This is a genomic window from Mesorhizobium sp. B3-1-7, from assembly GCF_006439385.1.
GTDB lineage: Bacteria > Pseudomonadota > Alphaproteobacteria > Rhizobiales > Rhizobiaceae > Mesorhizobium.
The window spans coordinates 1-53,712 of the sequence record NZ_VFTL01000036.1; the positions used below are offsets into that span (position 1 = coordinate 1).

The following is a 53,712-nucleotide window of genomic DNA, read 5'->3' on the forward strand; positions in this document are numbered from 1 at the left end:
CATGAAGACAACTCCAGAACCGGCGGCCGCAAGAGGTTGAGAGGCCGGCGGGACAGCGCCCCCCTCTGTCCTGCCGGCCATCTCCCCCACAAGGGGGGAGATCAGCAGCTTCGCCGTCGCGCCGGGAACAATCCCATGACCACTTTCCTCTTCGACGGCTTCGACACCGCCCCCGTCACCATCCTTCTCGCCCACGGCGCCGGCGCGCCGATGGATTCGCCTTCCATGACGGCCACCGCCAAGGCGCTCGCAGCGGCGGGTTTCCAGGTCGCGCGCTTCGAATTCCACTACATGGCGGCGCGCCGCTACGGTCACCGCAAGCCGCCGCCGCGCGCCGAGACGGTGAACCCGGAATATGTGAAGGCGATCCTCGACCTGCGCGCCAAGGGCGTGACCGGCAACCTGATCATCGGCGGCAAGTCGATGGGCGGCCGCGTCGCTTCGATGGTCGCCGACGAGATGTACGCCAAGGGCGAGATCGCCGGCCTGGTCTGCCTTGGCTATCCATTCCATCCGCCCGCCAAACCGGAGCAATTGCGCACGAAGCATCTCGTCGACCTGAAAACGCCGACGCTGATCTTCCAGGGCACCCGCGATGAGTTCGGCACGAAGGACGAGGTCGCGGCCTACGGTCTTTCCCCGGCCATCGAGGTGGTTTGGCTGGAAGACGGCGATCATGATCTCAAGCCGCGCAAGGCGATCTCGGGTTTTTCGACGGCGGACCATTTGAAGACCGTGGCGGAGACGACAAAGGCGTGGGCGGAGCGTCCACATCGGTCGTCATCCTAGGGCGAAGCAAGGAGCGAAGCGACGCGCGCAGACCCTAGGATCCATTCCGTGACGTTAAAGCGTTGCAACGGTTCAGGATTTCGCTCCGCCGCGCTCCACGGCGAACGTCACGGAATGGATCCTCGGGTCAAGCCCGAGGATGACGAGGCGAGAGGCGCCTTCGGCATTCAAAAATGAAACTCGCCACCTTCAACATCAACAACATCAACAGCCGGCTGGAAAACCTCCTAGCTTGGCTCGCGCGCGCCAAACCCGACGTCGTCTGCCTGCAGGAGTTGAAGGCGCGCGACACGCAGTTTCCGCTGACCCGGCTCGCCAAAGCCGGCTATGGCGCGGTGTGGAAGGGCGAGCCGACCTGGAACGGCGTGGCGATCCTCGCGCGCGGCGCCGAGCCCGTCCTGACACGCGACGCGCTGCCCGGCGACGATGCCGATCGCCAGGCGCGCTACATCGAGGCGGCGGTCGACGGTGTCGTCATCGCCTGTCTCTATGCCCCCAACGGCAACCCGCGGCCGGGGCCGAAATTCGACTACAAGCTCGCCTGGCACGAGCGCTTCGCGGTGCATGCGGAGCAACTGCTCGACACCGGCCTGCCGGTGGTGCTGGCCGGCGACTTCAACATCGTGCCCGAGCCGCGCGACATCTATGCCACCCGCTCTTATGATGACAACGCGCTGGTGCAGCCCGAAAGCCGCGCCGCCTTTGCCGCGCTGATCGAGCAGGGCTGGACCGACGCGCTGCGCAAGGTTTTTCCCAGGCAAGAAAAACTCTACACCTTCTGGGATTATCGACGGAACCGCTGGCCGCGCGACGCGGGCCTGCGTCTCGACCACATATTGCTGTCGAAGAAGCTGGGGCGGAAACTGAAAGCGGCGGGCATCGACCGCGACGTGCGGGGAGGCGACAATCCCAGCGATCATGCGCCGGTTTGGGTGGAGTTAGGGTGAGAAAACAAAAAATCCCCGCCGTAGCGGGGATCGTTGAGAATCAAATCCTGGGTGCCCGATCATGGGGGCGGAGCGGGCGGAGGCGAGCCCGCCACAATCACGGAAAGCTTGCCCCTGCGGATCAAAACCGGCTTCTCGTAAGTCTTCTTCATGGGTTGCCCTCCAATACTCCAGCAGATGATCTCAGATGAGTGGTTTCTGTCAAGCATTCGACCAGAGCGGCCGTTCGACACCTGGGGAAAGCCTTCTGCTGGTAGAACCGTGGTCCAATAGTTTCGATAGCGCAGGCGTTCTCCTGCCGGCGTCTCAATCATGCGCCTTCCACAGCAACGACTTGCGGTGTTGGTGTCCAACGCTAATCTGCTGAAGAGTTGGAGGGGTACAATTTCATGCTCGTGGTCTTGAACACGTGTCTCCAGCCGTTGCCGCCTCGCAATGGCTGATACCATCCTCGTCGCCCTCATCTCCGCCGTCGTCGTTGCCGGCGCTGTAGCTCTCGTCGCGATCGCGCTGCGCTGGCGCCGCAAGCGCCGCAGGGCGCGCGGCAGCCCCAATCCGGCGGGCGACTATGCGTCGCGCGCAGCCTGGGGCGGCAGCCGCGGAGCGCTCAACTATTCGTCCTTCGTCTTCATGGATGTCGACGGCGACGGCAAGTTCGGACAGGCCGACCGGCCGATCGCTGGCATCGTGGTAAGGGCCTATGACGAAAAGGGCGCATTCCTCGCCGCGGTGCGAACCAACAATGGCGGCTTCGCCAATTTCGTCATGTCGGCGAAGAAACATCGGGCCGTCCTGCGCGCGCCCGGAACCTACCGGTTTTCGGTCTCGGTGCCGAAAGGCTGGCGCGTGAGCACCGGCAATGAGGATCAGTCGCTGCGCCTCGACACCATGCCCGGCGCGCCGTCAGGTCTCGCCGGCGAGGACTTGCCGAAGGCGGTCGGTCTCTCGCCAGGACGCTTCATTCGCGGCAGGACCGTGACCGAGGCGGCGCTTCAGGTCATGGGCAAGGGCAGGGTCCTGGAAACCAGAGCGCTACTGCCTGGCGACTTCCTTGTCGGTCTCTCCTCCGACGCCGACACGCTGACGATCTCTGGATCGGGTCTCGACCGTCGCCTGGCGCTTACCCCCTATCCGGCCGATCTCGGACTTTTGCGATCGGACGCGATCGCAGCCGATGCGGCACTCGAAACGGTCGACTTCGACGCTGTCACCGCCCTGCCTTTTCAGAAAATTCCCTGCGGCCATGCCGGTCTCGACTGGCGCAACCTGAACGCCCTGACGAGCCAGTACGTCAAGGACAGCGAGGGCTATCTCAACGGCAATCTCTCACGCGGCCGCGTTGCCTATACCAGCAGCGGCCATCCGGCGGAGTTTGCCGGCACGACACCCTTCGGCTTTCATTCGATTATGCTCACCGCCGCATGGCTGGCTTCGGAAGGCGAGGTCGCATTGGTCGAAAGCTGGCTCGATGACGAACTGGTCGCCAGCGACGAGATCGCGCTCTCGGCGTTGGCTCCGGTCCACTACGCACCGATGCTGAAGGCGGTGACGCGCGTGCGCATCTCCACGAAGCACTATTGGCAAGCTGTGCTGGACGGTTTGGTGCTGGTGCGCTGAACCCGCCGAAATTGCTCGACGGCGACCGAGTTGTGCGATCGTCAGGTCGAGATTGCCGGCGTCGGCCTTCGCGTATTGTCAAGAGCCCGGGGAGAACCGGTCAGATCACCGGCCCGGTTCCATTGATGGGACCTGAACCGGCGCCGTTGATTGCCGTGATGGCCGAAAGCTTGCCCTTCCTGGCGAAGGTTGGCTTCTCATAGACTTTCTTCATATTCCGAAGTCCCCGATTTGCCCAAAACTGCATGCCGGCCCACAAGTTGTCGGTCCAACATGCCAAGCCGGCATGCAGGCGTGTTCGATCGTAGGCCGATCAGTCCGTCGAAACCGGAGCGTTCGCGGTAACTGCCGAAAGCCTGCCCTTCCGGATGAGGTTGGGCTTCTCGTAGACCTTCTTCATAAAAAACCTCTCCAAACGCTCGCGCCAACCTGAGCAGCGCCTATGGCTGCTTCCCAGTCGGGCCTAACGATCGCTATTCCCGATGATCAACCCGGGAGGGGGTTGGAAGGGCTGTTCAATGCCGTGACTGTCGAAAGCTTGCCTTTGCGGACGAAGATAGGCTTCTCGTAAATCTTCTTCATGCTAATGGCTCTCCTGAAAATCCCCACCGGATAATGTCATAAGAGAGTTTCCTGTCAACCAATGCGAGTGGTTGAGTTCTTTATTCTTGGGGAGTGTGGCTTTCTGCTCACGCGACCGGCTTTCAACGAAGAGAAAGACCTCAACGCCTCGAGCTAGTCGGCGGGATATTGGTTCGCCGGTCGAGTAAAGTTGAAAAGCCGGCCGTCGTTGGGCGGAAGAGCGCGCCCCGAGGCCGAAGCAGATTAATCTTTCCTCGTGTGATGTCTTGCACTTAGCCTGGCAAGAAAGCTCGGCTAGGATGGCTGATGCGCCTTCCGCATTCAGGCGGGAGGAACGGGGGGTGGATGAGGCGATCGACCGACAGGCTGCTGGCGCTGGCGATGCTGATCGTCGGCATTGCCTGCTTCGCCAAGCTCTATCCGGCGTTGGGCGGCAAGCCGCTGGCGACGGCGCGGCTGGAAGTCTTCGGCGTGGCCGGCGTGTTGTCGGTCCTTGCCGGGCTGCTTTTCCTCGCCGGCCTGCTGCCGGGCGCCGCCAGGCACGATCCGGCCGCCCCCTTGTTCGGCCGCGACGCCGAGATCGCGCCGGCCGGCCATCCGCGGCTGCGCCGCGCAGCACTCGCTTTGCCGCTTTTGGCGCTGCTCGTCATCGTCGCCGACCAGTTCGGCCCGTGGCGGACGCAGCGGCCGGCCGGCGAACCGGCGAAGGAAGTCGCCACCGCGCCGGCGGAACCGGCGCCTCGGCCATCCGAGCCGGAGGCGAGCGCAAAACCGACCACGCCGGAGGCTAGCGCAAAGCCAACCGTGCCCGCATCCGCGCAGGAAGAAGTCGCGAAATCCGCGCCGCCGGCAGAGCCGGTTGCGGCTCCCGTTCCGCCGTCGCCGCCAGCCATCGCGCCGCAGCCTGCCCAACCGGCACAGCCCACCGAGCAGACGGCGCTCGCGCCCGCAACGCCGCCACAGATAGTGGCGCCGCCTCCACTGGCGCCTCCGGCCCAGCCGACCGCGCCCGAAGGCCACCGCGACGCCGTCGTCTGGCTGGCGGTGTCGGCCGACGGCCACGAGATCATGAGCGCAAGCACCGACCGCATGATCAAGCTCTGGGACATCGACGGCAAGCGGCTGATCCGCGATCTCGGCATCCACAAGGACATGGCGCGCAGCGCGCTTTTCATGCCCGACGGCAAGACCGCGCTGACCGCCGGCGACGACGGCGAGATCGTGCTGTGCCAGCTATCCGACGGCACGGTGCTGCACGTCTTCTCCTCAGGGGCGAACGGCGGGGTCAGGCAATTGAAGGTCAGCCAGGACGGCAAGCTCGCCGTCAGCGGCCACGACACCGGTTCTGTCGTCGTCTGGGACCTGGAGAAGGGGACGGTGTCGCATGTGCTGCCGGGCCACGACTGGTCGGTGAGCTCCGTCGCCATCTCGCCTGACGGCACCAGGGCGCTCACGGGCAGCATCGACGGCGAGCTGAAGCTCTGGGATATCGTTTCGGGCAAGCAACTGCGCAGCTGGCACGGCCACGACCGCGGCGCCTATGGCGCGGTCTTCCTGGCCGACGGCCACCACGCGGTGACCGGCAGCGGCGACTACACGATAAAACTCTGGGACCTCGACAGCTTCAGGGAAGTGCGACGTTTCGAGGGCCATTCCGGCACGGTCTACGCGCTGGCCCTGTCGGCCGACGGCAAGCGGCTCGGCTCCGTCTCGCTCGACGGCACGGCACGGATCTGGAATATGGACACCGGCGCCGAGATCGCCGAGTTCGATCCCGGCACCGGCCCCATGTATTCTGTCGCCTTCGCCGCCGATGGCACGCTTTTGACCGGCGGCATCGACCGCACCATTCGCGACTGGCCGGCGGTGGGAGGCGACGGCACGGTGCTGTTTGCCGGGGCGCCGGAGTAGGCGGAAGCGATTGGCGGCGGCGGTCGAGCGCGTGATCCCCTCGGGGGAGATCGGCTGTCATTGACAGTCCGCTGATCGAGCCTAGTTCATCCCGGTGACGGCATGGCCGGCTGCATAGTGCCGAGCCCTCTGCAAGGAGTACCTCCTTGAAACGCTTCTGGACCGGCGTTCTCATCCTCATTGTAGTCTGCCTGGCGGGTTTCGCCGCCTATGCCTGGAAGCCGGCGATCGATCCGATCGAACCGCCGCAACGCGCCTCCTTCGACCAGGCGCTGATCGTGAAGGGGGCGGTGCTCGCTTCGGTCGGCAACTGCACGGCCTGCCATACCAAGCCCGGCGGAAAGTCCTTCGCCGGCGGGCTGGCGGTGCCGACGCCATTCGGTACCATCTATTCCACCAACATCACGCCGGACCCCAAGACCGGTATCGGGCGCTGGTCGGAAGCTGCCTTCAGCCGGGCGATGCGGGAAGGCGTCGAGCGCGACGGCGATCACCTTTATCCGGCCTTCCCGTTCGACCATTTCACGCTGGTCTCCGACGAGGACAACAAGGCGCTCTATGCCTATCTGATGACGCGGCATGCCGTCGAGAATCGACCTCCCGCCAATGAGCTGCCGTTCCCGCTCAACCTGCGCTTCGTGCTGGCGGGCTGGAAGCTGCTGTTCTTCGACAAGGGCGCCTATCGCGAGGATGCCGCGCAGAGCGCCGAGTGGAACCGCGGCGCCTATCTCGTCGAAGGGCTTGGCCATTGCGGCGCCTGCCACACGCCGCGCAACCTGCTGGGCGCCGAGCGGAAAGGCGCGCATCTGGCAGGCGGCGAAGCGGAGGGCTGGGATGCCTTCGCGCTCGACAGATCGTCCTCCGCGCCAATCCCATGGACGCATGACAGTTTCTTTGCCTATCTACGCCAGGGCTGGCATGCCGATCACGGCGTGGCCAACGGACCGATGGCCGAGGTCGCCGGCAATCTCGGCCGACTGCCGGATTCCGACATCAGCGCCATCGCCACTTACCTGGTCTCCCAAATGGGCGAGCCGACGCCGGAGCGCGCGGCGGCAGCCGAGGACATCCGCAAGAAGCTTTCGATCGACCAGGGTGGCACGCCGATACCGGCCAGCGCCACCACCGGCAGCCCGACCAGCCGCGGCGGCGCGATTTACCAGGCGGCCTGCGCCACCTGCCATGACGGCAGCCGCCCGCAGCCCTTCGGCGGCATCAATTTCCATCTCTCCAGCACGATCGCCGCGCGCGATCCTCAAAATGCAATCAACGTCGTGCTCTTTGGCCTGCCGGCGGCGAGCGGCCGGGAGAGCCCGATCATGCCGGGCTTCGCCGCGACGCTGACCGACGATCAGGTGGCGGACCTGCTCGGCTATCTGCGCGAGGCCTATGCCCAGAAGCCGGCATGGGCGGACGCGAAAGCGAAGACCGCCGACACCAGGAGCGGCAAATACCGGGTCAGCGTCCGGCCTTCGGACGGCATCGAGCGCAGCCCGGACAATGTGGGAGCCAAGGACTGATGGTCAAGCTCAACGTCAATGGCACGTCACATGACGTCGACGTCGATCCGGCGACGCCGCTGCTCTATGTGCTGCGCAACGATCTGAAGCTCAACGGAGCAAAGTTCGGTTGCGGCCTCGGCCAGTGCGGCGCCTGCACGGTGATGGTCGACGGCAAGGCGGTCTTTTCCTGCCTGACGCCGGCCATGCTGGTCGAGGGGCGCGAGATCAAGACGGTCGAGGGCCTTGGCACCATCGACGATCCCGGCCCGATGCAAAAAGCTTTCATCGAACAACAGGCGGCGCAATGCGGCTATTGCATTGCCGGCATGATGATGCGGGCGCAGGCGCTGCTCGAGGCAAAGCCCGATGCCGCCGACGCCGACATCAGGCAGGCGCTGGAGCCCAATCTCTGTCGCTGCGGCACGCATATGCGCATCCTTCGGGCCGTGGCCCGCGCCCGCGACCTGATGCGGGGCAAGTCCGCCGGCAACGTGGCGCCGGCAGCCGCCACCGGGAGGGGATGATGAACGCACCGAACCTGCTTCCCGATGTCACCCGCCGCGGCTTCCTGGCGGGAGCCGGCGCGCTGGTCGTATCCTTCGCCATCCCCGCCGAGGCGCAGCAGGGCGAGGTACCGAGCGCGCCCGGCGCCCAGACGGCGAAACCCGAATTGCCCGGCAGTCTGGCTGATACGCCCTCGCTCGACGCTTGGATCCGCATCGACGCCGACGGTTCGATCACCGTCTTCACCGGCAAGGCCGAGCTTGGCCAGGGCACCAAGACGTCGCTGCGCCAGATCGCGGCCGAGGAGCTCGAGGTCGAGCCGGCGGCGATCAAACTGATCACCGCCGACACCGCGCTGACGCCGAATGAAGGCTACACCGCCGGCAGCCAGACGATCCAGAATTCAGGCACCGCCATCCGCTATGCTTCGGCACAGGCGCGGCAGATCCTGATCGCCAAGGCCAGCGAAAAGTTCGGCGCGCCGGTCGAGGCGCTGAAGGCTGAGGCGGGAGCGGTCGTCGGCCCGAACGGCGCCAAGGCCGGTTATGGCGAACTGGTCTCGGCCGATTTCCTTCATGTCGATGCGGCGGCGGATACCAGGCTCAAGCCGCCGGCAGCCTATCGCGCGATCGGCAAGCCTTTCGCGCGGGTCGACATCCCGGCCAAGGTCACCGGCGGCGAGGCCTATGTCCAGGACATGCGCCCGCCGGGCATGGTTCATGCCCGCGTCGTGCGGCCGCCGAGCTACGGCGCGAAGCTCGCCGACTTCCCCGATGTCGCGGTCAAGGCGATGCCTGGCGTGATCGCCGTGGTGCGCGACGGTGATTTCCTCGCCGTGGTCGCCGAGCAGGAGTTCCAGGCCGTGAAGGCCATGCGCGCCATGGCCGTCGTCGCGAAGTGGCAGGAGCAGCCTGCGCTTCCCGACCCCAACGATATTTCGGCTTTCCTGGAAAAGGCCGTGTCGAAAGTCGGCACGGTGACCTCCGTCGGCGCCGACAGCGCGCCGGGCGCCAGGACGCTCCAGGCGCAATTCACGCGCGCCTACCAGATGCACGGCTCTATCGGTCCATCGAGCGCGGTGGCCATGCTCGACAATGGCCTGACGACGGTCTGGACGCATACGCAAGGCGTCTATCCCGATCGCAAGGCGATCGCCCAGATGCTCGGCGTGCCGCAGGAGAAGGTGCGCTGCATCCACACCGAGGGCTCGGGCTGCTACGGCCACAACGGCGCCGACGATGCGGCGGCCGACGCCGCGCTGATCGCGCAGAAAGTGTCGGGCAAGCCGGTGCGCGTGCAATGGATGCGCGACCAGGAGCATCTATGGGAGCCATACGGACCGGCGATGCTGACCAGGGCGAGTGCCACGCTCGACCAGAACGGCAACATCGTGAACTGGCACTACGACCTGTGGAGCAACAACCATGGCACGCGGCCGGGTTCCGCCGGATCGCTGATCGCCGGCAGGCTGATGGAACGGCATTTCCCGCCCGATCCCGCCGAGCTGCAAATCTCTCCGCTCGGCAATGGCGACCGCAACGCGATCCCGCTCTATGACGTGCCCAACCAGCGCGTGAATTGGCATTTCGTCGCCGACATGCCGGTGCGCGTGTCCGCGCTGCGCGGCCTCGGCGCCTATTGTAACGTCTTCTCCATCGAAAGCTTCATGGACGAGTTGGCGGTGGCGGCGAACGCCGATCCGGTCGAATACCGCCTGCGCCACCTGAAAGACCCGCGCGCCAAAAAGGTAATCGAGGTCGCGGCGCAAAAATTCGGCTGGTCGAGGGATGCTTTGCCGGAAGGCCGGGGCAGGGGTTTCGCCTTCGCCAAATACAAGAACCACGCCGCTTATCTGGCCCTTGCGCTGGAGGCCGATGTCGACAGCGACAGCGGCGCGATCAAGGTGTTGCGCGTCGTTGCGGCGGTCGATTGCGGGGAGGCCGTCGCCCCGGATTCGATTATCAACCAGACCGAAGGCGGCATATTGCAGTCGATGAGCTGGACGCTTTACGAGGCCGTGCATTTCGATCGAACGCGCATCTTGAGTCCGGACTGGTCAACCTATCCGATCCTGCGCTTCAGCGCGGTGCCCGACAATATCGAGGTGCAAGTCGTCGATAATCCCGGCACGCCTTATCTCGGCGTCGCCGAAGCCGCACAGGGCCCTACCGCTGGCGCCATCGCCAACGCATTCCGGAATGCGACCGGCAAGCGCATATACGATCTGCCTTACACGCGAGAGAGGGTGAAGGACGTGCTGGGGGTTTAGGGCGCTTAATCTCCCCTCGAGGAAGATGTCGCCGAAGGGGACAGGGGAGTTCACTGTACAAGTTACGTGCGCGCCGTCATCCTAGGTGGATAGACAAACCTACCAGTCAGCGTCCCGTCCCATCATGCTCAACCTCCACCTCGTCGAAGCCTCGATCGCCGACCTGCGCAGCGGGCTGGAAGACGGCACCGTCACCAGCGTCGAGCTGGTCGGTGCCTATCTCAACCGCATTGCGCATTACGACCGCCACGGCATCGCGCTGAACGCGATCCCCATCCTCAACCCGAACATGTTCGAGGAGGCGGAAGCTTCGGACCGGCGCCGCCGCGAGGGCAGAACGCTTGGGCGGCTCGACGGCATCCCTTACACCGCCAAGGACAGCTACAAGGCCAAGGGCCTGACAGTCGCCGCCGGCTCGCCCGCCTTCGAGCATCTCGTCGCCGGCGAGGACGCCTTCACCATCGCCAGGCTGCGCGCCGCCGGCGCGGTATTGATCGGCCTCACCAACATGCCGCCGATGGCCAATGGTGGCATGCAGCGCGGCGTCTATGGCCGCGCCGAGAGCCCGTACAACAAGGACTTCCTCACCGCCGCTTTCGCTTCCGGCTCGTCCAACGGCTCGGGCACGGCGACCGCCGCGTCCTTCGCCGCCTTCGGCCTCGGCGAGGAAACCTGGTCGTCCGGTCGCGCGCCCGCTTCCAACAACGCGCTGGTCGCCTACACGCCATCGCGCGGCGTGATTTCGGTGCGCGGCAACTGGCCTCTCGTGCCAACCATGGATGTGGTGGTGCCGCACACGCGGACCATTCCCGACATGCTGGAGCTGCTCGACGTGATCGTCGCCGACGATGCCGAGACGCGCGGCGATTTCTGGCGCGTGCAGCCCTGGGTGGCGATTCCGAAAACATCGGCGCTGCGGCCGGCGAGCTACGCCGCGCTTCCGCTGCAAGGCGCGCTGAAGGGCAAACGCCTCGGCGTGCCGAAAATGTATATCGGCAAGGATGATGGCGCCGACCGCCCGATCGAGACGCGCGCCTCGGTGCTGGAGCTTTGGCGTCAGGCAGCGCGCGATCTCGAAGCGCTCGGTGCTGAAGTGGTCGAGGTCGATTTCCCCGTCGTCACCAACTACGAGCGCGACCGTCCGGGCGTGCTGTCGATGGTCGACCGTGGCCTTGTGCCGGCTGAATTCGCCGAGCGCGAGATCTGGGACCTATCCATCTGGTCCTGGGACGATTTCCTACGCGCCAATGCCGATCCCGCGATCCCCGATCTTGCTTCGGTCGACGGCGCAAAGATCTTCCCGCAGCCGCCGGGCACCTTGCGCGACCGTTATGGCGAGGTCGATTTCGATCTGGCGCGGTATGTCGAGCGGGCGAAGCAGGGCGTGGCGCCGCTCGAGGGCATTCCCACCATCGAGGCCGGATTGAAAGGCCTGGAGACAACGCGCCGTATCGATTTCGAGGGCTGGCTCGATGCCAACCGCCTCGACGCCGTGGTGCTGCCGGCGGTCGCCGATGTCGGTCCGGCCGATGCCGACGTCGACGAGGCTTCCGCACGGCTTGCCTGGCGCAACGGCACCTGGGTCGCCAACGGCAATCTCGTGTGGCGCCATCTCGGCATCCCGACCGTGACGGTGCCGATGGGAACGATGGCCGATATCGGTATGCCGGTCGGCCTCACCTTCGCCGGCAAGGCTTATGACGACGTGGCGTTGCTGACCATCGCCGGCGACTATGAGCGGGCCACCAGACGCCGCACCGTTCCGCCGCGCACGCCGGCGCTGGCCGGCGATCTGTTCGAGGGCAGGGGCGCGGCTGCCGGCGATGCGCCGCTCACGCTGGGGCTGACCGCCGAGACGACGCGCTCCGGCGACACCGACGAGATCGCGATCGTGTTGGACGTCGGCGCGGACGAGCCGGCCGCGGTCAAGGTTCACGTCAATGGCGAGCCTGTCGTCATGCGGGCGGAGGGCAACCGCCAGACCGGTCGGGTGGTCGTGCCGGTATCGACGCATCAGGGCTTCCACAGCGTCTGGCGCGGCGCCTATGGCTCGATCGTCACGGCCATCGCGCGCCTGCCCGACGGGCACTGTAAGGGAACCTTCACGATCACTGGCGGGATCGGGTGACAGGCCACCACCGATCTGGCAGAGTGACCTTAAGAGGCCGGGCTGGTCCGTTGTGTTTACTGCTCGGAGGGGGATTTGTACGCTGGCGGCTCAGTGCGATTGCATGCCGGAGTTCGGTTCAGGCTGATCCGCATCGTCGTGGCATTGGCGGGACTTGCCGTGGTGCTCGACGGCTGCGCCAATCCCAAGGTCATCGAAAGCGCCGTGCCCCAGGCTGCCGCGCCGAAAGCCGCAACACCGAAGCCTGCCAAAGTGGCCGTCGCCTCGCCGGCCGCCTCACCAGCGGTGGCGCCCGTTGTCGCGTCCCGGCCGTCCTGCACCGACCAGTGGAAATCCCACGGGCATACCACCCAGCCGGAGGCGCAGGCTTTCGCGAAAAACTGCCTCGCGGGGCAGGGCGCGCTGACAAAAATGGTCGATCATAAGACCGTGACGCGCAAGCTGGCCTACCTGATCGATGCCGAAAAGCCGCTGAGCGGTCTCGAGCCTTCCGACATAGGGGTTTTCTGCCCCGGCTATCTGCGCCAGGACCGCGGCGGCCGCGCCGTGTTCTGGCGTACGCTGCTTGCCGACCTGGTCAGCGCGGAATCCGTCAACAGCAGCTCCGCCGCCTATTGGGAAGAGGACCAGGACCAGTATTCGATCGGCCTGCTGCAATTGTCGCTTTCGGACGAGCAGAGATACCATTGCGGCTTCAAGTCGGAGGTCGACATCACCGATCCCGACCGCAACCTTGCCTGCGGCGTCAAGATCGTGACGATGCTGGTCGGCGCCGACGGTGCGCTCGGCGGTGGCCAGGGCACTGAAATGAAGGGCATCGGCGCCTACTGGCAGAATTTGCGCCGGCCTTCGGAAATGCGCGGCAAGCTGATCGCCGCCACCCGCGCGATTCCGCAATGCGTGGCCGACCCGAGGAATGCCTAGGCGGATAGCAGGACGATTGGCGGCACAGACCGACGAGGCGCGTTATCTCCCCTCTTGTGGGGGAGAAGGATGCGGCGCTACTCCAGCCAGTCCACCACTAGCGCCATCACACCGAACACCGCGCCGGCCGCGCACACCGCGTTCCAGCCGCCCCAGGCCCAGGCAATGCCGGCCAGCAGCGAGCCGATCGCGCCGCCGATGAAGAAGATGCCGACGAACAGCCCGTTGATGCGGCCACGTGCCTTCGGCTGCAAAAGATTGACGGCACGGCGGCCCAGCGTCTGCTCGCCGACGACGCCGATATCGAGCAGCACCGCGCTTGCCCTATCAGCACCAACGGCAGCCATGCGCCACCGGCCTCGACGGCCCCGGCCGTGGATGGTGCGTTTCGGCCCTGTCTTGTTCTTGACCCATCCCCCACCCACGCTATCTTCGCCGCCATGCCAGAGACCGCCCCCTCCGCCGCTGCGCCGCTGATCGTCATCGATCTGCAGACCAACATGTTCGACGGCCGTTTCGAGCCGCCGATCCACGACGCCGACACGATCGCCGAGCGCGCCCGCAGGCTGATCGACTGGGCGCGGCGTTCCGGCCGCAAGGTGGCGTTCATCCGCCATGACGGGCCGGAGGGCGACCCGCTGGCGCCGGGCGCTTCCGGCTGGCCGGTATGGCCGCTGCTCGGCCAGGCCGCCGACGAACCGACCTTCGGCAAAAGCGTCGGCAACGCCTTCTCCAACCCAGACCTCGCCGAATGGGTGGCGGGGCAGGGTGCTGACGACGTCGTGCTTCTTGGCGCCCAGACCGATTTCTGCGTCGCCGCTACCGTGAAGGGAGCCTTCGCCGAGGGGCTTGGGGTCACCGTGGTCTCCGACGCGCATTCGACGCTGGATTCACTGAAGGAGAAGGCGCCCGATATCATCGCTCGCCACAACGAGGCCTTCGAGGGGCAGGGCGCGCGGATGACGACCACGGCGGAGCTGGTTGGGAGTTGAGCGCTTTCTTCCTTCTCCCCTTGTGGAGCACCCCTATCCGTGGCCTTCGGCGACACCTTCTCCCGCAAGGGGAAAAGGAATAACCCAACCCAAGGAGCCTATCTTGCCCACCCTCGATCTTCCCGCCGAAGGCGGCTGCCGCTGCGGCCGCGTGCGCCTGAAGATTTCGGCAAAGCCGCTGCTCACCATGGCCTGCCATTGCACCGGCTGCCAGTCGATGTCGTCCAGCGCCTATTCGCTGAGCGCGGCGATCCCCTCGGAAGGTTTCGAGGTGACCAAGGGCGAGCCGGTGGTCGGCGGCCTGCATGGCGCATCGAAACACTATTTCTGCGGCTATTGCATGACCTGGATGTTCACCCGACCGGAAGGGATCGACTGGTTCGTCAACCTGCGCCCGACCATGCTCGACGAGCATGCCTGGTTCGCGCCCTTCATCGAGACCTGGACCAGTGAGAAATTGCCCTGGGCGACGACATCGGCCGCGCACAGCTACCAAGCGCTGCCGTCCTTCGAGGAATATGAGCCGCTGGTCGCCGAATACGCCGGCACGCAAGGCTGACCAAAAGCGGGGCCGGTCAAAAAAGCGGCGAGGTCGCCGTTGCCATTTCCGTTCATGGTCGACGCGGCCGTTGGGGGCGCATTGTTGGGGATGTGCTTGGGCGTCCGCGTCGACCACGGCGGCCTCATACCGCAGACTGCACCATGGCACATTTGCCGCCCGCTGAAACTTCCGCGAAAACGGTATATGGCGGCTCTTCCCTTCTCCCCTTTTTGGGAGAAGGTGGCCGAGCGAAGCTCGGACGGATGAGGAGTGTTCCAGCTTGGCGATATCGCTTGCTCAGCCGTGGCCGTGCGGCCCTCACCGGCGCCTCATTCCTTCCAGCAACCGTCTCGGCGCTGCGCGCCGATCCGCTTTCTCCCACAAGGGGCCCGCAAGGGGGAGAAGGCGAAGGCGAAACACTTTCTCCCTCGATCCGCATTGACCTGGTCCGCCCGACCGGCGACGACTGAGGCTTCCTTTTCAATGGATTGCATCGTGGACCAGACTCATTTTCTCAACGCCAAGCTTGCCGACGGCACGGTTGCTGACCTCGCCGTCGCCGGCGGCCGTTTCAGCGTCATTGTGCCTGCAGCCAATGCGACAACGCCGCCGGCTGGCGCCATCGATCTCGCCGGCCAACTCGTGCTGCCGGCTTTCGTCGAGGGTCATATCCATCTCGACACCTCCTTCTATGGCGATGCCTGGCGCCCGCACATTCCCTGCACCAATGGTTTTGACGTGCGCGAGCGGGTCGCCTTCCAGATGCGCAATCTCGAGCAGGCCGCGCCGATGGAAGAGCGCGCGAAAAGCCAGCTCGAGCTCTGCGTCGGCAATGGCAGCCTTACCATGCGCAGCCATGTCATGGTCGACGCCGCGGTCGGGCTGAAGCATGTCGAGACGATCCTTGGCGTGCGGGAGAAATACCGCGACCTGATCGACATCCAGCTCGTCGCCTTCCCGCAGAGCGGCATTCTGTCCTCGCCAGGCACCGCGGAGCTGCTCGACGAGGCGCTCAAGCTCGGCTGCGACCTGATCGGCGGGCTCGACCCGGCAAGCTTCGACCGTGATGTGAAAGGCCATCTCGATGTCGTCTTCGGCCTTGCCGAAAAGCACGGCGCCGGCGTCGACATCCACCTGCATGACCGCGGCACGCTTGGCCTGTTCGAGATCGAGGAAATAGTCGCCCGGACCGCGGCACTGGGCATGCAGGGAAAAGTCGCCGTCAGCCACGCTTACGGGCTGGGCGACATCTCCGCCGATGCGTTGGCCGGAGCCGGCGAGCGGATCGCCGCCGCCGGCGTCGCCATCATGACCAACGCGCCCGGCGATCATCCTTTCCCGCCGGTGGCGGCGCTGCGCAAGGCGGGCATCACGGTCTTCGCCGGCTCCGACAACATCCGCGATTCCTGGTGGCCCTATGGCGATGGCGACATGCTCAACCGCGCCAACATGATCGGCTACCGCTCCGGCTTCTACGAGGACTGGGAACTGGAAGCCGCTTACGACATGGTGAGTTGTGCCGGCGCCAAGGCGCTCGGGCTCGAGGGCTACGGCATCGCCGTCGGCACCAGGGCGGATTTCGTTGCGCTGAAGGCAGAGCATGTCTCGGAAGCGGTGGTCGCGGTGCCGAGGGAGCGCACCGTATATCGGGCGGGCAGGGAAGTGGTGCGAGGCGGGAAGGTGAGTAGGTAAGGATTGCCAAGGCATTGTCTCTTTTACCCAACGATGAATGGAACGGCTTGCGTGTTTTGTAGTCGCGGATATAAGTTTGGCTTATAATTTTTTTGTTTTTGGCGACCTTGGTTAATGGCGAAGAGCGGCATTCATCAGATCATCGATTGGAAAGATCGTCGTGGGCCTGCTCGAATTGGATTTGAAGTTGTCAGCGAAGCAGAGCAATTAAGGGACCGTTGGCACAGAAAACTAAAGGCAGAAGTCGAGTTCTCTGATTTTGTTCCAATTAGACTTGTGACTATTATTGAGGTATTTGTACGCGAAATTTTAAGGGAAATTGTAGACTATGGACAGCCATATTTCGATAGGGCCGAAAGATTTACTAGAGGGGGTGCAAAAATTGATTTTGATTTTCTATCCAATTTGCAGGGGAAGAAAATTTCTGTAGGAGATCTAGTTGGTCATAGCGTGTCAGTAAACAATCCAACTCAGATTATTTCTAACTTTGAGACCGTGATTCCAGATTTTGTCACTAGATTAAAGGTATCCCATGCAAGGTGGTCAGAAGAGATACAAGAGTGGCCTCTTCCGTCGATTATAGGTGACTATAATAAGACGATCAAAGATTTAACCCGCTTGTTTGAGGTACGGCATATTCTTACCCATGAGTTGCCTCGCGACGCAGTCTACGATCTTTCGGAAATCGAAGTTTTTTTGGCGGTAACTCATGAGTTTTTGGACGCTGCCTCTTGGGTCGTTGTGGAAACACTAGAGGGACATGTTCCTCGCACACAAATGGCGATGAATCAGCGTGCGGGCATGAAAATGAACGATCTACAGTCAGAAATGGATTCGCTCCTCGCTGATATCGAACAAAGCGGCGCCGTGGACGGTGGCGCATTGAAAAAGAGTCAAAAAGCTTGGTCCAGATATGCTGACCGAGAGGCTGACCTTCACGCATCGCTAGTATCTGGCGGGTCCATGTATCCTATGGTATGGGCCTCAGCGAAATCGGATATCACTAAAAGTCGCATAGATGCTCTGCGGTGGTGGATAACCCGAGAGGAGCATGATCTATAGCGGCCGAATTTTGGACCGGCTTTGCGATTGCCCGGGATCATCCGACCGGAAATCGGCCCGTTGCTTGACAGCCTATGCGCCGATGCCGCACGTTTCTGTGTAGGTTGGGGACTTCGCCATGAAGAAAGAATACGCAAAACCATCGCTCCTTCGCAAAGGCCGGCTCTCGGCGCAGACCGCGCAACAGGCCGGATCGGATTCGCAGGCGCCGGAGTAAAGCGCACCCTCCCTCGGGGTGAGACATGACTCAACACATTCGGCGATAAGCCCAAGCGCGTGACGTTTCAGGCCATGCACGCTCGCGCCTTGCGCGCAGGGTGCATGCCCGACCCCATAAATTAATTTGCATGCATATGTTTCAAGCCGCTCCGGCTTCGTGAAGCATTTCACCGTTCGCGCGCAATCCACCGGTTACAGACGCATCGCAAAAGCGGCACCGGGAAGAGGCGGCACCGGTTTTCCGCCGCTGATCTATGGAGGTTTCCATGTTCAAAAGTCTTAACCGAATCCGGGCCGCCTTCGAGCAGGCCAGCAAGCGCCGCCGCACGACGCGTCAGCTGAACGAACTGCCGGCGGAGGTCCAAAAGGACATTGGCTGGCCGGAACAGTCGAACCACCTCGACGAGATCCGGTTGCCGTTCTGATCGCGGCCGGCTGCGGGCACTGGCGGACGGATAGGGGTTGCTATCCCAGCCACCACCATAAACCGCCGACCGCCAGCGCGATCAGGACCGCAACGCCGGCAAGCATCAGATAGGATCCCATGATCATCTCGTTGATGATCTTCTTGATGCTGGCGCGGTCGTTGAGATTGGGGAAGGGCTCGTTGGGCAGCGCGACCCCGAGGAAATCGCAGAGCGGCGCCCAGCCGTCGCTGACCTTGAACACCAAAAGCTTCTCCGGCGGCACCGCTGCCTTCACCTCGTCGATATAGGAATTGTAGCGCGCCACCGCCTTGTCGCGGTCGTTCATCACGCCCTTCAGCGTTCGGCCCCAGATCAGCTTGCGCGACATATCGCCGAACTTGCGGCCGAAGGGTGTGAGCCATTCCAGCACTTTGAATTGCCAGACGTTCTCGGTGAAGTAGATCGTGTCGATTGTGCTGTCATACCAGGCTTCGCCTCCGCGCGGATGCAGCGTCAGCAGCACTTTAGCGTCGGGATAAGCGGCCATCAGCTCACGCCACACGCAACAGCCCGGATTGTCGACGGTCGCCCGGTAGTTGGAAAAGACCCGGTTCCAGTCGTGCTGGCTGCCCGGCGGGCTGTTCGCCACCTTGCGCCAGAAGTCGAGGTGGCCCTTGTTGGCCTTGTTGATGATGACTTCCTGCATATGGTAGCTCGGAAAGCCCAGCCGGTTCAGCGCGGCGAAAGTCGACCACGTGCCGGTGCGGCCGAAACCGGCCCCGATGACTTCGAGTGTCATGCGCGTCCCCCCTTGGTCCGGATTGATTTTCTCTCGGCTTCCGGTTCTTTGGTCGTGATCGTGCGCCCGGCCGGCCGATCGCGCAATGGCTTTCCATTAGCGTTCGCACAAATTTTGTGGACCAAATGTCGCCTGGACGATGCGCCATGGTCGTTTTGTGTATTCACGCGAAAGGCGCGGCCTGATAATAGGTCAACCAAGCTGACCTAAATAAGCACTGCGGGAGGTGCGCCTTGACCCTGTTGAACCTTCTGGCCTCGCGCTCCTCGCGCATGAAGGCTTCGGAAATCCGCGAGCTGTTGAAGCTGCTCGACCAGCCGGACATCATCTCCTTCGCCGGCGGCATTCCCGACCCGTCGCTGTTTCCGGCCGAAGCCATCGCCGATGCCTATCAGGCGGTGCTGGGCGGCAAGGAGGCGGGGGCCGCGCTGCAGTACCAGGTCAGCGAAGGTTTCCTGCCGCTGCGCAAATGGCTGGCCGGTGAAATGGGCAAGCTCGGTGTCCCGTGCGACGAGGGCAACATCTTCATCACCTCCGGCTCGCAGCAGGGGCTCGACTATCTCGGCAAGCTGTTCCTGTCGCCCGGCGACACGGCGCTTGTCACCTGGCCGACCTATCTCGGCGCGCTGCAGGCCTTCAACGCCTACGAGCCGCGCTACGACCGGCTCAACCCGGCCGGCGGCAACATGACGCCGCAGGCTTACCGCACCGCGGCGGCGGCTAATGGCGGCAAGGTGAAGTTCGCCTATCTGGTGCCGGATTTCGCCAACCCGACCGGCGAGACGCTCGATCGCGCGCAGCGCAAGGCGGTGCTCGATCTTGCCGGGGAACTCGATATCGCCGTCATCGAGGATGCCCCTTACCGTGCGCTGCGTTACGGCGGCAAGGCCGAGCCGCCGATCCTGGCGCTCGACTGCGCGCGCTCGGGGGGCATCGAGAAGGCGCGTACGCTCTTCTGCGGCTCCTTCTCGAAAGTCATGTCGCCCGGCATGCGTGTCGGCTGGGTCTGCGCGCCGCGCCATGTCGTGGAAAAGCTGGTGCTGATGAAGCAGGCGTCCGACCTGCACAGCCCCTCGATCAACCAGATCGTCATGCACCGGGTCGCCGAGACCATCTTCGATGCCCAGGTGGACAAGCTGATCGGCGCCTACCGCAAGCGCCGGGACGCGCTGCTTTCGGCGCTGGAAACCAACATGCCCGACGGTATTTCCTGGAGCCGCCCGGACGGCGGCATGTTCGTCTGGCTGACGCTGCCGGATGGCGCTGACGCCACCGAACTTTTGGCGCGCTCGGTCAAGGAGGCGCGCGTCGCCTTCGTGCCGGGCAACGCCTTCTACGCCGACGGTACCGGCCGCAACACGCTGCGCATGTCGTTCACCCTTGCCGACGACCGCGCGGTGAACGAAGGCGTGCCGAGACTGGCGAGGCTGCTGCGGGCGTAAGCCGGCTATCACCTCATTCTCGCGCAGGCGTGATTGGTAGTGCGCAGCCGTGATTGTTCGCGGGGCCGATTCCTCGGCTAGTGTCGCGACCGATCCAACACCCCCTGGATCGACCCGACCTTGGGGTCCCACCTCCATGGTCCGAACGAAGAGCCCCGACGGCCTCCACCGGCGGGGCTTTTTTGTTGTCCAGGCAGGCGGTCGCGGCAGTTCGCCCTTTTTCGGGCCGCTTTTCCGCTACGCTGCGTTTTCCAGGGAGGATCAAATGACAACCTTGCGTCTCGGCTTCACCATGCTTGTCCTTGTCGCCTCCGCCGGCCATGCGGCGGCCTTCGAGATCTCCAGCCCGTCGGTTTCGGACGGCAAATGGGACGCGAAATATCTCGGCGACAAGCCCGGCTGCGGTGGGCAAAGCATCTCGATCGCCCTTGCCTGGAAGGATCCGCCCGCCGGCACCAAGAGTTACGCGCTGACCATGTTCGACGCCGACGCCAATGGCGGCAAGGGTTTCTGGCACTGGCTGGCCTGGAACATCCCGGCGAGCGCCAAGGGTCTGAAAGAAGGCGCCGGCGCGCAGGGCGGCAAGCGCATGCCCAAGGGAGCGGTGCTCGGCAAGGGCGGCGTCGGCCGCGCCGGCTATTTCGGCCCATGCCCGCCGCCGGGCAGCGGCCAGCATCACTATGTCTTCACGCTCTATGCGCTGGGCGAAAAGACGCTGCGTACGCCGGACAATCCGTTACCGGACATGGTCTCGGTCGCCGCCAAGAGCTCCGCGCTCGGCGTGGCGAGTGTGACGTATACATTCGGGAGGTAGCCAATCTCCCCTCGAGAGGGGAGATTAACCCTTACTCCGCCGCCTCCAGCTTATCCTGCGTCTTCGTCTCGAAGTCGCTGGCGTCATGGCGCTCGCGCAGCTGGAAGGCCGGATCGCCGGACATGCGGTTGACCATGCGGCCGCGGCTTACCGCCGGCCTGGCGTCGATCGCGTCGGCCCAGCGCTGCACGTTCTTGTATTCATGCACCGAGAGGAACTGCGCGGCGTCGTTGTAGCTGCGGCCCTTGGCCAGCCCGCCATACCAGGGCCACACCGCCATGTCGGCGATGGTGTAGTCGGGGCCGGCAAGATACTCGCTCTCGGCCAGGCGGCGGTCGAGCACGTCCATCTGCCGCTTGGTCTCCATGGCGAAGCGGTCGATCGCATATTCGATCTTGTGCGGCGCATAGGCGTAGAAATGGCCGAAGCCGCCGCCGAGATAGGGCGCCGAGCCCATCTGCCAGAACAGCCACGAGAAGGTTTCCGCGCGCGCCGCGCGCTCGGTCGGCAGGAACGCGCCGAATTTTTCGGCGAGATAGGTGAGGATCGAGCCGGATTCGAACACGCGCACCGGCTTCGGCTCGCTGCGGTCCATCAGCGCCGGGATCTTCGAGTTCGGGTTGACCCCGACGAATCCGCTGCCGAACTGGTCGCCGTCGCCGATCTTGATCAGCCAGGCATCATACTCTGCGCCCTTGTGGCCGAGCGCCAGCAACTCCTCCAGCATGATCGTAACCTTCTGGCCGTTGGGCGTGGCCAGTGAATAGAGCTGCAGCGGGTGCTTGCCGACCGGCAGTTTCTTCTCATGCGTCGGGCCCGCGATCGGCCGGTTGATCGAGGCGAACTGACCACCATTGGGCTTGTTCCAGGTCCAGACTTTCGGTGGGGTGTATTCGTCCATGTTGGCGGCCCTGTGTTTCGTAAGCGGCGGGAAGTCCGCCGCGGATGCCGTTAGACTTAGGTGCGGTTCCGCGCGCGTCAAAGAAAAAAGTTCAATCTTCGTTGAACTAGCGCTTGTGCCAGTGCCTTTCCCTTCTCCCCTTGTGAAGAAGTTGGATCGGCGCGCGGCGCCGAGACGGGTGAGGGGTGTTCCAGCGGAGGGTGGCGTCTGTGCTCTCTGGAGTCCCCTCATCAGTCGCCTTCGGCGAAACCCTCTCCCACGAGGGGGCAAGGGGGAAATCCGCCCTTGCGCCGCGCTCCTTCGGCCATACTTATAGGCAAAGACCCGCAATGCAGGATGGATAGATGACCATCGAGAAAATTTCGCGCTCCGTCGTTGCCGTGCGCGCCACGGTGCCGGACGACGCTTTCACCGCCAATGCGCTGGGCACGCGCCGCGAAGGCAGCGGCGTGGTGATCCGCGACAATGGCCTGGTGCTCACCATCGGCTATCTCATCACCGAGGCCGAGGAAGTGTGGCTGACCGACCAGGACGGCCGCGTGGTCGCCGCGCACGCGCTTGCCTATGACCAGGAAACCGGCTTCGGCCTTGTTCAGGCGCTGTCGCCACTCAACCTTCCGGCTGTGCAGTTCGGCAATGCCAGGAAGACCAATATCGGCGATGCCGTTACGCTCGCCGACGGCATCGGCCAGCAGGTCGACGCTCACATCGTCACCAAGCAGGAATTCGCCGGCTACTGGGAGTATCTGATCGACGAGGCGATCTTCATTGCGCCCGCCCACCCGTCCTGGGGCGGGGCCGCGCTGTTCGACCGCGCCGGCAAGCTGCTCGGCGTCGGATCGCTGCGCCTGCAGATGAGCCGCGCCGGCGAGGTGGCCGACATCAACATGGTCGTGCCTATCGATCTTCTGACGCCGATTCTCGACGATCTGATCAAGCGCGGCCAGGCGGCCAAGGCGCCGCGTCCGTGGCTCGGCGCCTTCTCGGCCGAGTCGAACGGCATGGTGGTGGTGATGAGCGTCGCCGAAGGCGGCCCGGCCGCGCAGGCGGGCCTGCGCCAGGGCGACATCATCTCCGACGTGCGCGACGGCGAAGTCGACGGTCTGGCCGATTTCTACAGAAAACTCTGGCAGAACCCGGCCGGTGCGGAAATTCCGCTACGCGTCGTGCGCGACGGCCGCGAGACATGGCTGCGCGTCAAATCCGCTGACCGCAATTCCTTCCTGAAGAAGCCGCAGCTGCAGTAGGCTTGAAGCGCCGATGCATCCCCGGCTGCTGAAGACCTTCCTCGCGGTCGCGCGCACCCGCAACGTCACGCGCGCGGCGCGGGAGCTCCATCTCGCCCAGTCGAGCGTCAGCGATCAGATCCAGGCGCTGGAGGCCGAGCTTGGCGCCAGTCTCTTCACCCGCTCGCGGCAGGGGCTCACCCTGACGCCGGCCGGCGAGGCGCTGAAACCCTATGCCGAGGACCTGCTGGCGCTTGCCGACGACGCCCGCGCCGCCATCGATGCCACCAGCGCCGAGGCGGCCGGCAGCCTGTCGATCGGCGCGCTGGAGACGATCGCCGCGGCAAGGCTGGCGCCATGGCTTGCTGGTTTCCGCGCCGACCATCCCGGCATCGATATCAAGCTGCGGATCGCCGGCAGCGGCGAGTTGCTGCGCAGGCTGGGCGACGGCGAGATCGACGTCGCTTTCTGCTTCGAGCGATCCGATGCCCATGAGACGGACCCGCGCCTTGCCAGGCGCGCCGTTGCGGTCGAGCCGCTGGCGCTGATCGCGCCTCCGGGCGACAACCGGGCGGATGTCGATCTGGCGGCGCTGGCCGAAAAGCCTTTCGTCGCCACCGAAACCGGCTGCGTCTACCGCGCCATGGTCGACAAGGCGTTTGCCGAGGCAGGTCTTGGCAAGCCAAGATTGGCCGCCGAAGCCGGCAGCATCGACGCCATAGCCGGGCTGGTGGCGGCCGGCGCCGGCTTTGGCCTTGTGCCGCGGCTCGCTGTCGTCGCCGCGATCGATCGCGGCGAGGTGGCCGAGCTCGCCTGGCCCGGCTCGGTCCGCTCGGCGGACGTGGTGATGATCTGGCGCCGCCGCCGCGTCCAGCCGCCGGCGTTGAAAGCGTTGCTGACCGCTCTAGGGGAGGGCTTCGTCCCGGTCAAACCAGCCGGTGCCCGCCCTCGACATGCAGCGTCTCTCCCGTCGTAAAGCCATTGCCGATCAGGAAGCGGATTGCGTCGGCGATGTCGTCGGGCCTTCCGACCCGCCCCACGGGTAATCGCTCCGCCATGGCGGCCAGCGTCTGCGCCTTCCCGTCGCCGGAGACGAACTCCCATATCGGCGTATCGACCCAGCCGGGCGACACGGCGTTGACGCGGATCGGCGCGAGTTCCAAAGCCAGCGCTCTTACCAGCCCTTCCAGCGCCGCGTTGACGGCTGCGACCACCGAGCCGCGAGCCGCCGGCCGATAGGCCGCGATGCCGGAGACGAAGGTGAGCGAACCGGTCGGCGGCAGCTTCGGCGCGCCATGCTTGGCGAGCAGCAGCGGCCCGTAAAATTTGCTTTCAACCACCCGCTGCGCGGCCGAAAGCTCGATCTCCGGCAACAGGCGGTAGGCGCCTTCGATGGCGGCGGCGGTGCTGACGATATGGTCGAGCCTGCCGATGCGCTCGAAAAGCGCTGCGACCCCGTCCTCGCGGCTTATATCGACCACGGCTGTCTCGAGCGTGCCCGGCTGGCCGAGTTCTTCCCGCGCCGCGCTCAGCTTCGCCTGCCCGCGCCCGGCGATGATGACGCCGGCGCCTTCCTCGAGACAGCGCTTGGCAAGCGCCAGCCCCATGCCCGAGCTGCCGCCGACGATCAGGATTCTCTGCTTGTCCATGTCCATGCCTTTCTTTTGCCTGGACAGGGTTTGGCAGGCCGCCGCGCGAAGCGGAAACGGAAGAATCCGATGGTGCCATAGGAAGCTCCGATGGCGGGGGTCGACGCGCTCGCCCCACTTCTACCGCAGGCTCTGGCATAACCGGTCGCGAGACCTGGCCGCGCATGAAATCCGCCGGCCGCGGCTCTTCCTGAGGAACCGCAACTGCGGCAACCTTGACTTGGGCGCGGCCCGATCCAGATGCACGGTACGGGCTCCGAGTTCATGCATTGCGCACCACTCCTGATCGTCGACGCCTTCAGCAGACGAATGCCCGCCGAAAGGAGATATCTGTGAACAACAAGTCGCTTATCATGCTGGCAACGTCGATGGTTTCCGGCCTCGTATTTTCATTCGGCGCAACGCCCATGGCGGCCGCGCAGAGCGCGGCAACCAACATCGTGGTCGGTGCCGACACGACCTTCCCGCCATTCGAGACCGAGACGAATGGCGAAGTCACGGGCTTCGACATCGACATGATCAAGGCGATCGCCAAGGCCGAGGACATGACGGTCAGCCTGAAAACACTGCCGTTCAACGGGATCATCCCGAGTCTGCAGGCCGGCTCGATCGACGCCGCGGTTGCCGGAATAACGATCAAGACCAGCCGCATGCAGAACGTCGATTTCAGCGACGCGTATTACAAATCCGGCCTTTCGGTGCTGGTGAAGAAAGACTCCGGCATAAAGGGCTTCGACGATCTCAAGGGCCACGTGGTCGCGACCAAGAAGGCAACCTCGTCGGTCGACTACCTGACCGGTCATGGCTTCGCGCCGGATTATGTGAAGCAGTTCCAGAGCATCGATGCAGCCTATCAGGCGCTCGAAACCGGCGGGGCCGACGCGGTCATCTTCGACAATCCTGTCAACGTCAACTTCAAGGCCGGCCACGACAACGTCGAGACCGTGGGCCCGCTGCTGACTGGCGAATATTACGGCATCGCCATCAGCAAGCAAAAGCCGGAGCTTGTCGAGAAGATCAATGCCGGCCTCGCCAAGATCAAGCAGAGCGGCGAATACCAGAAGCTTTTCGAGAAATATTTCGGAGGCGATACCAGTGGTGTCGTCAACGAGGTTCAGAAACCGGCTTCCGTCGCGATTTCGGGCTGAGGCCGTTCGGATCATCCAAACGGCAGATCCCTTCAGCGTTCCTCCGGCAAGTCGACACGCATGGCGCCAGCCGCGCCATGCGTGTCTTCTGACGAAGCGGGCGGGAATAGCGATCCAAGGCACGGTTCATGGGCCCCATCTGGCAAAACCTACCCGTCATTCTCGATGGCCTGCGGCTTACCATCCAGTATTCGATCGTCGCCATCATCCTGATGGTGGTGATCGGCCTGTGCGCGGCGCTGATGCGCCTGTCGACTGTTGCGCCGCTGCGCTGGATCGCCACCGGCTATGTCGAGATCTTCCGGTCCACGCCGCTGCTGGTGCAACTCTTCTTCATCGTGCTTGGATTGCCGGCGATCCTGCCCGTCAACCAGTGGTTCGGACAGCTGACATATCCCATCCTCGCCGCCGCCTTCACGCTCAGCCTGAACGAGGGCGCCTATGTCACCGAGATCATCCGCGCGGGCATTCTCGGTGTCGACCGCGGCCAGAAGGAGGCGGCGCAGTCAATTGCCATGAACGGCTTTCAGACGATGCGCTATATCGTTCTGCCCCAGGCGTTCAAGCGGATGATCCCGCCGCTGGTCAACCAGGCTGCCCAGACGATCAAGGACACCTCGCTGCTGGCGCCGGTCGGCATCGCCGAGCTGGTCTACAAGGGCGAGATCGTGATTGCCGAGACCTTTGCGTCCTTTGCGATCTGGGGGCTGATTGCCGCCCTCTATTTCGTCCTCATCTTCTCGCTGTCGAAGTTCTCGTCCTACCTGGAGAGGAGGCTTCAAGTTGATAAACGTTAAGGACCTTCACAAGTCCTTTGGCCACAACGAGATCCTCAAGGGGATAACCACTCATGTGGAGGAAAAGGAGGTCGTCGTCGTCATCGGCCCCTCGGGAAGCGGCAAGAGCACTTTTCTGCGCTGCCTGAACGGCTTGGAGGCGGCAACCAGCGGCGAGATCGAAATCGCCGGCATGATGTTGACCGACCCGAAGACAAACATCCACCAACTACGTCAGCATGTCGGCATGGTGTTTCAGCAGTTCAACCTGTTCAAGCACCTGACCATTCTCGAGAATGTCACGATCGGGCCGCGCAAGGTCAAGAAGATTCCGACCGAGGAGGCCAACAGGGTCGCGCGCGAATTGCTGGCCAAGGTCGGTCTCGTCGGCAAGGAAGCGAATTATCCGGACGAACTGTCCGGCGGCCAGCAGCAGCGCGTGGCAATCGCGCGCTCGCTGGCGATGGGACCGAACGTCATGCTCTTCGACGAGCCGACCTCCGCGCTCGATCCCGAAATGGTGGGCGAGGTGCTTCAGGTCATGAAGACCCTCGCCGTTGAGGGCATGACGATGGTCGTGGTCACCCATGAGATGGGTTTTGCCCGGGAGGTTGGGCACCGTGTGATCTTCATGGATGACGGCATGATCGTCGAGGAGGGAGCGCCGAAAGCGCTTTTCTCGGATCCGCAGAGGAACCGTACAAAGAGCTTTCTGGCGAAAATCCTGTAGCCTTCGACCCGGCGGTCGTCGCTTCAATTCGCAAATGAGGAGCCCCTCGGATCAAGCCATTTAGCGCCTGCTGACAGGAACTGGCACCAGCCGTCGCTACAACCGCTGCGGAATCATCCACACTGGTGGCGACGAAAGACGAGGTGACGATGGCCCCGATAAAGGTCGACCCGGATAAGGTGCGCGAGTTCCCCGATGCCGACAGCTTCCATGCCTGGCTAGCCGACAACCACGCCAGCGAAAGCGAGGTCTGGATCAAGGTCCACAAGGTCGGGTCGGGGCTGGCGTCGATCACGCCGAAGGAGGCGATCGACGTCGTGCTTTGCTTCGGCTGGATCGACGCGGTGCGCAAGTCGCTCGACGAGAAGAGTTTCCTGCAGCGCTACACGCCGCGCGGCAGGAAGAGCATCTGGAGCAAGATCAACATCGACAACGTCGCCCGCCTGATCGAGCAGGGCCGCATGACCGAGCATGGCCTCAAGCAGGTCGAGGCGGCCAAGGCCGACGGCCGCTGGGACCGCGCCTATGGCGGATCGAAGGAGATGACCATCCCGCCCGACCTGCAGGCCGCGATCGATGCCGAGCCGAAGGCAAGGGCAATGCTGGAGAAGCTTTCGGCGCAGAACCGGTTCGCGCTCGCTTTTCGCACCCACAACATGAAGACCGAGGCGGGCCGCAAGAAGAAGATCGCCGATCTGGTGGCGATGCTGAAGCGCGGCGAGACGATCCACCCGCAGAAGAAGAAGCCGTAGACGCAAACAAAAACGCCGCCCGGAAGGAGGGCGGCGTTTTCGGGAAGCGATGATCCTGAACCCTTTGCAAGCGGTCCGGGATCATCCGGTCATGAAGTTCGAACCGCGTCAGGCCTTATGCGGCCTTCTTCGCAACATGCTTCTTCACATGGTGCTTGCGCACGTGATGCTTCTTGGCGTGATGCTTCGAGTGCTTCTTCACGTGATGATGCTTGCGGGCATGATGACGGTGATGCTTGCGATGATGCTTCTTGTGCTCGGCCTTGGCGGCGGGCTTGGCCGTCTCGGTGGTCGCGGCCGGAGCAGTCGTCGTCGTGGTCGCGGTGGTCGTCGCGGCGGCGTTGGCTTCGGTGGTGCCCAGCGCCGGCACCGCGAAAGCGAGCGCGACGGCAAGGCCGAGTGCGGAAAGAACGGTCTTTTTCATAATCGGCATTCCTTGGTTAAGAACAATGTCCTGTGTCGCGCGCCGCAAATCATCGGCTGCTCCGGTGCCGCTTATGACAGGCGCTCTTTTCGCGAGTTTTTCCCGACTGTTGAATCTTGTTTCTGGATTGTGTCCGGCGCGTCCTCGCCCTCGCGTAGCGATCCGCGAGGCTGCGCTTTCAGATGCGATAGCGTTCCTCGGCAGTGGTGAATATTGCGGGGGTTCGGAATTGCCCGTCACTCATGAACTGAATCGCATAATGATTGCGAACTCTTCACTCTAATCAATCGGTGCGATCGATGCGATCTTGCTGTCGACACGCACAACCGAAGGAGGAGAAGCAATGACCGGCCACACAGATCATTCCGGCAAGGTGGCGCTCGTCACCGGCGGCAATCGGGGCATCGGCCTGGAAACGGCGCGCCAACTCGCCGAACTCGGCTTCACCGTGCTGATCGGCGCGCGCGATCTTGCCAAGGGCGAGGCGGCGGCGAAGCGGCTTGGCGGCAAGGTCGAAGCCATCGCGCTGGATGTCGCCGCGTCCGAGGCCGCAGCCCGCGCCGCGGCCGAGGTCGAGCGCCGCTTCGGCCGGCTCGACGTTTTGGTCAACAATGCCGCCATCCATTACGACCCTTCGGCGCGCGCGCTCAAGCCCGACTGGACGGTGATCCGCGAGGCCTTCGAGACCAATGTCTTCGGCGCCTGGCGCGTCGCTGCCGCCTTCGCGCCGCTGCTCGGTGCCTCCGGCCATGGCCGGCTGGTCAACGTCTCGTCGGAAGGCGGCTCGCTCGCTTCGATGGGCGCCGGCGCCCCGGCCTATTCGACCAGCAAGGCGACGCTCAACGCGCTGACCCGCATCCTGGCCGCGGAGCTGCGCGGCGCGGGCGTGCTGGTCAACTCGATCTGCCCCGGCTGGGTCGCGACCGACATGGGCGGTCCCGGCGGACGCCCGGTGGCGCAGGGAGCGGCCGGGATCGTCTGGGCCGCGACCTTGCCCGACGACGGCCCGACCGGCGGCTTTTTTCGCGACGGCAAGCCGCTGCCGTGGTGAGCGCGTCGATGAGATGGATATTTCCCAATTTGGGTAAGTACCCTTTGTTCCCAGTTTGGGAAATGGCTATATGGGTGCATGCAAATCGTCAGCAGGAAAACGCTCGTCACCTTCTGGACGAAGCATCCGCAATCCAGGATGCCGCTGACGGCCTGGTTCAATGCATCGAGCAAGGTCGACTGGAAGGGACCGGCTGACGTCAAGGAACAGTTCGGCGCAAATGTCGATTTCGTAGCTGATAACCGTCCGGTGTTCGACATTGCGGGCAATAAGTACCGGCTGATTGTGCATGTAAGCTACACGTTCAAGAGAGTGTTCATCAAATTCGTCGGCACTCACGCCGAGTACGACAAGATAGACGCGGAGAAGGTGTGATGGACAACATCCGACCCATTAAGACCGAAGCCGATTACGATTGGGCGATTGCGGAGATCACTCGCTATTTTGACAAGGAGCCCGTTCCCGGCACGCCTGACGCCGATCGTTTCGATGTTCTTGCTGAACTTATCGAAGCATACGAGACAAAACACTACCCTATCGCGGAAACCGACCCGGTGGACGCGATCACTGCTCATATGGAGATGGCCAATCTCAGCAGGCAAGCGCTGATAAAGCTGCTCGGGTCAGCGTCGCGTGCATCTGAGATTCTAGCCCGCAAGCGAGCGCTGACGATGGACATGGCTTTCAAGCTCAATCGTGAATGGCATATCCCTGCAGAGGTCCTGATCGTCCCTTACCACTTGGCCGATCAGGGCAACACAAAGGACAGAAAAGCCGCCGCTCGCGCTTGACCGTCCCGGGGCGCCTCATCACCATACGACCGCCCCTTGATCGTCTCCGGCAACTGGTCATCCCAATCTTCTGCCATGCTACGAAAATAGCATTCTCGGCCCGCGACATGTGGTGCTAGGCTCGCGCCCGTGCCCCCAAGGCACGCCGTGGCCCAGCCCGCAAACAAGAGGACCCGCGAGAGGAGGAGCGGCAGAGCGGGATCGAGGCTCCAATCCAAAATCCGAAGGAACTGTTGAACCATCGCGAGGCAGCCGCGTTTCCCATGGTTGCCATATGGGAGGAACCACCAGTGAAAGCATCCTATCTCGTCTCGGCCGCGCTCCTTGCGGCATCCGCAATGCCGGCCGCGGCCGGCGAAATCTCCGACGGCAAGGTCAAGATCGGCATCCTCAACGACCAGTCGGGCGTCTATGCGGATTTCGGCGGCAAGTGGTCGGTCGAGGCCGCCAAGATGGCGGTCGAGGATTTCGGCGGCAAGGTGCAGGGCGCGCCGATCGAGATCGTCAGCGCCGATCATCAGAACAAGCCCGACATCGCCTCCAACATCGCGCGCCAATGGTACGACACCGAGCAGGTCGACGCGATCATGGAGCTCACGACGTCTTCCGTGGCCTTGGCCGTCCAGGGGCTTTCCAAGGAAAAGAAGAAGATCGACATCGTCACCGGCGCAGCCTCCACCGACCTCACCGGCAAGCAGTGCTCGCCCTATGGTTTTCACTGGGCCTATGACACCCATTCGCAGGCTGTCGGCACCGGCGGCGAGTTGGTCAAGCAGGGCGGCGACAGCTGGTATTTCATCACCGTCGACTACGCCTTCGGCTATTCGCTGAAGGACCAGACCGCCAAGCTGGTCGAAGCCAGCGGCGGCAAGGTGCTGGGCGAGGTGCGCTATCCGCTCGGCTCCACCGACTATTCCTCCTTCCTGCTCCAGGCGCAGTCCTCCGGCGCCAAGATCGTCGGGCTTGCCAATGCCGGCCTCGACACCTCGAACTCGATCAAGCAGGCGGCGGAATTCGGCATCGTCGCCGGCGGCCAGCGGCTGGCGGCACTTCTCTTCACGCTCGCCGAAGTGCATGGGCTCGGCCTCCAGGCGGCGCAGGGCGTGGTGCTGACCGAAGGCTTTTACTGGGACCGCGACGACAAGAGCCGCGAATTCGCCCAACGCTTCTTCAAGCGCACCAACCGCATGCCGAACATGATCCAGGCCGGCACCTACTCGGCGGTGACGCAGTATCTGAAGGCCATCGACAAGGCCGGCACCGACGAGACCGAGGCCGTGGCCAAGGAACTGCATGAAATGCCGGTCAACGACGTCTTCACCGCCAACGGCAAGGTGCAGGCCGACGGCTCGATGGTGCACGACATGTATCTCTACCAGGTCAAGAAGCCAGAAGAGTCGAAGAAGGACTGGGACTACTACACCTATCTGGCGACCATTCCGGGCGACAAGGCCTTCATGAAGGCCGAAGACAGCGGCTGCCCGCTCGTCACCAAGTGACGCTCGACACCGCCACCGCTGTTCGCCCGGACAGCACCGATCAGGCGCCGCGGGTGGTGCTTTCCGCCCGCGGCCTCAGGCGCGACTTCGCCGGCTTCGTCGCGGTGAAGGATGTCGACCTCGACGTCCATCACGCAAAAATCCATGCGCTGATCGGCCCGAACGGCGCCGGCAAAACCACCATCTTCAACCTGTTGACCAAATTCCTGCAGCCGACCAGCGGCAGGATCGAATTGCTCGGCACCGACATCACCCGCGCGCCGCCGGCTAAAGTGGCGCGTATGGGCCTCGTCCGTTCCTTCCAGATATCGGCGATCTTTCCGCATCTCTCCGTGCTCGACAATGTGCGCGTGGCGCTGCAGCGTCCAGGCGGGCTCGGCTACCAGTTCTGGCGCCCGGTCGCCGCACTGGATCAGCTCACGCCAAGGGCGAGCGAGCTGCTCGCCATCGTAGGTCTTGACGACGCGGCGTATCGGCTCGCCGGCGATCTTTCCTACGGCCGCAAGCGCGTGCTGGAGATCGCGACCACGCTGGCGCTCGACCCGAAAGTGCTTCTGCTCGACGAGCCGATGGCCGGCATGGGACTTGAGGATGTCGGCATGATCTCCGGCATCATCCGCTCGTTGGCGAAGGACCGCGCCGTGCTGATGGTCGAGCACAATCTCACCGTGGTTGCCGACCTCTGCGACTGGATCACCGTCATGCAGCGTGGCCAGGTGCTGGCGGCCGGCGACTATGCCACCGTCAGCCAGGACGAGCGCGTGCGCGTCGCTTACATGGGAACCGAGCATGAGTGAGCCGCTGCTTGCCGTGCGCGACCTCCACGCCTGGTATGGCGAAGGCCATGCGCTGCACGGCGTCGACCTCGATGTCAGGCGCGGCGAGACCGTGACGCTGCTCGGCCGCAACGGCGTCGGCAAGACGACGACGTTGCGCGCCATCATGGGCCTGATCCGCAAGCGCACCGGCTCCGTCACCTTCAACGGCAAGGACCTGATCGGCCTGCCGCTTCACCGCGTCGCCCATCAGGGCATCGGCTTCGTGCCTGAAGAGCGCGGCATCTTCGCCACCCTTACCGTCGACGAGAACCTGATCCTGCCGCCGGTCGTGGCCAAGGGCGGCATGAGCGTGGAAGAAATCTTCGAGCTCTTCCCCAACCTCAAGGAACGCCGCGACAGCCAAGGGACAAAACTGTCCGGCGGCGAACAGCAGATGCTGGCGATTGCGCGCATCCTACGCACCGGCGTCGAGATGCTTTTGCTCGACGAGCCGACCGAAGGCCTGGCGCCGGTCATCGTCCAGCGCATCGGCGAGCTGCTGGCGACGCTGAAGAAGCGCGGCATGACCATCCTGCTGGTGGAACAGAACTTCCGCTTCGCCGCCCGCATCGCCGACCGCTTCTACCTGATGGACCACGGCAAGGTGGTGGAGGGTTTTGCCGTCGGCCAGCTGTCCGCGCACACCGACAAGTTGCACGAAGTGCTGGGGGTATGATCGCGCCATGTTGACGGTCTTCGGCATCCCCATCCAGGCCTTGCTCGGGCAGCTCCTTGTCGGCCTGATCAACGGCTCCTTCTACGCCATGCTCAGCCTCGGCCTCGCTGTTATCTTCGGCCTGCTGCGCATCATCAATTTCGCCCATGGCGCGCTCTATATGCTGGGTGCCTTCATCGGCTATCTGCTGCTGGTGCATTTGGGCATCGGCTACTGGCCGGCGCTGGTCCTTGTGCCGCTTATCGTCGGCCTGTTCGGCATGGCGGTCGAGCGCCTCGCGCTGTCGCGGCTCTACCGCCTCGACCCGCTTTACGGCCTGCTCTTCACCTTCGGCCTCGCCTTGGTGATCGAAGGCGTGTTCCGCTATTACTACGGCGTCTCGGGCAATCCCTATGCCGTGCCGGCGCTGCTCGCCGGCGGAACCAATCTCGGCTTCATGTTCCTGCCCAATTATCGCGGCTGGGTGGTGGTGGCTTCGCTCATCGTCTGCATCGGCACCTGGCTGCTGATCGAAAAGACGAGGCTTGGCTCCTATCTGCGCGCCGCCACCGAGAACCCGCAACTGGTGCAGGCCTTCGGCGTCAACGTGCCGCTGCTGCTCACGCTCACCTACGGGCTGGGCGCGGCCCTTGCGGGGCTCGCCGGCATTCTCGCCGCGCCCGTCTACCAGGTCAGTCCGCTGATGGGTTCGGACCTGATCATCGTCGTCTTCGCCGTCGTCGTGATCGGCGGCATGGGCTCGATCCTCGGCGCCATCGTCACCGGCTACATGCTCGGCCTCGCCGAGGGCCTGACCAAGGTTTTTTACCCGGAAGCCTCGAACCTGGTCGTGTTCGTCATCATGGTGATCGTGCTGCTCTTGCGCCCGGCCGGCCTGTTCGGAAGGGATGCCTGAAATGAGCGAGGCAACCCTTCACGAGGAACGCGCCGCCGCCTCGCTCAGGCTCGAACGGGGGCTGATAGCGCTGGGCATCGTGGCGCTGATCGCCGCGCCCTTCTTCGTCTATCCGATCTTCGTCATGAAGATGCTGTGCTTCGCGCTCTTCGCCTGCGCCTTCAACCTCTTGCTCGGCTACACCGGTCTGCTTTCCTTCGGCCATGCCGCCTTCTTCGGCGGCGCGGCCTATTTCTGCGCCTACGCCGTTAAAGCCTGGGGCTGGCCGCCGGAGGCAGCCATCCTGCTCGGCACCGCGGGTGCCGCGGGCATGGGCCTCGTCATGGGCTTCCTCGCCATCCGAAGGCAGGGGATCTATTTCTCGATGATCACGCTTGCGCTGGCGCAGATGTTCTATTTCTTCTGCGTCCAGGCGCCCTTCACCGAGGGCGAGGACGGCATCCAGGGCGTGCCTCGCGGCCACCTCTTCGGCGTCGTCGACCTCAACGTCACCATGAACATGTATTTCTTCGTGCTCGCCGTCTTCCTCATCGGCGTCTTCGCCATCTGGCGCATCGTCAATTCGCCCTTCGGCATGATCCTGCGCTCGATAAGAGAAAACGAGAACCGCGCCATTTCGCTCGGCTATTCGGTCGGCCGCTACAAGCTCGCCGCCTTCGTCATGTCGGCGGCCCTTGCCGGCTTCGCCGGCGCGACCAAGGCGATCGTCTTCCAGTTCGCGACCCTCACCGATGTCACCTGGCAAATGTCGGGCGAGGTGATCCTGATGACGCTGCTCGGCGGCATCGGCACCATGGTCGGTCCGGTGGCGGGCGCCGGCCTTGTCGTCGGTCTCGAAAACACCTTGGCCACCTCGGGCTTTCCGGTGACGATCGCCACGGGGCTGATCTTTATGATCTGCGTGCTCATCTTCCGGCGCGGCATTGTCGGCGAGGTATATGCACGGTGGCTGGCGCCGGCGGCCGAGGACGGCAACCGTGACAAGCTTTGATTTCATGGCTTTGAGCGATCAGCCGACCGTGGCTGGATCGCCAAAGCCTGCCTTCAGGCTGCGCGCTTGGGTTCGACCGCGAACGGGCTGAGCCCGAGCCAGGTTTGCATCTTCCTGCCGATGGCCTTGTCGCCGGTCAGGACAACCTTCACGCCGGCTGTCTCGACGGTCAGCAGGCCCATCCAGATTGCGGTCATCGTGTGGAGATCGGTCGAGACGTAGAGGTCGACCTCGAAGCCCGGATCGTACCAGCACAAATCGACCTCGCCATGCTTCTCGACGATCAGCCACCACGAGCGTTTCGACGCCGGAAGATCCTGATACAGAAATTGTATCACGGTTCTTCCCTCGGGCAGCGGCGAGGGGTTCAGATTACGCCGCATGTCCCACATCAGCAGGGACGGATCGAGGTTCTTCAACGACAGCCTGGACTCGACCCATTTCTGTCCCCAAAAGCCCATTGCCTCGACGACCGGGCGCAAATCGCGTCCCGCCTCGGTCAACCGATAGTCGAAGATACCCTTCTCGCCGGGGACTTCCCGGCGCTCCACGATCCCCGCCAGCTCCAGCTCCTTCAGCCGTTGCGACAGAAGGGTCGGCGACATTTTCGGCACGCCGCGGCGCAGGTCGTTGAAGCGGGTCGAACCCGCCACCAGTTCGCGCATCAGCACCATCGTCCAGCGGGTGCACAGCACCTCGGCGGCCATCGATAGCGGGCAGAACTGCTTGTATCCGTGCTGGGCCATGATCTGTGTCCTCCCTCGAAGCTGGGTGGAACATTAGACCTTCATGAATGAAGCGGCGAGTACAGAAACTGTACCGGCCCGGTACAGATCGCGGACTGGTTGGCGCGAGCCCTGCCGTGCGAGCCGTTTGGCCGACGCACGGGATACCCCTGTGCGCAGCAACCAGGAGACTGACCATGACCGCTTACCTTATCGCGGATATCAAGGTGAAAGATCCGAAATGGATACCGGACTACGCCGCGACCGTGCACGACCTCGTTCACAAGCACGGCGGCAGATATCTGGCGCGCAGCGGCAATGTGAAGACGCTCGAGGGCAAGCCGCTCGACACGACGCTGATCGCGCTGATGGCCTTCCCATCGGAAGCGGCGGCGCAAGCCTTCACCAATGATCCGGCCTACGCCCCCTTCGTGTCGGCCCGCCAGGGTGGCAGCGACAGCCGGTTCCAGCTGATCGACAACACCGACCTGGCCGGAACGATCTCGTACCTGCCGAAGGGATGATCGGCAGCCGCCGCATCGACCCCGCGATCATCAAGCACAAACAGCCACGGCGCTTGCCTGTCGTGCCGCCATCTTTGGCGGCCGGCAAGCCGTGCTTTTTCAGGAAGAACGGAATGAACATGACACCACACTTTTGGAACAGGCTTCTCATGGCAGCGGCCGCGCTGACGGCCATCACGACCTTCGCGCAGGCGCATCAGCATGCGGCTGCGTCCGTGTCCGGCGCCAGCCCGCTGGCCGACAAGGTGCGAGCGGCCAACAGCCGGTTTCTCGACGTCAAGGCCGCTACGGCCGAGGGCTATGCGCCCATTCCTTGCGCCAGCGGCATCACGGGCGGCGCCATGGGCATCCACTACGTCAACGGCCAGTATCTGAAGGACGACAAGATCGATATCGCCCGTCCGGAAGCGGTCATGTACGAGCCGATGGCCAACGGCGCGCTGAAGCTGGTGGCGGTCGAATACATCACCTCGAAAGGGCCCGCGTCGCTCGACGGCCAGCTGTTCAATTTCAACAGCGCGCCCAACCGCTACGGTCTGGGCGAGTTCTACGAACTGCATGTCTGGGCCTGGAAAGGCAACCCGACCGGCACCTTTGCCGACATGAACCCGAAAGTGTCGTGCGAACACGCGATGGCGCCGAGCCAGTAGACGCTGGAGATTGGCGAAAGCCAGGATGACTGCCGATCTCCCCCTTGTTGGAGAGATCGGCAGCTTCGACGCCTCACTCCACCGGCACTTCCAACCCTACCTTGACCCGGTCCATCGCCACGAACGTGCGAAACCTTTTGACGTTGTTGTTTGCGAAGAACAGCCGCCGGGTCAGCGCTTCGTAGTCGGCCATCGTCGCCACGGTGACGACGAGGATGAAATCGGCCTCGCCGGTGACGTAATAGCATTGCTGCACCCCGGGCACTTCGGCAAAGCCGCGCTTGGCGGCGTCGATCAGCTCGGCGCGCTCGCTCTCCACCTCGACCTCGACGAAGATGGTGATCGGGTGGCCGACCTTGGCTGGATCGACCAGCGCGACATTGGCGCGGATGACGCCCGCTTCCTCCATGCGCTTGATGCGCCGCTGCACGGCCGGCGCCGAGAGGTTGACCTTCTCGCCGATGACGCGCTGCGGCGTGGTGTTGTCCGTCTGCAGGATGGCGAGGATGGCGCGGTCGAATGCGTCGAGTTCGGGCGAAATGGACATGTCAGCGTTCCAGACGAAACAAACTTGCATTTAAAGCGCCAAAACAGAGCGCCTTTCTCGCTTCGCTTGCAATAAATTTCAGCATATCAAAGGCGCAGAAAGGCCGACCCATGTTCCTGCTCAACCGCCACCCGGACCATCGCCAGCCGCTGACCGAGGAAGACGCCGCGACGCTTGGGCTCGCCGGCGCCGGGGAGGCCGAACGCTTTCTTGCCGCGCGCGACAACCATGCCGAGACGCCGCTGCACGCCTTGCCGGCGCTGGCGGGCGAACTCGGCATCGGCGCCCTTTACCTCAAGGATGAGGGCAAGCGCCTCGGCCTCGGCAGCTTCAAGGCGCTCGGCGGCGCCTATGCCGTCATGCATCTGGTGCTGGAAGAGGCCGGCAGGCGGCTCGGCCGCGCCGTCGATGTCGACGAACTGCACAAGCCGGAGGTGAGGGCGATCGCCGCGCAAATGACCTTCGCCTGCGCCACCGACGGCAATCATGGACGCTCGGTGGCGCAGGGCGCCGGGTTTGTCGGCGCGCGCTCCGTCATCTTCGTCCATTCGGGCGTCAGCAACGAACGCGTGGCGGCCATCGCCCTCTTCGGCGCTCAGATGGTGCGCGTTGCTGGCGACTACGACCAGTCGGTCAGGGAAGCCGCCCGCGTCGCCGCCGAGCGCGGCTGGACCGTCGTCTCCGACACGTCCTGGCCGGGCTATGAGCGCATTCCAGGACTGGTGATGCAGGGCTACACCGTGATCGTGCACGAAGCGCTGAAGCGTTTGCCTGAGCCGCCGACCCACGTCTTCCTGCAGGCTGGCGTCGGCGGCTTCGCCGCGGCGGTGGCCGGCCATCTCGCCATCAGGCTTGGCGAGGATCGGCCGAAGACAATCGTGGTCGAACCCGCGCGGGCGGCGTGCGTCTACGCCACCGCGAAGGCCGGGCGTCCTGTCGCCATCGCGCACAGCAAGCCCACGGTGATGGCGATGCTCGAATGCTATGAGCCGTCTTTGGTCGCCTGGCGCGTGCTGTCGCGGATCGGCGATGCTTTCATGACGGTCGAGGAAGAGGATGCGATCTCGGTGATGAACCGCCTGGCGCGACCCGAGGCGAACGATCCGGCGATCGTCTCCGGCGAGAGCGGCGGGGCAGGCCTCGCCGGGCTGATCCGCGCTGCCGGCGACAGGAAGATACGGGCGGCGCTCGGCCTCGACTCCAGCTCCCGCGTGCTGATCATCAACTCCGAAGGCGCGACGGATCCTGGCCGCTATGCCGAGCTGGTCGGCATGGCGCCGGACGAGGTCGCAAACGCAAGGCTGCCGGCATGAGCAATCTGACGATCAACGCCGACCGGCTCCTGGGCCGCATCCATGAGCTCGGCGGTTTAGGCCGCGATCCGCAGGGGAGGCTGGTCCGCGTCGCCGCTTCCGACATGGACAGGCTCGGCCGCGACCGCCTTGTCGGCTGGCTGGAAGAGGCAGGGCTTGAGGTCGCCGTCGACCGCATCGGCAACATTTTTGGGATATGGAAGGATGGCGCCAACGAAAGCCAGGCGCCGCTCATGCTCGGCTCGCACATCGACACGGTGATCGACGCCGGCATCTATGACGGCTGCTATGGCGTGCTTGCCGGCCTCGAAGCGATCGAGAGCCTGAAGGAGGCCGGCTTCGCGCCGGCGCGCCCGCTCGTCGTTGCCGCCTTCACCAATGAGGAGGGCGTGCGCTTTTCGCCCGACATGATGGGTTCGCTGGTCTTTGCCGGCGGCCGCGGCCTCGGGGAAGCGCTGGCCTCGGTCGGCACCGACGGCACGGTGCTGGGCAAGGAGCTCGAGCGCATCGGCTATGCCGGCAACCACGAGCCCGGCTTCCTCATGCCGCATGCCTATGTCGAATTGCATGTCGAGCAGGGGCCGGTGCTCGAGCGCGAAGGCATCGCCATCGGCGCCGTCGAGAACCTGCAGGGTATTTCGTGGCAGCGCATTACGATCGACGGCGAGGCCAACCATGCCGGCACCACGCCCATGTCGATGCGCCGCGATGCCGGCGTCGCCGCCGCGCGGGTGATCGGCTTTCTCGCGGACCGGGCCAATGCGTCGTCGACGCGCACGGTCGCGACCGTCGGCACCATCGCTTTCGAGCCCAACGCCATCAACGTCATCCCGTCGCGGGCGACCTTCACCATCGACCTGCGCGACCCGGTTGAAACGCACCTTCGCGAGGAAGAAACCGCGCTCGCCGCTTTCCTCGACCAGCTTGCCGCAAGCACCGGTGTCACCATCCATGCCGAAAGCCTGGCGCGGTTCGAGCCGGTGACCTTCGATGCCCGCATCGTTTCGCTGATCGAGGATGGCGCCAAGGCCGCCGGCCTTTCGTGCCGGCGCATGACCTCGGGCGCCGGACACGACGCGCAGATGATTGCGCGCATCGCGCCGTCGGCGATGATCTTCGTGCCGAGCCGGGGCGGCATCAGCCACAACCCGGCCGAGTTCACCGCCGCCAGCGAGCTTGTTGCCGGCGCCAATATCCTGCTCGGCGTCGCCGCCCGGCTGGCGGCCGACTGATAGGGGGCTGGTGTCTACGGCGTTTCGGCGGCACGCCGTCAGGCCAAATACCACCAAAAATAGTCAAGTTGGCTGTATCGAATCCTTCCGAAGCGAACATTCGGCGACATCTGGTCGAAACAGAAATCAATCACTTAGCCAATCAAGGCGCCGGAATCGCGCCGGAATCGCACCCGCCAACAGAATTCAGTGCCTAGCAGGAAGACTAGCATGCTGCTTCTCAACCAACGTCCAGAATACAACCAGCCGTTGGTTGCCGCTGATGCCGAGTCGCTCGGCATGGCCGGCGGCGCGCGGGCAGAGCATTACCTCAAGGCGCGCGACAACGATGCGGAAACGCCGCTGCATGCCTTGCCGGCGCTGGCCCAGAAGCTCGGCATCGCGGCGCTTCACGTCAAGGATGAGGGCCAGCGTCTTGGCCTGGGCTCCTTCAAGGCGCTGGGCGGCGCCTATGCCGTTATGCGGCTGGTATTGGAGGAGGCCGGCAAGTGGCTCGGGCGCGATGTCGATATCAGCGAGATAAACGACGCCAGGGTGCGCGAGATCGCGTCGAGCATGATCTTCGTCTGCGCCACCGACGGCAACCATGGCCGCTCGGTGGCGCAGGGCGCCAGCCTCGTCGGCGCGCGATCGGTGATCTTCGTCCATGCCGGCGTAAGCCGTGAGCGTGTCGCGGCCATCGCCCGCTTCGGCGCCGAGATCGTCGAGGTCGAAGGCGGCTATGACCATGCGGTGCGCGAAGTCGCCCGCGTCGGCGCCGAGCGCGGCTGGAAGATCGTCTCCAACACGTCCTGGCTGGGCTATGAGCGCGTCCCCGGACTGGTCATGCAGGGCTACACGGTGATCGTGCGCGAGACGTTGCGGCGCATGGCAGAGCCGCCCACGCATGTCTTCCTGCAGGCCGGCGTCGGCGGCTTCGCCGCGGCGGTCGCCGGCCATATGGCTGTCATGCTTGGCTCCAGGCGGCCGAAGGCCGTGGTGGTCGAGCCGCGGCGCTCGGCCTGCGTCTACGCTTCGGTTGAGGCCGGACGTCCGGCAACGATCGCAAATCAGGAGCCGACCGTGATGACGATGCTCGAATGCGCCGAGCCGTCCTTGGTCGCCTGGCGCGTGCTGGCGCGCGTCGGCGATGCCTTCATGACGGTGGAAGAGGAGGATGCGGTCGCGATGATGAAGCGGCTGGCGCGGCCGCTGGGCAACGATCCGGCCATCGTCTCCGGCGAGAGCGGCGGGGCAGGCCTCGCCGGGCTGGTCCGCGCCGCGGGCGACAGGCATAAGCGCACGGCGCTCGGCCTCGATAGGCATTCGCGCGTGCTCGTCATCAACTCGGAGGGCGCGACCGACCACGGCCGCTTTGCCGAGCTGGTCGGGATGGCGCCGGAAGAGGTGTTCCTGCAGACTGCGTGAAAGCAATTCCAGGAAAAGTGCCGAGCGGTTTTCCGTCCGGAATTGCGTCAAGAAAAGAGCAATTCCAGGAAAAGTGCCGAGCGGTTGGGCTCGGCGACTTCGCCGTAGCCTTCCCGAATTGCGTCGAGAAAAGGGGCTTGAGGGGCGACGATGGCTGAACTCGACCAACAGGCTTTGCACAGCGAGATGACGGCGTGGCGGCGCGACCTGCACGCCCATCCCGAGTTCGGCTTCGAGGAAAAACGCACAGCGGCGTTCGTCGCGCAAAAGCTGCGCGACTTCGGACTTGAGGTGGCCGAAGGCGTCGGCGGCACCGGCGTCGTCGGCACGCTGACCCGCGGCAGCGGCAATCGCGCCATCGCGCTGCGCGCCGACATGGATGCGCTGCGCATCGCCGAACAGGGCACGCAAGCCTGGCGCTCGCAAACACCCGGCACCATGCATGCCTGCGGCCATGACGGTCATACCTCGATGCTGCTCGGCGCGGCAAAGCTGCTTGCCCGCGAAGGCGGCTTCGACGGCACGGTGCGCTTCATCTTTCAGCCGGCCGAGGAATGGGGCAGGGGCGCGCTGGCCATGCTGGACGACGGCCTGCTCGAGCGCTTCCCTTTCGAGGAGATATTCGGGCTGCACAACATGCCTGGCCTGCCCATCGGCCATTTCGAGACCCGCAGCGGCCCGGTCATGTCGGCCGAGGACAATTTCGAGATCGTGCTCAAAGGCCTCGGCGGTCACGCGGCGCGGCCGCATGCCGGTCAGGAGGCGCTGGTCGCCGCCTGCGCGCTGGTCGTCAACCTGCAGACCATCGTCTCGCGCCGCCTGAGCCCGGCCGATATCGGCGTCGTCTCGGTGACCGAGCTTATCACCGACGGGACCCGCAACGCGCTGCCGGGGCTGGCGCGCATCCTGGGCGATTGCCGCAGTTTCCGGCCCGAGGTGAGCGCCGCGATCGAAAAGGAGATGCGCCGCATCGCCGAGGGCACGGCCCAGGCCTATAACGTCGCGGCTGAAGTCGCTTACACCCGCGAGTTCGTGCCTTTGATCAACGACGCGGCGCTGGTGGACGAGGCACTTGCGGCGGCCCGTACGGTGCTGGCCGACGACGCTGTCCGCGTCGCGGCTGAGCCGATGACCGCCTCGGAGGATTTCGCCCGCTTCCTCGACCATGTCCCCGGTTGCTTCGTCTTCGTGGGCAATGGCGGCACCGTGCCGCTGCACAACCCGACCTATGATTTCAACGACGAGGGCCTGCTGCACGGCGCGCGTTTCCATGCGGCGGTGGTGAGGAGACGGCTGGACGGTTAGCAATCTCCCCCCTTGTGGGGAGATGCCCGGCAGGGCAGAGGGGGCGCTGTCCCGCCAGCGTTTCAGGCTGTCGCAGGCGAACAGCTTTGCCAGCAGCCTTGATCGAAACTCCTGCAACGCCGCGATCCTTCACGCCCCCCTCTGGCCTGCCGGCCATCTCCCCCACAAGGGGGGAGATTGGCTGAACCGCCCCCGGTAACTCTTTCTTCTCTGCTTTCATGCAGTATTGCTGCGACGGGACGGCAAGAACAAAGAATGGCGGACGACGACAAACGCAACGGCAAGTTCTGGGCGCAGGCGCTCGACCGGGCTCATCTCGGCTTGTGGGACTGGAATCTGTCGACCGGCGATTGCTATTATTCGCCGACCTGGTCGAAGATGCTGGGCTATGAGGCGGACGAACTCGCCAACACGCCCGATCTCTGGCTGAAGCTCACCCATCCCGACGACCGCCAGCGCGCGCAGGAGAGCGGCGACCGGCACATTGCGGGCATCGTCGATTCCATCGAAACCGAGCTGCGCCTGCGCCATAAGGATGGCCATTGGGTCTGGGTGCTCGACCGCGGCGGCATTGTCGAGCGCGACGCCGACGGCAAGCCGCTCAGGCTGATGGGCGTGCAGACCGACATCACCCGGCAGAAAGAGGCCGAGGCGGCGCTCGAGCAGGTCAATGTCCGCTTCCGTCTCGCGCTTGCCGCCAGCGGCACCGGCATCTGGCACCACGATATCGGCACCAGGAAAAGCTATTGGGACGCGCGCACGCGCGAGATATTCGGCCTCGTTGCCGATATCGATGAGGTGACGGCCGACCTGTGGCACACCTATCTTCATCCCGACGACAAGGACGCCACCGAACGGGCCCACCAGATCGAGCCCGGCTCTAGCAGCGTCGTCGCCTCGCAATACCGGATCGTCCTTCGTGACGGCGAAGTCCGCCATATCGAGTCGCTGGTGCGTTTCATTGCCGGCGTCGGCTCGGCCGGTCAGATTTTGGGTACGGTGCGCGACATCACCGAGGAGAAGAGGCGCGCCGAGGAGCTTGCCTTCGCCGCGCGTCACGACGCCCTGACCGGGCTGCTCAACCGTTCGGCCTTCGACCGGCTGCTTGCCGAGAACATCGCCATGGCCGGGCGGCTGCCGCTTGCCGTGTTCTATGTCGACCTCGACTACTTCAAGGCGCTCAACGACTATGCCGGTCATGCCGCCGGAGACCTGGCGCTGAAGAGCGTCGCGGCTGGCATCCTCGCCAGCCTGCCCGCGTCGGCGCAGGCGGCCCGCCTCGGCGGCGACGAATTCGCGCTGCTGGTGCCGAACTGCAATGACGCCTGTGCCGAGCACCTTGCCCGCGCGGTGCTCGCCGCGGTGCGCAACGCCGATCTTGGCTCTGCCATCACCTCGCGCAGGCTTGCCGCCAGCATCGGCATCGCCTTCGTGCGCGACCGCAACATGACGGTGGCCGACGCGCTCGCTTGCGCCGACGATGCCTGCTACGCCGCCAAGGCCGGCGGTCGGGACCGCTTCGCGGTGTTTTCGCCGGAAACGACGTCGGGCGCCGGCGGCCTCAACGCCGCGCGGCTGGCCGCCGACCTGGTCGATGCGATGGAGGACGGCCGGCTGAAGCTGTTCGGCCAGGAGATCCACCAGCTCGGCCAGCCATGGGAAGACAGCCGCCACGTCGAGGTGCTGGCCAGGCTCGAGGCCCGCAACGGCAAGATGATCCCGCCCGGCGATTTCATGCCGGTCGCCGAACGCTTCGGCCTTGCCGCCCGGCTCGACCGCTGGATCATCCGCGCCGCGCTGACGCGCCACGGCGAGGCGATGCGCGCAGGCGCCATCTCGCTCGACTTCAACCTGTCGGCGCAGACGCTTTCCGATCCGCAGCTCTGGGATTTCGTCGACGAGGCCATCGCCGACAGTGGCGCGCCGGCGTCGGCCATCGGCTTCGAGATCACCGAGACCGCCGCCGTCACCAATTTCGATGCCGCGGCGGAGTTCGTGCGCAAGGCGAGGCTCCGCCATTGCCGCGTCAGCCTCGATGATTTCGGCGCCGGCATGAGCTCGTTCGAATATCTCAGGCGCTTTCCCATCGACGCCATCAAGATCGATGGTTCCTTCGTCGAGCATATCGCCGAAAGCCGCTTCGACCGCGAGATCGTTTCGGCGATCACCGGCATCGCCCGCTCGATGGGCGCCGCGGTGGTGGCGGAAAAGATCGAGGAGAAAAACGCGCTGGAGATTCTCATGGGCATGGGCGTCGCCTATGGCCAGGGCTATTTCCTGCACCGGCCCGAGCCGCTGGAAGCGATCGTGGCAAGGGCGACCGGCGGCGCGCGGGGGATGCGGGCTGGTTAAGTGTCTCCTCCGTCGGGGGAGAGATCAGCCACCCATCAGCCACCGCAACGCTCCAGCCGAAGCCACCCCGATCACCACCGTCGGCAGCATCGACAGCCGTGTCGCCGCCAGCACCGTGATTGCAAGCGCGGCGAGATCGGCCGGGTTCCTCGAGACGAAGTCCGGCGCGATCACCGAGATCAGCACGCAGCCGGGCGCGGCCGCCATCACCGCCGTGGCGCGCGGGCCGAGCGTGCGGTTCCTCAGCACCACATAGCCGCCGATGCGGGTGAGGTACGTCACGCCGGCCATCGCCAGGATGGCGAGCACGGTCATCGGATCGATCATCTCTCACCTGCCAGGAACCACGCGGCCACCAGGCCGAACAGCGCGCCGGCCGCCACATACCAGGCGCCGGGGACGACAAGATAGACGAGCGCCGCCACCACCAGGCTGACCAGCCAGGGCCGCGCCGCGGCAACGCCCTTCCACATGCCGCGAAGCAGCACCAGGAAGACGGCCGGGAAGGCCATTGCAAAGCCGTATGTTTCGACGTCGCCAAGCACCGGCCCGAGTGCCGCGCCGCAAGTCGTGAACGCCACCCAGGCGAGGTAGAACGGCAGGCCGGCGCCCAGATAGAAAGGCAGGCTGAAGGCCGGCCGCAGGCCGGCGGCGGCGCGGCGCTGTGCATCGGCCAGGCCCACGGCCCAGCTCTCGTCGCACATCAGGAACAGCGCCGGAAGAACCTGTCGCTTCGGCAAATGCTTGATGAACGGCGCAAGTGCGGCGCCCATCAGGAAATGCCGGCTGTTGACCAGGAAGGTGATGGCGGCGATCAGCAAGATATGCGGCGGCGAGGTCCAGAGCTGGATGGCCGCGAATTCCGAGCCGCCGGCGAAGTTGAGCCCGGTCATCAGCGGCACCTCGACGACGCCGAGGCTTTTCTGCGAGGCCTGCGCGCCAAGCACCAGCGCGTAGGGGATGATGCCGAGCAGCACCGGCGTCGAGGCGGCGAGCCCGCGCCGGAACTCGGCACCGCGTCCATCGGTGCTTTGGCCCTCGGCGAGGGCGATCTCGGAAATGCTCATGGCTTTGCCTGCGGCTGGCCTTGCGGCCGCCGTTCTCCCGCTCGGTTGTCGGTTATCGGTTGCCGGACCATAGCCGAAACGCCCGGCAATTGGGTTGCGAAGATACGCCGTTTCTGCAAATATTTGGCAGCAGATGGCGTATTTTGGCCGAAGGTTGGAATCTGACACCATGAAGCTGGATGAGATCGACAGGCGCATCCTGCGCGCCTTGCAGCGCGACGGGCGCATGGCCAACAACGATCTCGCCAGGGAAGTCGGCCTCTCGCCGTCGCCTTGCCTGCGCCGCGTCAAGCTTTTGGAGGAGACGGGCGTCATCGACCGCTATGTCGCGGTGCTCAACCCGGCCAAGATCGGCCGCGGCCAGACCTTCTTCACCCGCATCTGGCTGAAGCAGCAGGACGAGGACACGATCGAGCATTTCGCCGCCGAGGTGGCGAAGTTCCCGGAAGTGATGGAGTGCTATCTGATGCTGGGCGACTGCGACGCCATGGTGCGGATCGTCGCCGCCGGCATCGACGACTACCGCCGCTTCCAGTCGGAGCATCTGAGCCGCATCAAGGGCGTGCAGAACGTCAAGACGGATGTGCCCAGCCAGACGATCAAGCAGACCTCGGAGATGCCACTGTAGGGGCATTCTCCCCTTGTGGGACCCACAAGGGGAGAAGGGGAAGTCCTCAATGATGCGCGTGGCTCTCATTCCGTTTGCGCGTCGCCGCCGCCTTTTTCGCCGAAGCCGATCTGTCCGCCGCGGAGCGCTCGCCGGAGGCCTTGCCGCCCGTCCTGCCGCCCTTGTGCGCGGCCGGATTGCCGGTGTGCTTGCCGCGGCCGGAACCGCCTTCCTTCTTGCCGCCGGCGTCGTCCTTGTTGACGGTCGCCCAGGCGCGCCGCTCGGCTTCCTTTTCGGACACGCCGCGCTTTTCATAGCCTTCGGCGATATGGTCGGCCTTGCGTTCCTGCTTGTCGGAGTATTTCGATTTGTCGCCACGTGGCATTTGCTTGCTCCTTGTTGCGCTGAGTGAAATCGGCCTCAGGAACCTTTCTTCTTAGCGACATCGCCGAGGTCGGACCGTTCTGGATCCTTGTTGTTCTCGCCGGCCGCGTCGCGGTTCTTGTCGGGATCGTCCTTCGGCCTCAGATAGCCCGGTGGGCGGTTGCCCTTCGGGCCCTCCCAGCGCGGCCATTGCTCGGTCGTTCCGGGCCGTCCCGGATGTGGTTCGTTGCTCATGGTCTGCCTCGCTTTCGTAGAAGGGTCAGCCCTCCGCCTTCATGGTCCGTGCGATCTCGAGCAGTTTGTCGCGGTCGTGCCCGTGCTCGCGGATCAACTCCCGAGCCTGCTTCGGCGAAAGATCGGTGTGCTCCGCCAGGAAGCGCACATCGGGATCGTCGCCGCCCTTGGTCGGCAAATTGCCGGTCGAGGGCGCATCGGCGGCGCCCGGCCGGTTCGGTATATTGTCGTTCGCCTGGGTCATCTCAGGCCTCCTTCGATTTCCGCCTTATCAGGTCGCCGTCTGGGACTGCCTGCGGCGTGCTTGCTTCTTGCGGCGCAGCACCTCGTCGGTGCCGACGATGTCCTTCGAGCCGCCGGTGATCGCGGTCGAGACCACGGCCGGCGGATCGCTTGCCGGAAAGGAGTCCTCAAGGCCGGACTGCAACTGCTCTTCCAGCGTGTCCGGATCTTCCGAACGGCCTTCGGCGCGGCGTCCGTCGATCTCTTCCAGATCTTGCTTGGCGTCGGGATGCCCGCGCACATTGCGCAGCGTCGACACGATGAGCTCGACAGCGAATTCCTTCATCTCCTCGCCCTGCGGCGCGGCGACGTCGGTCTCCTCGATCAGCCGCACCAGCGATTGTTCGAGCTTGTCCAGTTCGCGTATCCCCTGGCAGAGCGCCAGTTTCTGCGCCAGCGAATGAATCAGCAAAGGACCGAAGATCGAATAGGCCTGCATGCGGGTCTCGTCGACGCGTTCGGGGTGAAGTGTATGCAAGGACATTGGTGCCTCCATGTAACGCCCTGCGGCGACGGCTTCGCTTGAGGCCGCCGGCCCTTAAGGGAACTGGAGGAGGGGGAAGAGGTTCCATCCCGGGCTGGAAGTCGCGGAACAGCTGGAAGTCGCGGGACACGAAAATGGCGTCCGCGAAACGCGAACGCCATTCTGAAACTCAGCGCTGACCGCCCTTGCGGCCGGCCTCGGAGGCGCGCTGGCGGTCTTCGGCGAAGTTGCCGCTGCCACCTCGATGCTGGCCGGCGCTGCGCTGACCCATGTTGCGGTCCTCGGCCTGCTGCTGCCCGCTGCCGCGATGCTGGTCTTCGCGGTTCTTGTGGCTCTGCTGGCCGGCCTTGACGTGCTGTTCGTGGGTTCCGCCTTGATTGGGCATGTCGAATTCTCCGTTGTTTCGGATTTTTCTTGAGGGTGAATTCAAGGACGCGTCCAACATCCTTGAATAAGGAGAACAGGCACCGGCAACCGATGTTCCGGCCGAAACATTTCGTGACTCGGTCAGACTGAAGTCCGATCCGGCCCGCGCATTGGGCCGGCCTGTGCAACCAAATCTCTTTTTGCGAATTGGTGAGCGGCCGACGAAAAAGCCCCCTCCATCGCCGGCCATCATGGTGTCCGCCGGTCGCCCCCCGCGCAATTCCGGCGGACACCAATATCCATAAACAAGAAGGCCGCGCAGTCGGCTTCGGAGCGAGACGACGTTTTGACCTATATCTCTGCAAAGCCCGCTCGGCAGGATGCCGAAAGCCTGCCTGCCAACGACAACCAGCGTACCACCCGTGCCGATCTTTCGTTCCTCGATGTCATCAACGACGAGAACGAGGTCGCCGACATTGCCAGGCGCGCGGAACGCCTCGGCCATGCCGCGCTCATTGCAATGGCAATCGGCCTGGCGGCCCTGCCGTTGCTCTACCTGATGCTGATGTGAGCCAGGCCGGCCGGCCGCTTGGCCGGCCGGCGCCATCTCCGGGAAAGAGCCTCTCATCTTCCGGAGAAGAAGGCGTCATCTTCCAGAGAAGAAGGCGTCGAGCGTGGCCGCCGTTTCGATCGGCGACTCCTCCGGAAAGAAGTGGCCGCCGGGCATCGCTCCGCCGCTGGCATCGTCGGCCCAGTTCCGCCATATGCCCAGCGGTCCGTCTTCGTCCCGATACCATTCGGCCAGCGCCCCATGCTCGCTCCACAGCGCCAGCACGGGGCAGGATATACGCCGGCCGGCCTCCCGGTCCGCATGGTCGTGCACACGGTCGAGCGAAGCCGCCGCGCGATACTCTTCGCAGATGGCGTGGATATGCGCCGGATCGCGCAGGGCATCGACATAAGCTTGCCGCACGCCGGGCGGGAACGCGTCGGCTGCGGATCCCCAGCCGGAAAGCGCATTGTCGACGATTGCTTCGCCCGCCGCCGCCAGTATCGTCTCCGGCAGCGGCTCGGGCTGCGCCAGCAGCGACCACGGCCAAAAGCTTAGCGCGAGTCTCGCATCCGCCCGGTCCCAGGCCTCCGCGGTAGGGATGATGTCGAGCACGGCGAGCTTCTCGACGCGGTCCGGATGATCGAGCGTCAGCCGGTAGGCGACGCGTCCGCCGCGATCATGGCCGGCGACCAGGAAGCGTTTGAAGCCGAGTTCTTCCATAAGCACGACCATGTCGGCGGCCATGGCGCGCTTGCCGTAGGGCGCGTGGTCGGCGGCCGATGGCGGGCAGGAGCTCTGCCCATAGCCGCGCAGATCGGCACAGACGACGGTGAAATCCCGCGCCAGGCTCGGCGCCACGTCGCGCCACATCACATGCGTCTCGGGAAAGCCGTGCAGCAGAAGCAGGCCGGCCCCACTGCCTGCTTGGCGGGCGAAGATGCGCGCCTCGCCAGTGTCGATTTCCAATGCCTCAAAATCGGCGAACATGCTTGCCTCCTGCGGGATGCGGCGCTGAGGGCCGAACGCCTCAGGTCCAGGTCGAGTCCAGGGTCAGCGACGCCTCGAAGATCTGCGCCTTCTCGGTGCGCAGCTTCACGGTGATCTTCAACTGTTCGGTCCCGGGCGCCTCGTCGCGGGCGATGTCCTGCAGGATGCGCGACGCCTCAAGGCGGGCGCGCTCGCGGTTGGCAAAAAGCTGCCCCTGGTCGTCAACCTGGCCATGCTCGGCGTTATAGAGGTCAAAATAATAGCGTTCCATCGATGAAGCACTCCAGGCGGTTCGCAAGTTCAATCCCTGGCCGCGATCATGGTTCCAAGCGGTTGATCCTGAGGGGAAATCCGCAGCGCGCCCGCCCTTGCTGCGCGGCCGCCCGCAACCGGTCCAGCCCTGCGGCGTTAGCTGTTGCGAATGGAGAACCCCGAATGCTGGAATCGCTCTACCTCAACCTCGGCCAGCATGACGCCCTGTCGGAAGAAGAGAAGGCGCTGCTCGTCGGCGCGATGTCGCTCGAACGATATGTCGCCGCCGGCGAGGATATCGCCACCGAAGGCACGCGGCCGACCTACAGCACGCTGATCATCGACGGGCTCGCCGCCCGTTACAAGGTGCTGGAGGATGGCGGTCGGCAGTTCACCTCACTGCAGGTCGCGGGCGATTTCGTCGACCTGCACGCTTTCCTGCTGAAGACGATGGATCACGGCATCATGGCGCTTTCGCCATGCCATGTGCTTGCCGCCGAGCATGGCAAGCTGAAGACGATCACCGAGCAGGCGCCGCACCTCACCCGGCTGTTGTGGCTCGACACGCTGGTCGATGGCGCCATTCACCGCGAGTGGATCGTGGCCATGGGGCGGCGCTCCAAGACCTCCCATCTCGCGCATCTGATATGCGAGCTCTTCGTCAGGTTGCAGGTGGTGAAAAAGACCCGCGAGATGAGCTTCCATCTGCCGCTCTCGCAGGCCGAACTCGCCGACGTGCTCGGCCTCTCCGTCGTCCATATGAACCGGGTCATCGGCACCCTGCGCCGCATGAACGTGATCAACTGGACAAGCCATATGGTCACGATCCTCGACTGGGAGCGGCTGGTTACGATCGCCGAATTCGATCCAACCTATCTCAGCATGACACGCGAGCCGAGATAGGCATCTAACTGGGCGGGGTCTTGGAGCGCGACCACAACTGGTCCAGCATGGTGAGCGCGGCACTCGGCTGGGCGGGCCTCAGGAGGCCTTGCTGCGCGGCGACCTTCTTGAAGGCGGCAAAGGCGATGGCCGGACGGCAGGTGCCTGCGATCGCGTCGTCCACCAGCCGGGCCGCTTCGAGATAGGCTGGCGCCTCCTTGTTCTTCCATGTGCCTCCGAGCGCCTTCTTGGCCTCCGCGACGGTGGTGACCACCATCGTGCCGCCATTGACGAAGCGTATGGTGAGGGGCAGGAAACGGCTCATCGGTCATTCACCACCCGAGCCATTCGCGCGTCCGCCAGGCAAGGCCGGCGAAGGGAGCGGCCGTGATCATGACAGCGGCGAGAATAAAAAGCGGGCTGTTCATAGACAAGGATTTCATGTTTCACCGTAAAAATTTCGGATGGCGATAAACGATGACTCCGCCAGTCGGTTGCATCCGGCCGGCCAGTTCGAGGCTACAAATCTGAGCCTACATATTGCTCGCGGGCCGGGCCGGCGGCGCCGGCCGGTGCGGCGGACGCGGGCGCGGCCTGAGCGGCACATCCGCCAGCGAGGCGCGGATCACCCTGACCGGGATTGGCGGCGCTGCGGCACGCCGGCGCAGCATTGCGGCCGAGAGGCTGCCGATGAGAGTTCGAACGTCCATGGGACTCCTCCTGAAGAGTCCCCCCAATGACCAAGCGTTAGCACCACGGCCGGGTGGCCGCATTTAACTTTGATGTATGCCCAGGCGTCTCGGCGAACCGGGGCCAACCTTTTCCCTTGGCATGCGTTGTCCTCTGAAAAGGAGACCACCATGCCGACCACCAGCCGAACGAAAACCGACACGGCCAAAAAATCATCCGCCGGCAAGAAGACAGATACGGCCAAGACCGCGCGCAGGCAGCGCGGCGTCCAGCGCAAGGTCGATGCCACGGACCGCAGCAAGCCGAAGCCGAAAGCCCCGGGCGCCATGCAGGCCGGCGCCCGAAGATATCCCACGCCGCCTTTCCCAAGGCAGCATCACCCCAAGCCCGGCGAGGAATGGGCGATCGAGCCGGCGCCGCTCTATGACGCGCCGTTCTGGCAAGGGTCGGGCAAGCTCAAGGACAAGGTCGCGCTGGTTACCGGCGGCGATTCCGGCATCGGCCGCGCCGTGGCCGTGTTGTTCGCACGCGAGGGCGCCGATGTCGCCATCGTCTATCTCAGCGAGGACCGTGACGCCAAAGCGACGAAGCAAGCGGTCGAGGCGGAGGGCAGGCGTTGCATCACTTTGCGCGGCGACGTCGCCAAACGTGCCTTCTGCCGCAAGGCGGTGGATGAGACGGTCAAGGCCTTCGGCAGGCTGGACGTGCTGGTCAACAACGCGGCTTTCCAGGTCCACTCGACCGATTTCGCCGATCTCACCGAAGCGCATTTCGACACCACGCTGAAGACCAATCTCTACGGCTATTTCCACATGGCGCAGGAAGCCGTGCCGCACATGAAATCGGGTTCGGCGATCGTCAACACCGGGTCGGTCACCGGCATCGAAGGGTCGAAGGAACTGGTCGACTATTCGATGACCAAGGGCGGCATCCACGCCTTCACCCGCGCGCTTTCCGGCAACCTTATCGGCAAAGGCATCCGCGTCAACGCGGTGGCGCCGGGTCCGGTCTGGACGCCGCTCAATCCGTCCGAGAAGGAACCGGAAGACGTTTCGCAATTCGGCGCCAAGACGCCGATGAAGCGGCCCGCTCAGCCGGAGGAAATCGCGCCGGCGTATGTGTTCCTGGCCTCGCCGCAATGTTCGAGCTACATCACCGGCGAAATCCTGCCGATCATCGGGGGTTACTGACCCATGAGGAGGATCTCATGAAAAAAGCGCTTCTCATTGCGGCTCTGACCCTGATCCCGGCCCTGCCGGCGGCGGCCCAGACCGCCGCGCAACCGAAGGACGAGCAGGCGCAGAACTGCCAGGCCAAGCCCGATGCCAACGACCAGCAGCAAAAACAGAAGCAGCAGGCCGATACGGATGAACTGTCGGAACAGCTCGGCAATTGCGGCGG

Annotated in this window: 60 protein-coding genes and 1 pseudogene (1 of these 61 only partly in view); 42 read left to right on the forward strand and 19 right to left on the reverse strand. The window is 64.4% G+C overall.

Annotated elements, in window-relative coordinates:
• Positions 1–135: 135 nt before the first annotated feature.
• The 3 genes from FJ417_RS25710 (at position 136) to FJ417_RS25725 (ending at position 3,353) form a co-directional block, all read left to right on the forward strand.
• On the forward strand, positions 136–789 hold the full coding sequence (locus FJ417_RS25710; RefSeq protein ID WP_140785362.1) for an alpha/beta family hydrolase: 654 nt from the start codon (positions 136–138) through the stop codon (positions 787–789).
• 173 nt (positions 790–962) lie between these two features.
• A complete protein-coding gene (gene xth, locus FJ417_RS25715; RefSeq protein ID WP_140785363.1) occupies positions 963–1,736 on the forward strand; it encodes an exodeoxyribonuclease III in 774 nt (257 codons plus the stop codon).
• A gap of 435 nt (positions 1,737–2,171) precedes the next feature.
• A complete protein-coding gene (locus FJ417_RS25725) occupies positions 2,172–3,353 on the forward strand; it encodes a hypothetical protein (protein ID WP_140785364.1) in 1,182 nt (393 codons plus the stop codon).
• Positions 3,354–3,453: 100 nt separating this feature from the next.
• Here FJ417_RS25725 and FJ417_RS25730 read toward each other — a convergent pair whose 3' ends face one another.
• A complete protein-coding gene (locus tag FJ417_RS25730) occupies positions 3,454–3,567 on the reverse strand; it encodes a putative RiPP precursor (RefSeq protein ID WP_140645482.1) in 114 nt (37 codons plus the stop codon).
• Between the two features lie 713 nt (positions 3,568–4,280).
• On the opposite strand from FJ417_RS25730, the gene FJ417_RS25745 reads away from it, so the two are divergent.
• The 6 genes from FJ417_RS25745 (at position 4,281) to FJ417_RS25770 (ending at position 13,173) form a co-directional block, all read left to right on the forward strand.
• A complete protein-coding gene (locus FJ417_RS25745; RefSeq protein WP_140785365.1) occupies positions 4,281–5,846 on the forward strand; it encodes a WD40 repeat domain-containing protein in 1,566 nt (521 codons plus the stop codon).
• A gap of 146 nt (positions 5,847–5,992) precedes the next feature.
• Positions 5,993–7,366 carry a cytochrome c gene (locus tag FJ417_RS25750; protein WP_140785366.1) on the forward strand — a complete coding sequence of 458 codons (1,374 nt, stop codon included), beginning with the start codon at positions 5,993–5,995 and terminating at the stop codon, positions 7,364–7,366.
• Positions 7,366–7,872 carry a (2Fe-2S)-binding protein gene (locus tag FJ417_RS25755; RefSeq protein ID WP_140645487.1) on the forward strand — a complete coding sequence of 169 codons (507 nt, stop codon included), beginning with the start codon at positions 7,366–7,368 and terminating at the stop codon, positions 7,870–7,872. Before FJ417_RS25750 ends, FJ417_RS25755 begins: the two co-directional genes overlap by 1 nt.
• The gene (locus FJ417_RS25760; RefSeq protein ID WP_140785367.1) at positions 7,872–10,121 is read left to right on the forward strand and encodes a molybdopterin cofactor-binding domain-containing protein; all 2,250 of its coding nucleotides are present in this window, start codon (positions 7,872–7,874) and stop codon (positions 10,119–10,121) included. Before FJ417_RS25755 ends, FJ417_RS25760 begins: the two co-directional genes overlap by 1 nt.
• A 124-nt stretch (positions 10,122–10,245) precedes the next feature.
• A complete protein-coding gene (locus tag FJ417_RS25765; protein WP_140785368.1) occupies positions 10,246–12,249 on the forward strand; it encodes an amidase in 2,004 nt (667 codons plus the stop codon).
• 93 nt (positions 12,250–12,342) lie between these two features.
• Positions 12,343–13,173: a hypothetical protein gene (locus tag FJ417_RS25770; RefSeq protein WP_140785369.1), complete on the forward strand. Its 831-nt coding sequence runs from the start codon at positions 12,343–12,345 to the stop codon at positions 13,171–13,173.
• Positions 13,174–13,250: 77 nt separating this feature from the next.
• Here the strand turns inward: FJ417_RS25770 and FJ417_RS25775 are convergent.
• Positions 13,251–13,510 (reverse strand): annotated as a pseudogene (locus FJ417_RS25775) (MFS transporter); the annotation flags it as partial.
• 103 nt (positions 13,511–13,613) lie between these two features.
• Between FJ417_RS25775 and FJ417_RS25780 the strand changes: the two are divergent.
• The 5 genes from FJ417_RS25780 (at position 13,614) to FJ417_RS33225 (ending at position 18,104) form a co-directional block, all read left to right on the forward strand.
• Positions 13,614–14,165 (forward strand): isochorismatase family protein, encoded by a 552-nt coding sequence (locus FJ417_RS25780; protein ID WP_140645491.1) that lies wholly within the window; start codon positions 13,614–13,616, stop codon positions 14,163–14,165.
• Between the two features lie 103 nt (positions 14,166–14,268).
• Positions 14,269–14,724 (forward strand): GFA family protein, encoded by a 456-nt coding sequence (locus tag FJ417_RS25785; RefSeq protein ID WP_140645492.1) that lies wholly within the window; start codon positions 14,269–14,271, stop codon positions 14,722–14,724.
• Positions 14,725–15,189: 465 nt separating this feature from the next.
• The gene (locus FJ417_RS25790) at positions 15,190–16,398 is read left to right on the forward strand and encodes an amidohydrolase family protein (protein ID WP_140785370.1); all 1,209 of its coding nucleotides are present in this window, start codon (positions 15,190–15,192) and stop codon (positions 16,396–16,398) included.
• A 114-nt stretch (positions 16,399–16,512) separates the two neighbouring features.
• Positions 16,513–17,460, forward strand: a complete 948-nt coding sequence (locus FJ417_RS25795; protein WP_140785371.1) for a lysozyme inhibitor LprI family protein — start codon at positions 16,513–16,515, stop codon at positions 17,458–17,460.
• A 485-nt stretch (positions 17,461–17,945) separates the two neighbouring features.
• The gene (locus tag FJ417_RS33225; RefSeq protein ID WP_181167012.1) at positions 17,946–18,104 is read left to right on the forward strand and encodes a hypothetical protein; all 159 of its coding nucleotides are present in this window, start codon (positions 17,946–17,948) and stop codon (positions 18,102–18,104) included.
• 40 nt (positions 18,105–18,144) lie between these two features.
• On the opposite strand, the gene FJ417_RS25805 is transcribed toward FJ417_RS33225, so the two are convergent.
• Complete coding sequence (locus FJ417_RS25805) at positions 18,145–18,885, reverse strand: sulfotransferase family protein (protein WP_140645495.1); 741 nt, start codon at positions 18,883–18,885, stop codon at positions 18,145–18,147.
• Between the two features lie 272 nt (positions 18,886–19,157).
• Between FJ417_RS25805 and FJ417_RS25810 the strand changes: the two genes are divergently transcribed.
• Positions 19,158–20,327: a PLP-dependent aminotransferase family protein gene (locus FJ417_RS25810; RefSeq protein WP_181183301.1), complete on the forward strand. Its 1,170-nt coding sequence runs from the start codon at positions 19,158–19,160 to the stop codon at positions 20,325–20,327.
• A 265-nt stretch (positions 20,328–20,592) separates the two neighbouring features.
• Complete coding sequence (locus FJ417_RS25815; RefSeq protein WP_181183297.1) at positions 20,593–21,141, forward strand: YbhB/YbcL family Raf kinase inhibitor-like protein; 549 nt, start codon at positions 20,593–20,595, stop codon at positions 21,139–21,141.
• A 31-nt stretch (positions 21,142–21,172) separates the two neighbouring features.
• Here FJ417_RS25815 and yghU read toward each other — a convergent pair whose 3' ends face one another.
• Positions 21,173–22,042, reverse strand: a complete 870-nt coding sequence (gene yghU, locus FJ417_RS25820) for a glutathione-dependent disulfide-bond oxidoreductase (protein ID WP_140785375.1) — start codon at positions 22,040–22,042, stop codon at positions 21,173–21,175.
• A 344-nt stretch (positions 22,043–22,386) separates the two neighbouring features.
• On the opposite strand from yghU, the gene FJ417_RS25825 reads away from it, so the two are divergent.
• Complete coding sequence (locus tag FJ417_RS25825) at positions 22,387–23,289, forward strand: S1C family serine protease (protein WP_140785376.1); 903 nt, start codon at positions 22,387–22,389, stop codon at positions 23,287–23,289.
• Positions 23,290–23,302: 13 nt separating this feature from the next.
• A complete protein-coding gene (locus FJ417_RS25830; RefSeq protein ID WP_140785377.1) occupies positions 23,303–24,244 on the forward strand; it encodes a LysR family transcriptional regulator in 942 nt (313 codons plus the stop codon).
• Here the strand turns inward: FJ417_RS25830 and FJ417_RS25835 are convergent.
• The gene (locus FJ417_RS25835; protein WP_140785378.1) at positions 24,195–24,923 is read right to left on the reverse strand and encodes an SDR family oxidoreductase; all 729 of its coding nucleotides are present in this window, start codon (positions 24,921–24,923) and stop codon (positions 24,195–24,197) included. The genes FJ417_RS25830 and FJ417_RS25835 overlap by 50 nt on opposite strands.
• 326 nt (positions 24,924–25,249) lie before the next feature.
• Between FJ417_RS25835 and FJ417_RS25840 the strand changes: the two genes are divergently transcribed.
• The 4 genes from FJ417_RS25840 (at position 25,250) to FJ417_RS25855 (ending at position 28,323) form a co-directional block, all read left to right on the forward strand.
• Complete coding sequence (locus tag FJ417_RS25840; protein WP_210240670.1) at positions 25,250–26,065, forward strand: basic amino acid ABC transporter substrate-binding protein; 816 nt, start codon at positions 25,250–25,252, stop codon at positions 26,063–26,065.
• Between the two features lie 128 nt (positions 26,066–26,193).
• The gene (locus FJ417_RS25845) at positions 26,194–26,862 is read left to right on the forward strand and encodes an amino acid ABC transporter permease (RefSeq protein WP_140645502.1); all 669 of its coding nucleotides are present in this window, start codon (positions 26,194–26,196) and stop codon (positions 26,860–26,862) included.
• Positions 26,849–27,571 (forward strand): amino acid ABC transporter ATP-binding protein, encoded by a 723-nt coding sequence (locus FJ417_RS25850; RefSeq protein ID WP_140645503.1) that lies wholly within the window; start codon positions 26,849–26,851, stop codon positions 27,569–27,571. Before FJ417_RS25845 ends, FJ417_RS25850 begins: the two co-directional genes overlap by 14 nt.
• Before the next feature lie 149 nt (positions 27,572–27,720).
• Entirely contained in the window at positions 27,721–28,323 is a 603-nt protein-coding gene (locus FJ417_RS25855) for a YdeI/OmpD-associated family protein (protein ID WP_140785379.1), read from the forward strand.
• 115 nt (positions 28,324–28,438) lie between these two features.
• Here FJ417_RS25855 and FJ417_RS25860 read toward each other — a convergent pair whose 3' ends face one another.
• The gene (locus tag FJ417_RS25860; RefSeq protein ID WP_140710066.1) at positions 28,439–28,747 is read right to left on the reverse strand and encodes a hypothetical protein; all 309 of its coding nucleotides are present in this window, start codon (positions 28,745–28,747) and stop codon (positions 28,439–28,441) included.
• A 343-nt stretch (positions 28,748–29,090) separates the two neighbouring features.
• Here FJ417_RS25860 and FJ417_RS25865 point away from each other — a divergent pair, with 343 nt between their 5' ends.
• The 8 genes from FJ417_RS25865 to FJ417_RS25900 all read left to right on the forward strand — a co-directional run bounded on the left by FJ417_RS25865 (position 29,091) and on the right by FJ417_RS25900 (position 35,468).
• Positions 29,091–29,798 carry an SDR family NAD(P)-dependent oxidoreductase gene (locus FJ417_RS25865; protein WP_140785380.1) on the forward strand — a complete coding sequence of 236 codons (708 nt, stop codon included), beginning with the start codon at positions 29,091–29,093 and terminating at the stop codon, positions 29,796–29,798.
• 78 nt (positions 29,799–29,876) lie between these two features.
• Entirely contained in the window at positions 29,877–30,173 is a 297-nt protein-coding gene (locus tag FJ417_RS25870; protein WP_140785381.1) for a type II toxin-antitoxin system HigB family toxin, read from the forward strand.
• Positions 30,173–30,589 (forward strand): XRE family transcriptional regulator, encoded by a 417-nt coding sequence (locus FJ417_RS25875; protein WP_140645508.1) that lies wholly within the window; start codon positions 30,173–30,175, stop codon positions 30,587–30,589. The genes FJ417_RS25870 and FJ417_RS25875 overlap by 1 nt, the downstream gene beginning before the upstream one ends.
• A 290-nt stretch (positions 30,590–30,879) precedes the next feature.
• Complete coding sequence (locus tag FJ417_RS25880) at positions 30,880–32,088, forward strand: ABC transporter substrate-binding protein (protein WP_140652046.1); 1,209 nt, start codon at positions 30,880–30,882, stop codon at positions 32,086–32,088.
• Positions 32,085–32,885, forward strand: coding sequence for an ABC transporter ATP-binding protein (locus tag FJ417_RS25885; protein ID WP_140785382.1), 801 nt, complete (start codon positions 32,085–32,087; stop codon positions 32,883–32,885). Before FJ417_RS25880 ends, FJ417_RS25885 begins: the two co-directional genes overlap by 4 nt.
• Positions 32,878–33,582, forward strand: coding sequence for an ABC transporter ATP-binding protein (locus FJ417_RS25890; protein WP_140645511.1), 705 nt, complete (start codon positions 32,878–32,880; stop codon positions 33,580–33,582). The genes FJ417_RS25885 and FJ417_RS25890 overlap by 8 nt, the downstream gene beginning before the upstream one ends.
• 7 nt (positions 33,583–33,589) lie before the next feature.
• The gene (locus tag FJ417_RS25895) at positions 33,590–34,477 is read left to right on the forward strand and encodes a branched-chain amino acid ABC transporter permease (protein WP_140785383.1); all 888 of its coding nucleotides are present in this window, start codon (positions 33,590–33,592) and stop codon (positions 34,475–34,477) included.
• A 1-nt stretch (position 34,478) separates the two neighbouring features.
• Positions 34,479–35,468: a branched-chain amino acid ABC transporter permease gene (locus tag FJ417_RS25900; RefSeq protein ID WP_140785384.1), complete on the forward strand. Its 990-nt coding sequence runs from the start codon at positions 34,479–34,481 to the stop codon at positions 35,466–35,468.
• A 53-nt stretch (positions 35,469–35,521) separates the two neighbouring features.
• Here the strand turns inward: FJ417_RS25900 and FJ417_RS25905 are convergent, their stop codons facing one another.
• Positions 35,522–36,214, reverse strand: coding sequence for a helix-turn-helix domain-containing protein (locus FJ417_RS25905; protein WP_140785385.1), 693 nt, complete (start codon positions 36,212–36,214; stop codon positions 35,522–35,524).
• A 176-nt stretch (positions 36,215–36,390) separates the two neighbouring features.
• On the opposite strand from FJ417_RS25905, the gene FJ417_RS25910 reads away from it, so the two are divergent.
• Positions 36,391–36,717, forward strand: a complete 327-nt coding sequence (locus FJ417_RS25910; protein WP_140785386.1) for a DUF1330 domain-containing protein — start codon at positions 36,391–36,393, stop codon at positions 36,715–36,717.
• A 113-nt stretch (positions 36,718–36,830) separates the two neighbouring features.
• Entirely contained in the window at positions 36,831–37,367 is a 537-nt protein-coding gene (locus FJ417_RS25915; protein ID WP_181182579.1) for a hypothetical protein, read from the forward strand.
• Between the two features lie 73 nt (positions 37,368–37,440).
• Here FJ417_RS25915 and FJ417_RS25920 read toward each other — a convergent pair whose 3' ends face one another.
• Positions 37,441–37,914, reverse strand: coding sequence for an Lrp/AsnC family transcriptional regulator (locus FJ417_RS25920; RefSeq protein ID WP_140785388.1), 474 nt, complete (start codon positions 37,912–37,914; stop codon positions 37,441–37,443).
• A gap of 110 nt (positions 37,915–38,024) precedes the next feature.
• On the opposite strand from FJ417_RS25920, the gene FJ417_RS25925 reads away from it, so the two are divergent.
• The 5 genes from FJ417_RS25925 (at position 38,025) to FJ417_RS25945 (ending at position 45,523) form a co-directional block, all read left to right on the forward strand.
• Entirely contained in the window at positions 38,025–39,227 is a 1,203-nt protein-coding gene (locus tag FJ417_RS25925; RefSeq protein WP_140785389.1) for a diaminopropionate ammonia-lyase, read from the forward strand.
• On the forward strand, positions 39,224–40,459 hold the full coding sequence (locus FJ417_RS25930) for a Zn-dependent hydrolase (RefSeq protein ID WP_140785390.1): 1,236 nt from the start codon (positions 39,224–39,226) through the stop codon (positions 40,457–40,459). The genes FJ417_RS25925 and FJ417_RS25930 overlap by 4 nt, the downstream gene beginning before the upstream one ends.
• Positions 40,460–40,669: 210 nt before the next feature.
• Positions 40,670–41,866 carry a diaminopropionate ammonia-lyase gene (locus FJ417_RS25935; RefSeq protein ID WP_140785391.1) on the forward strand — a complete coding sequence of 399 codons (1,197 nt, stop codon included), beginning with the start codon at positions 40,670–40,672 and terminating at the stop codon, positions 41,864–41,866.
• 150 nt (positions 41,867–42,016) lie between these two features.
• Positions 42,017–43,171, forward strand: a complete 1,155-nt coding sequence (locus tag FJ417_RS25940) for a M20 aminoacylase family protein (protein ID WP_140785392.1) — start codon at positions 42,017–42,019, stop codon at positions 43,169–43,171.
• Between the two features lie 255 nt (positions 43,172–43,426).
• Positions 43,427–45,523: an EAL domain-containing protein gene (locus FJ417_RS25945; protein ID WP_140785393.1), complete on the forward strand. Its 2,097-nt coding sequence runs from the start codon at positions 43,427–43,429 to the stop codon at positions 45,521–45,523.
• Positions 45,524–45,547: 24 nt separating this feature from the next.
• Here the strand turns inward: FJ417_RS25945 and FJ417_RS25950 are convergent, their stop codons facing one another.
• Together FJ417_RS25950 and FJ417_RS25955 are read right to left on the reverse strand one after the other, a co-directional pair.
• Positions 45,548–45,850 (reverse strand): AzlD family protein, encoded by a 303-nt coding sequence (locus tag FJ417_RS25950; protein WP_140785394.1) that lies wholly within the window; start codon positions 45,848–45,850, stop codon positions 45,548–45,550.
• The gene (locus FJ417_RS25955) at positions 45,847–46,590 is read right to left on the reverse strand and encodes an AzlC family ABC transporter permease (protein WP_140785395.1); all 744 of its coding nucleotides are present in this window, start codon (positions 46,588–46,590) and stop codon (positions 45,847–45,849) included. The genes FJ417_RS25950 and FJ417_RS25955 overlap by 4 nt, the downstream gene beginning before the upstream one ends.
• A 169-nt stretch (positions 46,591–46,759) precedes the next feature.
• Between FJ417_RS25955 and FJ417_RS25960 the strand changes: the two genes are divergently transcribed.
• Positions 46,760–47,218: an Lrp/AsnC family transcriptional regulator gene (locus tag FJ417_RS25960; RefSeq protein ID WP_140785396.1), complete on the forward strand. Its 459-nt coding sequence runs from the start codon at positions 46,760–46,762 to the stop codon at positions 47,216–47,218.
• A 46-nt stretch (positions 47,219–47,264) separates the two neighbouring features.
• Here FJ417_RS25960 and FJ417_RS25965 read toward each other — a convergent pair whose 3' ends face one another.
• The 5 genes from FJ417_RS25965 to FJ417_RS33965 all read right to left on the reverse strand — a co-directional run bounded on the left by FJ417_RS25965 (position 47,265) and on the right by FJ417_RS33965 (position 48,966).
• Positions 47,265–47,582, reverse strand: a complete 318-nt coding sequence (locus tag FJ417_RS25965) for a plasmid stabilization protein (protein WP_140652014.1) — start codon at positions 47,580–47,582, stop codon at positions 47,265–47,267.
• A gap of 35 nt (positions 47,583–47,617) precedes the next feature.
• On the reverse strand, positions 47,618–47,815 hold the full coding sequence (locus tag FJ417_RS25970) for a hypothetical protein (protein ID WP_140640884.1): 198 nt from the start codon (positions 47,813–47,815) through the stop codon (positions 47,618–47,620).
• Between the two features lie 25 nt (positions 47,816–47,840).
• Positions 47,841–48,059 (reverse strand): hypothetical protein, encoded by a 219-nt coding sequence (locus tag FJ417_RS25975; protein WP_140652012.1) that lies wholly within the window; start codon positions 48,057–48,059, stop codon positions 47,841–47,843.
• 27 nt (positions 48,060–48,086) lie between these two features.
• Complete coding sequence (locus FJ417_RS25980) at positions 48,087–48,581, reverse strand: hypothetical protein (protein WP_140640888.1); 495 nt, start codon at positions 48,579–48,581, stop codon at positions 48,087–48,089.
• Between the two features lie 169 nt (positions 48,582–48,750).
• Positions 48,751–48,966, reverse strand: coding sequence for a KGG domain-containing protein (locus FJ417_RS33965; protein WP_095768385.1), 216 nt, complete (start codon positions 48,964–48,966; stop codon positions 48,751–48,753).
• A 327-nt stretch (positions 48,967–49,293) separates the two neighbouring features.
• Between FJ417_RS33965 and FJ417_RS25990 the strand changes: the two genes are divergently transcribed.
• Complete coding sequence (locus FJ417_RS25990) at positions 49,294–49,518, forward strand: hypothetical protein (protein WP_140640890.1); 225 nt, start codon at positions 49,294–49,296, stop codon at positions 49,516–49,518.
• A gap of 75 nt (positions 49,519–49,593) precedes the next feature.
• Here the strand turns inward: FJ417_RS25990 and FJ417_RS25995 are convergent, their stop codons facing one another.
• A complete protein-coding gene (locus FJ417_RS25995) occupies positions 49,594–50,487 on the reverse strand; it encodes an alpha/beta hydrolase (protein ID WP_140640892.1) in 894 nt (297 codons plus the stop codon).
• Between the two features lie 40 nt (positions 50,488–50,527).
• The gene (locus FJ417_RS26000; RefSeq protein ID WP_140785397.1) at positions 50,528–50,758 is read right to left on the reverse strand and encodes a hypothetical protein; all 231 of its coding nucleotides are present in this window, start codon (positions 50,756–50,758) and stop codon (positions 50,528–50,530) included.
• 164 nt (positions 50,759–50,922) lie between these two features.
• On the opposite strand from FJ417_RS26000, the gene FJ417_RS26005 reads away from it, so the two are divergent.
• Positions 50,923–51,642, forward strand: a complete 720-nt coding sequence (locus tag FJ417_RS26005; protein ID WP_140640895.1) for a Crp/Fnr family transcriptional regulator — start codon at positions 50,923–50,925, stop codon at positions 51,640–51,642.
• A gap of 4 nt (positions 51,643–51,646) precedes the next feature.
• Here FJ417_RS26005 and FJ417_RS26010 read toward each other — a convergent pair whose 3' ends face one another.
• Both FJ417_RS26010 and FJ417_RS33235 read right to left on the reverse strand, forming a co-directional pair.
• Entirely contained in the window at positions 51,647–51,946 is a 300-nt protein-coding gene (locus FJ417_RS26010; protein ID WP_140640897.1) for a DUF982 domain-containing protein, read from the reverse strand.
• Positions 51,947–52,154: 208 nt separating this feature from the next.
• Positions 52,155–52,331: a hypothetical protein gene (locus FJ417_RS33235; RefSeq protein ID WP_181167016.1), complete on the reverse strand. Its 177-nt coding sequence runs from the start codon at positions 52,329–52,331 to the stop codon at positions 52,155–52,157.
• 150 nt (positions 52,332–52,481) lie between these two features.
• Between FJ417_RS33235 and FJ417_RS26015 the strand changes: the two genes are divergently transcribed.
• Positions 52,482–53,501, forward strand: coding sequence for an SDR family oxidoreductase (locus FJ417_RS26015; protein ID WP_140785398.1), 1,020 nt, complete (start codon positions 52,482–52,484; stop codon positions 53,499–53,501).
• Positions 53,502–53,518: 17 nt separating this feature from the next.
• Positions 53,519–53,712 carry the 5' portion of a hypothetical protein gene (locus FJ417_RS26020; protein ID WP_140785399.1) on the forward strand. 112 nt of this gene lie beyond the right edge of the window, so 194 of the gene's 306 nt are visible here — the first part of the coding sequence; it begins with the start codon at positions 53,519–53,521; its stop codon lies off the right edge, out of view.

Excerpts from the sequence above, each read along its gene's own strand:
- FJ417_RS25780 (WP_140645491.1), top strand. The coding sequence starts at position 13,614 with ATGCCAGAGACCGCCCCCTCCGCCGCTGCGCCGCTGATCGTCATCGAT.
- FJ417_RS25710 (WP_140785362.1), top strand. The coding sequence starts at position 136 with ATGACCACTTTCCTCTTCGACGGCTTCGACACCGCCCCCGTCACCATC.
- FJ417_RS25970 (WP_140640884.1), bottom strand. The coding sequence starts at position 47,815 with ATGAGCAACGAACCACATCCGGGACGGCCCGGAACGACCGAGCAATGG.
- FJ417_RS25935 (WP_140785391.1), top strand. The coding sequence starts at position 40,670 with ATGCTGCTTCTCAACCAACGTCCAGAATACAACCAGCCGTTGGTTGCC.
- FJ417_RS25825 (WP_140785376.1), top strand. The coding sequence starts at position 22,387 with ATGACCATCGAGAAAATTTCGCGCTCCGTCGTTGCCGTGCGCGCCACG.
- FJ417_RS33965 (WP_095768385.1), bottom strand. The coding sequence starts at position 48,966 with ATGCCCAATCAAGGCGGAACCCACGAACAGCACGTCAAGGCCGGCCAG.
- FJ417_RS25895 (WP_140785383.1), top strand. The coding sequence starts at position 33,590 with ATGTTGACGGTCTTCGGCATCCCCATCCAGGCCTTGCTCGGGCAGCTC.
- FJ417_RS26010 (WP_140640897.1), bottom strand. The coding sequence starts at position 51,946 with ATGAGCCGTTTCCTGCCCCTCACCATACGCTTCGTCAATGGCGGCACG.
- FJ417_RS25940 (WP_140785392.1), top strand. The coding sequence starts at position 42,017 with ATGGCTGAACTCGACCAACAGGCTTTGCACAGCGAGATGACGGCGTGG.
- FJ417_RS25790 (WP_140785370.1), top strand. The coding sequence starts at position 15,190 with ATGGATTGCATCGTGGACCAGACTCATTTTCTCAACGCCAAGCTTGCC.
- FJ417_RS25960 (WP_140785396.1), top strand. The coding sequence starts at position 46,760 with ATGAAGCTGGATGAGATCGACAGGCGCATCCTGCGCGCCTTGCAGCGC.
- FJ417_RS25875 (WP_140645508.1), top strand. The coding sequence starts at position 30,173 with ATGGACAACATCCGACCCATTAAGACCGAAGCCGATTACGATTGGGCG.
- yghU (WP_140785375.1), bottom strand. The coding sequence starts at position 22,042 with ATGGACGAATACACCCCACCGAAAGTCTGGACCTGGAACAAGCCCAAT.
- FJ417_RS25965 (WP_140652014.1), bottom strand. The coding sequence starts at position 47,582 with ATGCCACGTGGCGACAAATCGAAATACTCCGACAAGCAGGAACGCAAG.
- FJ417_RS33225 (WP_181167012.1), top strand. The coding sequence starts at position 17,946 with ATGTTCAAAAGTCTTAACCGAATCCGGGCCGCCTTCGAGCAGGCCAGC.
- xth (WP_140785363.1), top strand. The coding sequence starts at position 963 with ATGAAACTCGCCACCTTCAACATCAACAACATCAACAGCCGGCTGGAA.
- FJ417_RS25910 (WP_140785386.1), top strand. The coding sequence starts at position 36,391 with ATGACCGCTTACCTTATCGCGGATATCAAGGTGAAAGATCCGAAATGG.
- FJ417_RS25810 (WP_181183301.1), top strand. The coding sequence starts at position 19,158 with ATGAAGGCTTCGGAAATCCGCGAGCTGTTGAAGCTGCTCGACCAGCCG.
- FJ417_RS25725 (WP_140785364.1), top strand. The coding sequence starts at position 2,172 with ATGGCTGATACCATCCTCGTCGCCCTCATCTCCGCCGTCGTCGTTGCC.
- FJ417_RS25855 (WP_140785379.1), top strand. The coding sequence starts at position 27,721 with ATGGCCCCGATAAAGGTCGACCCGGATAAGGTGCGCGAGTTCCCCGAT.
- FJ417_RS25815 (WP_181183297.1), top strand. The coding sequence starts at position 20,593 with ATGACAACCTTGCGTCTCGGCTTCACCATGCTTGTCCTTGTCGCCTCC.
- FJ417_RS25905 (WP_140785385.1), bottom strand. The coding sequence starts at position 36,214 with ATGGCCCAGCACGGATACAAGCAGTTCTGCCCGCTATCGATGGCCGCC.
- FJ417_RS25805 (WP_140645495.1), bottom strand. The coding sequence starts at position 18,885 with ATGACACTCGAAGTCATCGGGGCCGGTTTCGGCCGCACCGGCACGTGG.
- FJ417_RS25755 (WP_140645487.1), top strand. The coding sequence starts at position 7,366 with ATGGTCAAGCTCAACGTCAATGGCACGTCACATGACGTCGACGTCGAT.
- FJ417_RS33235 (WP_181167016.1), bottom strand. The coding sequence starts at position 52,331 with ATGGACGTTCGAACTCTCATCGGCAGCCTCTCGGCCGCAATGCTGCGC.
- FJ417_RS26015 (WP_140785398.1), top strand. The coding sequence starts at position 52,482 with ATGCCGACCACCAGCCGAACGAAAACCGACACGGCCAAAAAATCATCC.
- FJ417_RS25845 (WP_140645502.1), top strand. The coding sequence starts at position 26,194 with ATGGGCCCCATCTGGCAAAACCTACCCGTCATTCTCGATGGCCTGCGG.
- FJ417_RS25915 (WP_181182579.1), top strand. The coding sequence starts at position 36,831 with ATGAACATGACACCACACTTTTGGAACAGGCTTCTCATGGCAGCGGCC.
- FJ417_RS25900 (WP_140785384.1), top strand. The coding sequence starts at position 34,479 with ATGAGCGAGGCAACCCTTCACGAGGAACGCGCCGCCGCCTCGCTCAGG.
- FJ417_RS25765 (WP_140785368.1), top strand. The coding sequence starts at position 10,246 with ATGCTCAACCTCCACCTCGTCGAAGCCTCGATCGCCGACCTGCGCAGC.
- FJ417_RS25730 (WP_140645482.1), bottom strand. The coding sequence starts at position 3,567 with ATGAAGAAAGTCTATGAGAAGCCAACCTTCGCCAGGAAGGGCAAGCTT.
- FJ417_RS25870 (WP_140785381.1), top strand. The coding sequence starts at position 29,877 with ATGCAAATCGTCAGCAGGAAAACGCTCGTCACCTTCTGGACGAAGCAT.
- FJ417_RS25760 (WP_140785367.1), top strand. The coding sequence starts at position 7,872 with ATGAACGCACCGAACCTGCTTCCCGATGTCACCCGCCGCGGCTTCCTG.
- FJ417_RS25830 (WP_140785377.1), top strand. The coding sequence starts at position 23,303 with ATGCATCCCCGGCTGCTGAAGACCTTCCTCGCGGTCGCGCGCACCCGC.
- FJ417_RS25795 (WP_140785371.1), top strand. The coding sequence starts at position 16,513 with ATGGCGAAGAGCGGCATTCATCAGATCATCGATTGGAAAGATCGTCGT.
- FJ417_RS25925 (WP_140785389.1), top strand. The coding sequence starts at position 38,025 with ATGTTCCTGCTCAACCGCCACCCGGACCATCGCCAGCCGCTGACCGAG.
- FJ417_RS26000 (WP_140785397.1), bottom strand. The coding sequence starts at position 50,758 with ATGGAACGCTATTATTTTGACCTCTATAACGCCGAGCATGGCCAGGTT.
- FJ417_RS25980 (WP_140640888.1), bottom strand. The coding sequence starts at position 48,581 with ATGTCCTTGCATACACTTCACCCCGAACGCGTCGACGAGACCCGCATG.
- FJ417_RS25945 (WP_140785393.1), top strand. The coding sequence starts at position 43,427 with ATGGCGGACGACGACAAACGCAACGGCAAGTTCTGGGCGCAGGCGCTC.
- FJ417_RS25890 (WP_140645511.1), top strand. The coding sequence starts at position 32,878 with ATGAGTGAGCCGCTGCTTGCCGTGCGCGACCTCCACGCCTGGTATGGC.
- FJ417_RS25950 (WP_140785394.1), bottom strand. The coding sequence starts at position 45,850 with ATGATCGATCCGATGACCGTGCTCGCCATCCTGGCGATGGCCGGCGTG.
- FJ417_RS25745 (WP_140785365.1), top strand. The coding sequence starts at position 4,281 with ATGAGGCGATCGACCGACAGGCTGCTGGCGCTGGCGATGCTGATCGTC.
- FJ417_RS25955 (WP_140785395.1), bottom strand. The coding sequence starts at position 46,590 with ATGAGCATTTCCGAGATCGCCCTCGCCGAGGGCCAAAGCACCGATGGA.
- FJ417_RS25835 (WP_140785378.1), bottom strand. The coding sequence starts at position 24,923 with ATGGACATGGACAAGCAGAGAATCCTGATCGTCGGCGGCAGCTCGGGC.
- FJ417_RS25975 (WP_140652012.1), bottom strand. The coding sequence starts at position 48,059 with ATGACCCAGGCGAACGACAATATACCGAACCGGCCGGGCGCCGCCGAT.
- FJ417_RS25865 (WP_140785380.1), top strand. The coding sequence starts at position 29,091 with ATGACCGGCCACACAGATCATTCCGGCAAGGTGGCGCTCGTCACCGGC.
- FJ417_RS25930 (WP_140785390.1), top strand. The coding sequence starts at position 39,224 with ATGAGCAATCTGACGATCAACGCCGACCGGCTCCTGGGCCGCATCCAT.
- FJ417_RS25920 (WP_140785388.1), bottom strand. The coding sequence starts at position 37,914 with ATGTCCATTTCGCCCGAACTCGACGCATTCGACCGCGCCATCCTCGCC.
- FJ417_RS25860 (WP_140710066.1), bottom strand. The coding sequence starts at position 28,747 with ATGAAAAAGACCGTTCTTTCCGCACTCGGCCTTGCCGTCGCGCTCGCT.
- FJ417_RS25995 (WP_140640892.1), bottom strand. The coding sequence starts at position 50,487 with ATGTTCGCCGATTTTGAGGCATTGGAAATCGACACTGGCGAGGCGCGC.
- FJ417_RS26005 (WP_140640895.1), top strand. The coding sequence starts at position 50,923 with ATGCTGGAATCGCTCTACCTCAACCTCGGCCAGCATGACGCCCTGTCG.